42 protein-coding genes are annotated in these 41,275 nt (G+C 44.4%); 28 read left to right on the forward strand and 14 right to left on the reverse strand.

The features are described from left to right. Positions 1–35 precede the first annotated feature (35 nt). The 6 genes from AB4407_RS16840 to hemC all read right to left on the reverse strand — a co-directional run bounded on the left by AB4407_RS16840 (position 36) and on the right by hemC (position 5,582). Positions 36–1,059, reverse strand: a protein-coding gene (locus tag AB4407_RS16840; protein WP_372121377.1) for an IS630 family transposase whose coding sequence is annotated in 2 segments (ribosomal slippage) — positions 36–606 and positions 605–1,059 — 1,026 coding nt in all. Because the reading frame shifts where the segments join, the coding sequence is not laid out codon by codon here. A gap of 24 nt (positions 1,060–1,083) precedes the next feature. Further along, complete coding sequence (locus AB4407_RS16845; RefSeq protein WP_372121404.1) at positions 1,084–1,386, reverse strand: transposase; 303 nt, start codon at positions 1,384–1,386, stop codon at positions 1,084–1,086. Between the two features lie 97 nt (positions 1,387–1,483). Next, positions 1,484–2,665, reverse strand: a complete 1,182-nt coding sequence (locus AB4407_RS16850; protein WP_372121378.1) for a heme biosynthesis protein HemY — start codon at positions 2,663–2,665, stop codon at positions 1,484–1,486. Continuing rightward, entirely contained in the window at positions 2,665–3,894 is a 1,230-nt protein-coding gene (locus tag AB4407_RS16855; RefSeq protein ID WP_372121379.1) for a uroporphyrinogen-III C-methyltransferase, read from the reverse strand. The genes AB4407_RS16850 and AB4407_RS16855 overlap by 1 nt, the downstream gene beginning before the upstream one ends. An 18-nt stretch (positions 3,895–3,912) precedes the next feature. Further along, on the reverse strand, positions 3,913–4,641 hold the full coding sequence (locus AB4407_RS16860) for a uroporphyrinogen-III synthase (protein WP_372121380.1): 729 nt from the start codon (positions 4,639–4,641) through the stop codon (positions 3,913–3,915). Between the two features lie 2 nt (positions 4,642–4,643). Further along, entirely contained in the window at positions 4,644–5,582 is a 939-nt protein-coding gene (gene hemC, locus AB4407_RS16865; protein WP_009848205.1) for a hydroxymethylbilane synthase, read from the reverse strand. Positions 5,583–5,926: 344 nt separating this feature from the next. On the opposite strand from hemC, the gene AB4407_RS16870 reads away from it, so the two are divergent. Continuing rightward, positions 5,927–8,455 carry a class I adenylate cyclase gene (locus AB4407_RS16870; RefSeq protein WP_372121381.1) on the forward strand — a complete coding sequence of 843 codons (2,529 nt, stop codon included), beginning with the start codon at positions 5,927–5,929 and terminating at the stop codon, positions 8,453–8,455. A 66-nt stretch (positions 8,456–8,521) separates the two neighbouring features. On the opposite strand, the gene cyaY is transcribed toward AB4407_RS16870, so the two are convergent. After that, positions 8,522–8,836, reverse strand: coding sequence for an iron donor protein CyaY (cyaY, locus tag AB4407_RS16875; RefSeq protein WP_009848207.1), 315 nt, complete (start codon positions 8,834–8,836; stop codon positions 8,522–8,524). A 75-nt stretch (positions 8,837–8,911) separates the two neighbouring features. Between cyaY and lptM the strand changes: the two genes are divergently transcribed. From lptM to AB4407_RS16915, 8 genes are all read left to right on the forward strand, one after another. Next, positions 8,912–9,028, forward strand: coding sequence for a lipoprotein (gene lptM, locus AB4407_RS20925; protein ID WP_407829960.1), 117 nt, complete (start codon positions 8,912–8,914; stop codon positions 9,026–9,028). A gap of 41 nt (positions 9,029–9,069) precedes the next feature. Then, a complete protein-coding gene (gene lysA / locus AB4407_RS16885; RefSeq protein ID WP_372121382.1) occupies positions 9,070–10,323 on the forward strand; it encodes a diaminopimelate decarboxylase in 1,254 nt (417 codons plus the stop codon). 11 nt (positions 10,324–10,334) lie between these two features. Further along, complete coding sequence (gene dapF, locus AB4407_RS16890) at positions 10,335–11,165, forward strand: diaminopimelate epimerase (protein WP_372121383.1); 831 nt, start codon at positions 10,335–10,337, stop codon at positions 11,163–11,165. 43 nt (positions 11,166–11,208) lie between these two features. Further along, on the forward strand, positions 11,209–11,907 hold the full coding sequence (locus tag AB4407_RS16895) for a DUF484 family protein (protein WP_372121384.1): 699 nt from the start codon (positions 11,209–11,211) through the stop codon (positions 11,905–11,907). Beyond that, positions 11,876–12,808: a tyrosine recombinase XerC gene (gene xerC / locus AB4407_RS16900; RefSeq protein ID WP_372121385.1), complete on the forward strand. Its 933-nt coding sequence runs from the start codon at positions 11,876–11,878 to the stop codon at positions 12,806–12,808. Before AB4407_RS16895 ends, xerC begins: the two co-directional genes overlap by 32 nt. 15 nt (positions 12,809–12,823) lie before the next feature. Beyond that, the gene (gene yigB, locus AB4407_RS16905; RefSeq protein WP_372121386.1) at positions 12,824–13,540 is read left to right on the forward strand and encodes a 5-amino-6-(5-phospho-D-ribitylamino)uracil phosphatase YigB; all 717 of its coding nucleotides are present in this window, start codon (positions 12,824–12,826) and stop codon (positions 13,538–13,540) included. Positions 13,541–13,706: 166 nt separating this feature from the next. Next, positions 13,707–16,205 (forward strand): EAL domain-containing protein, encoded by a 2,499-nt coding sequence (locus tag AB4407_RS16910; RefSeq protein ID WP_372121387.1) that lies wholly within the window; start codon positions 13,707–13,709, stop codon positions 16,203–16,205. A 192-nt stretch (positions 16,206–16,397) separates the two neighbouring features. Beyond that, a complete protein-coding gene (locus AB4407_RS16915; protein WP_372121388.1) occupies positions 16,398–18,878 on the forward strand; it encodes an EAL domain-containing protein in 2,481 nt (826 codons plus the stop codon). Positions 18,879–19,042: 164 nt separating this feature from the next. On the opposite strand, the gene AB4407_RS16920 is transcribed toward AB4407_RS16915, so the two are convergent. Next, a complete protein-coding gene (locus AB4407_RS16920) occupies positions 19,043–19,639 on the reverse strand; it encodes a tRNA-uridine aminocarboxypropyltransferase (RefSeq protein WP_372121389.1) in 597 nt (198 codons plus the stop codon). Positions 19,640–19,641: 2 nt separating this feature from the next. Then, a complete protein-coding gene (locus AB4407_RS16925; RefSeq protein WP_372121390.1) occupies positions 19,642–21,186 on the reverse strand; it encodes a COG3650 family protein in 1,545 nt (514 codons plus the stop codon). A gap of 39 nt (positions 21,187–21,225) precedes the next feature. Between AB4407_RS16925 and AB4407_RS16930 the strand changes: the two genes are divergently transcribed. Beyond that, the gene (locus AB4407_RS16930) at positions 21,226–21,693 is read left to right on the forward strand and encodes an EVE domain-containing protein (protein WP_372121391.1); all 468 of its coding nucleotides are present in this window, start codon (positions 21,226–21,228) and stop codon (positions 21,691–21,693) included. An 84-nt stretch (positions 21,694–21,777) separates the two neighbouring features. On the opposite strand, the gene AB4407_RS16935 is transcribed toward AB4407_RS16930, so the two are convergent. Beyond that, positions 21,778–22,605 carry a Cof-type HAD-IIB family hydrolase gene (locus AB4407_RS16935; protein ID WP_372121392.1) on the reverse strand — a complete coding sequence of 276 codons (828 nt, stop codon included), beginning with the start codon at positions 22,603–22,605 and terminating at the stop codon, positions 21,778–21,780. Positions 22,606–22,803: 198 nt separating this feature from the next. Then, on the reverse strand, positions 22,804–23,784 hold the full coding sequence (locus tag AB4407_RS16940; RefSeq protein WP_372121393.1) for an alpha/beta fold hydrolase: 981 nt from the start codon (positions 23,782–23,784) through the stop codon (positions 22,804–22,806). 81 nt (positions 23,785–23,865) lie between these two features. Between AB4407_RS16940 and rhtB the strand changes: the two genes are divergently transcribed. The 7 genes from rhtB to AB4407_RS16975 all read left to right on the forward strand — a co-directional run bounded on the left by rhtB (position 23,866) and on the right by AB4407_RS16975 (position 30,631). After that, positions 23,866–24,483 (forward strand): homoserine/homoserine lactone efflux protein, encoded by a 618-nt coding sequence (gene rhtB / locus AB4407_RS16945; protein WP_372121394.1) that lies wholly within the window; start codon positions 23,866–23,868, stop codon positions 24,481–24,483. A 45-nt stretch (positions 24,484–24,528) separates the two neighbouring features. Beyond that, positions 24,529–25,749 carry an EAL and HDOD domain-containing protein gene (locus AB4407_RS16950; protein ID WP_009848222.1) on the forward strand — a complete coding sequence of 407 codons (1,221 nt, stop codon included), beginning with the start codon at positions 24,529–24,531 and terminating at the stop codon, positions 25,747–25,749. Positions 25,750–25,847: 98 nt separating this feature from the next. Continuing rightward, positions 25,848–26,189 (forward strand): metalloregulator ArsR/SmtB family transcription factor, encoded by a 342-nt coding sequence (locus AB4407_RS16955; RefSeq protein WP_372121395.1) that lies wholly within the window; start codon positions 25,848–25,850, stop codon positions 26,187–26,189. A 101-nt stretch (positions 26,190–26,290) separates the two neighbouring features. Further along, entirely contained in the window at positions 26,291–27,292 is a 1,002-nt protein-coding gene (locus tag AB4407_RS16960; RefSeq protein WP_372121396.1) for an ArsJ-associated glyceraldehyde-3-phosphate dehydrogenase, read from the forward strand. A 173-nt stretch (positions 27,293–27,465) separates the two neighbouring features. Continuing rightward, positions 27,466–27,975, forward strand: coding sequence for a cyclin-dependent kinase inhibitor 3 family protein (locus tag AB4407_RS16965; RefSeq protein WP_372121397.1), 510 nt, complete (start codon positions 27,466–27,468; stop codon positions 27,973–27,975). Positions 27,976–28,212: 237 nt separating this feature from the next. Then, on the forward strand, positions 28,213–29,433 hold the full coding sequence (gene arsJ, locus AB4407_RS16970; RefSeq protein ID WP_372121398.1) for an organoarsenical effux MFS transporter ArsJ: 1,221 nt from the start codon (positions 28,213–28,215) through the stop codon (positions 29,431–29,433). A 184-nt stretch (positions 29,434–29,617) separates the two neighbouring features. Then, positions 29,618–30,631, forward strand: coding sequence for an acyltransferase (locus AB4407_RS16975; RefSeq protein ID WP_372121399.1), 1,014 nt, complete (start codon positions 29,618–29,620; stop codon positions 30,629–30,631). A gap of 60 nt (positions 30,632–30,691) precedes the next feature. Here the strand turns inward: AB4407_RS16975 and AB4407_RS16980 are convergent, their stop codons facing one another. Then, positions 30,692–31,021 carry a DUF2500 domain-containing protein gene (locus tag AB4407_RS16980; protein ID WP_009848228.1) on the reverse strand — a complete coding sequence of 110 codons (330 nt, stop codon included), beginning with the start codon at positions 31,019–31,021 and terminating at the stop codon, positions 30,692–30,694. Between the two features lie 244 nt (positions 31,022–31,265). On the opposite strand from AB4407_RS16980, the gene AB4407_RS16985 reads away from it, so the two are divergent. The 4 genes from AB4407_RS16985 (at position 31,266) to AB4407_RS17000 (ending at position 34,312) form a co-directional block, all read left to right on the forward strand. Next, positions 31,266–31,640, forward strand: a complete 375-nt coding sequence (locus AB4407_RS16985; protein WP_009848229.1) for a hypothetical protein — start codon at positions 31,266–31,268, stop codon at positions 31,638–31,640. A 927-nt stretch (positions 31,641–32,567) separates the two neighbouring features. Then, the gene (locus AB4407_RS16990; protein WP_372121400.1) at positions 32,568–33,188 is read left to right on the forward strand and encodes a lysoplasmalogenase; all 621 of its coding nucleotides are present in this window, start codon (positions 32,568–32,570) and stop codon (positions 33,186–33,188) included. 90 nt (positions 33,189–33,278) lie between these two features. Continuing rightward, positions 33,279–33,515, forward strand: a complete 237-nt coding sequence (locus tag AB4407_RS16995; protein WP_009848231.1) for a YecH family metal-binding protein — start codon at positions 33,279–33,281, stop codon at positions 33,513–33,515. Between the two features lie 212 nt (positions 33,516–33,727). Beyond that, positions 33,728–34,312, forward strand: a complete 585-nt coding sequence (locus AB4407_RS17000; protein WP_009848232.1) for a YhgN family NAAT transporter — start codon at positions 33,728–33,730, stop codon at positions 34,310–34,312. 117 nt (positions 34,313–34,429) lie between these two features. On the opposite strand, the gene AB4407_RS17005 is transcribed toward AB4407_RS17000, so the two are convergent. Further along, a complete protein-coding gene (locus AB4407_RS17005) occupies positions 34,430–34,696 on the reverse strand; it encodes a DUF1145 domain-containing protein (protein ID WP_009848233.1) in 267 nt (88 codons plus the stop codon). Positions 34,697–34,706: 10 nt separating this feature from the next. Continuing rightward, positions 34,707–35,309: a 16S rRNA (guanine(966)-N(2))-methyltransferase RsmD gene (rsmD, locus tag AB4407_RS17010; RefSeq protein WP_017061036.1), complete on the reverse strand. Its 603-nt coding sequence runs from the start codon at positions 35,307–35,309 to the stop codon at positions 34,707–34,709. 230 nt (positions 35,310–35,539) lie between these two features. On the opposite strand from rsmD, the gene ftsY reads away from it, so the two are divergent. The 7 genes from ftsY to glpG all read left to right on the forward strand — a co-directional run bounded on the left by ftsY (position 35,540) and on the right by glpG (position 41,201). Continuing rightward, entirely contained in the window at positions 35,540–36,796 is a 1,257-nt protein-coding gene (gene ftsY, locus AB4407_RS17015; RefSeq protein ID WP_372121401.1) for a signal recognition particle-docking protein FtsY, read from the forward strand. 77 nt (positions 36,797–36,873) lie between these two features. Next, positions 36,874–37,551 carry a cell division ATP-binding protein FtsE gene (ftsE, locus tag AB4407_RS17020; RefSeq protein WP_009848236.1) on the forward strand — a complete coding sequence of 226 codons (678 nt, stop codon included), beginning with the start codon at positions 36,874–36,876 and terminating at the stop codon, positions 37,549–37,551. Continuing rightward, complete coding sequence (ftsX, locus tag AB4407_RS17025; RefSeq protein WP_145576055.1) at positions 37,538–38,506, forward strand: permease-like cell division protein FtsX; 969 nt, start codon at positions 37,538–37,540, stop codon at positions 38,504–38,506. The genes ftsE and ftsX overlap by 14 nt, the downstream gene beginning before the upstream one ends. A 177-nt stretch (positions 38,507–38,683) precedes the next feature. Continuing rightward, positions 38,684–39,541, forward strand: coding sequence for an RNA polymerase sigma factor RpoH (gene rpoH / locus AB4407_RS17030; protein ID WP_010438716.1), 858 nt, complete (start codon positions 38,684–38,686; stop codon positions 39,539–39,541). 157 nt (positions 39,542–39,698) lie between these two features. Next, the gene (locus tag AB4407_RS17035; RefSeq protein WP_372121402.1) at positions 39,699–39,902 is read left to right on the forward strand and encodes a hypothetical protein; all 204 of its coding nucleotides are present in this window, start codon (positions 39,699–39,701) and stop codon (positions 39,900–39,902) included. 80 nt (positions 39,903–39,982) lie between these two features. Continuing rightward, positions 39,983–40,303, forward strand: coding sequence for a thiosulfate sulfurtransferase GlpE (gene glpE / locus AB4407_RS17040; protein ID WP_009848240.1), 321 nt, complete (start codon positions 39,983–39,985; stop codon positions 40,301–40,303). A 55-nt stretch (positions 40,304–40,358) separates the two neighbouring features. After that, positions 40,359–41,201 carry a rhomboid family intramembrane serine protease GlpG gene (gene glpG / locus AB4407_RS17045; protein ID WP_372121403.1) on the forward strand — a complete coding sequence of 281 codons (843 nt, stop codon included), beginning with the start codon at positions 40,359–40,361 and terminating at the stop codon, positions 41,199–41,201. Positions 41,202–41,275: the final 74 nt, after the last annotated feature.

Here is a 41,275-nt window from a genome sequence, read left to right on the forward strand (position 1 = left end):
TAATAGTACTGACGTTATTATACCAATTCCGTTAATTAGCTTATCAGTCTTAGCCAATCTCTAAAGCAGAGTGAGATGACTCTGCTTTTATCTTCACAAAACCTATTCCACGCTCTACATAATGTCTCTACGATATCGTCATAGTTTTCGAAGCACCTGTTTGCTACTTCATTTTGACGGAGCCAACTCCATACCTGTTCTATAGGGTTAAGTTCGGGAGAATAAGGTGGTATATGAATTATGGTGAGGTTCTCAAATTCATCTGCAAGATAGCTTTGGTGCCAACTCGCTTGATCCATGATCACAACTGCATGCTTGCCAACTGGTGTGGCTTGAGAAATTAATCTGAGTTGCTCTTTCATTGCTTCCATATTGCTCAGAGGAGCCACTATAGCTTCAGCTTCTCCTGTCGTGACACATACAGCTCCGAAAAGGTATGCATACTCAAATTGCTGTTGTTGTACTACTCTAGGGCGCGTACCTTTCTCCGCCCATATTCGCGTTGTTGTATTGCGTTGACCAAATCTAGCTTCATCCTGAAACCATATTTGAACATCTTTTAAGGGGATGTGACCAGGGATCTTAAGGATCGTTTCGATTGGGAGTTTTTTTAAAAGCTTCTTGAGCTTCAATTGATTGCTTAGGATGTTTGGAACGAGTAGTAATCCAACTCAAGCCTATGTCATGTAATAACTGATAGAGCGCCGACTTTTTATAGGATGTATTGAAGTTGCTTTCTATATAGCGCCCAATGTCTCTCGCTTGAAGGCGACCGCCATTCTCATTTACGGCATGTTCGATAACATATTCTTTGAGTTGTGACTTTTGCTCGTCTGTTAGGCGATGAGGTCTACCTGAATGTGGTTTCTCTTGAAGTCCTTCAAGACCATTGTCGAGATATGCTTTGACCCATTTGTTGACGCTTACTCTGCTAACTTTAAGGTACTTAGCTATTTGAGTGCGGCTTTTACCGTCAACAAAATGAGAAACGGATAAATAACGCATTCTAAGTCGAGCATTGGATGTGGAATTAATCAGACTCGGAAAATCATGCTTCATAAGGACTCCTTTTAAGAAATCACATTAGATCACAAAATTAACGGAATTGGTATTAAACTCTCTCGTAATATCATCGGTATGCCACCCTGCACCATCCATTATCACGACGGCATGACGTCCTTTTTCAGTAGCCTTAGATATCTGCTCTAAGTGATTTGTCATTATGTCCTTGTTAACCCAAGGAACCACTATGGCTTCACCAATTCCTCTTCTAGGACACATTGAACCAAACACATAAACGTACTCAAATTGCTGCTGTTTTACCACGCGAGGTCTGGTGCCACGAGTCGCCCAAAGACGAGTAGTTGGTTTGGTGGTGGGTTCGATGAGTTTGGTTTATATGTGTTGTAGAAGTTATCTATGGGCAAATAACAGATACAAAAAAGCCGATGCTAGACATCGGCTTAGTTTGAGTTGCTTTGAATTACGCTGGTTGAACTAGAGCAAGCGCTTTACGAGAAACCTCGTGAGCTGCTTTCGTTAGGTTCTGCTTTTCTAGTGCATCAGATAGGTATCCGTAATCTGAAACACTAGAGCGAAGTGCCAGTGCTTTTTCAAAGTGACTTTGTGCTTCTGCCCACTTCTGTTCTCTTAGGTAGAACTGAGCTAATGCGCTGTGTGCCTCGGCATTGCAACCGTCTTTAGTGATAGCACGTTCTAGCATTACTACTACAGGATGGTGATCGGCAAGATTTAACTCAGGAAGCAACATGTAGAGCTCATTTGAACCACTCTTCGCAATGTTTTCTTTAATCACTGTGAAGGCTTCTGAATCAGCTTTACGAGCGATCAGTTGCTTCACAAAACAGGAAACAAGGTGAGAGCTTTGTTTTTGCTTTCTTGAAAGCTTATTCCAATGACTGATTAAACCTTCGCTACCTTGCTGCTGTGCCACATCATGAAGCAAACCACATTGTGCTTTCTGTTCCAACTCAACTTGCTCTTCAGCTGTAAGAAGCTTGTTCTTAGCCAGCTTAGGCGTTAGCTCTAACAGTGGCTGCCACAGCTTAAGCTGCATGTAAGTGGCTTTTAGCAGGCCAAGTACGGCGGTGTTATTCGGGTACGAACCTTTCAATGTTGAAAGTGTATCGAATGCGGCTTCGTAGTTTGACTCACTGATCTGTTGTTTTGCTTTCGTTAGCTCAACTGCCAATAGAGAGTCCTCTTGTTGGCTAGCAAGCTCGATGTACTTATCACGCTCACTTGTATTGCCTTGTTCGTGAGCAGCTTGAGAAGCGACTAAATAACAAAGTAGCGGCATGTCGTGGTGGTTAGCCCAACGAGTTACCTTCTTCTCTGCGCCTTTCCAGTCACCTTCAAGAAGCTTGATGATGCCTTCATTGGTATAACGACGAGAGCGCTTTAATTTACGAACACTGAACCAGTTCCAAGTTGTCGAGCTTGCGTACATAAGCTTTTTAAATAGGTACTCTAAGCCGAATAGAGCAGCTAGAAGAGCAATGACAAAGATAACCAGTGTTGTCACGCTCATCTCAATGGTCTTATTCGCAATTGAGATCAGAACGTAGCCTTGTTGACCAGAGAACTGAGTACCAACAATTAACCCAGCACCTAGAACGAGAAAAAGAAAAATCAAACGAATCATTATTTCTCCTCCGAGGTCATTACCGTTACCTCACGGCGTAGACGTTCACGAATGACATCTGACAACTCATTTTGAGACTCAAGCTTTACCGGGTATTTCACAGAAATATTTTGCTCACTTAACTGTTTAATCGCCTTTTCGAACTCAATCACTGAGTTGTTATCTTGGTTTAGGTACGACTTCGACCACTCGTTAGCTGTTTGCAGTGCTGCACTGTAGATATCGCCTTGCTCTTTGTAGACTGCGCGAATGGCTGTCTCTAGTTTGCCTTTGATATTTTCACGTAGGTAGAAGTGCTGCTCTGGTGATAGTAGAGGAATGACTTCTCCATCACGACTGCGGAAGGTGATGAAGTTTTCTGAGAAATCTTTCATCGACGTCATCAGGTTGTTCTGCCAATCATTGATATCTTGCGATACGGCTTTTTTCTCAACAACCGCAGCTTCTGGAAGAATCGCATTGGCAAGCGGTAGAGTATCGACTTGTTGTTGTAGGCTTGTGATACGAAGAACTAAGCCATCACGGTCGATTAGAGGGATAGTGCGAAGTTTAGTAATGTCATTGGTCATTGATTGACGAAGAGAGACCAAGCTTGGGTCATTCAGTGCGGCGATACGTTGATCGGCGCTTTCCATTAGTTTGGTGGCACTAACGGCATCATGCTCTAGGAACAGTTTGCGACCAGCAAGTTTCACAAGGTAATCAGCTTCAGCAAGCAACCAGTCATTTGGACGACGACCTTTAACGTCAGCAACCGCTAGCTGTAGGCTTTGAATGCTTTTCTGTTGCTGAGATTGCACTACTTGAGTTTTCTCCACCGCATGTGATGCTTCTTGGATTGTCTCTTGCTTGATGGTTTGTAGGTCTTTATTTACTGCAGATTGAGTATTTTGCAGTTGTGCTTGAAGAGCAGCGATTTGAGCCGAGTACTCAGCGCTCTTTTGCTGCATTTGAAACGCGATGCCGCCGCTGAAAATAATAGAAATAGCGATCGCAATAGCGCCTAGTTTGACACCGCGCTTACCTTGCTTTTCCGCTTTCTCTATTTGCTCTTTATGTTCAGCTTGAGGAGGCTGTTCATTTTGAGCGGTATTTGACGCAGAGGCATCAAGTTTTTGTTCGGGCTGTTTTGTCTCTGTAGAGTCAGCTTTTTCGTTTTCAACAACTACTGGCTGAGTGTCTTGTTTCTTTTCAGGTTCAATATGCTCATTATTTTTTTTGCTTGTCATGCTTATTTCCTGTTCTAGCTAGGGCCGGAGAGCAGCCAGTAATATTTGGTTCGTAGCACTGTGAGTATTGGTCACGTTTGAGAAGCCGAGTTGTTGTGCTCGTTCTACAATGCGCTGGCTTGGGACAAATAGATGTCTTGTTGAAAGCCAAGCCAAATACTCATCAGGGGTAATTGAGCAGAGATACTCCAATTGTTCCTGACTAGTGATGACAACTTTGGACGTTTTTTTGTTTATCCATGTTTGATAGGTATTGTGGTCGCTAATAGGAATATATTCTCTACGGTAGGTCTCACAATAAGAGACTTTTGCACCTCGATTGAGTAAAGAATCTCTAATGAGCTCACGCCCACCGTTACCACGTAGTATCAAAATGGATTTATTATCGACACCATTAAGTTCAGTAAGTTTAAGAAGATGTTCACTATCACTCACTTTGGGATAGTTTACTTTTTGTTTACATATTTTGCTTAAAACGTGCGCAGTTTTTTGACCAACGCCAAGATAAAGCGGCGAAGTCGGCCAAATAGATGAGGTTTGGGAAAGGATGCTTTGAGCCGCAGTCACAGCATGGTGACTGACTGCAATAATGATATCGCTGTTATTGAGCTGAGTGCTTAAATCGGCAGAGTCTGGATTATCAACGATACGAATAAGCGGATGATGGATTGCTTGAATCCCTTCATCCGCTAGTTGTTGGCAAAGCGATTGTCCCTCTGAACCGGGACGAGTCACCAACACTGTCATAGTTATTCTTGGTCTGCGTATAGCTTGGTTAAGATTTCTCTCGCGCCATCATCCAGCAATTGATTTGCCAGAGTAACGCCAAGTGCTTCTGCATCTTTGCGAAGGCCAGAGATCTCACCACGAACCATTTTAGAACCATCTGGTTCGCCTACTAATGCACGTAACCAGATATTATCGCCATCTAATAATGAGTAGCTACCGATAGGAACCTGACAACCACCTTCTAGAGTTAGGTTCATTGCACGTTCGCATAGCACACGATCGGCTGTGTCTTTGTGGTTCAGTGGCTCAAGAAGCTTGATTAGACGTTCATCATCTAGACGACACTCAATACCAACAGCGCCTTGCCCTACAGCAGGTAGAGACTGTTCAGGTTCGATAAAGCTACGGATACGCTCTTCTAGCTCTAATCGCTTAAGGCCAGCTGCCGCCAACACGATCGCATCGTATTGACCATCATCGAGTTTACCTAAACGAGTACCTACATTGCCGCGCAGCTCCTTGATGATTAGATCTGGGCGGTATTCTAGCAACTGACATTGACGACGTAGGCTACATGTACCTACGACAGCACCTTGTGGTAATTCATCGATGTTGTTGTATGTATTTGAAACGAAAGCATCACGAGGATCTTCGCGTTCACAAATAGTTACTAGACCTAGACCTTCAGGGAAGTCGACCGGTACGTCTTTCATTGAGTGAACCGCTAGGTCAGCACGACCTTCTAGCATTGCTACTTCAAGTTCTTTAACGAATAGCCCTTTACCGCCTACTTTAGCAAGTGGCGTGTCTAGGATGATGTCACCTTTGGTCACCATAGTTACCAACTCAACCTCTAAACCAGGGTGAGCAGCTTGCAGTGCATCCCTTACAAAGTATGCCTGCCAAAGGGCAAGAGGGCTTTTTCTGGTCGCGATACGGATTGGTGCTGAATTTGTCATGGTGTTTCCGATATAGGTTCTGTAATAGGCTAATCCTACCATTGTGAGGCCAAAATTCTTACTGTTTGATCATTCGATACTTTGATAGCAGAGGGAATTTCATGAGTTCACCAAAATAGTGTGATTGGTATCTCATTTGAAACATGGGCTATTATTAGAAATAGTCAATAAAGAGGACACTACGGCGCCGCGAGTTTTACTTTCAGTCATCAAGGGATTCGTAAGTATGACGGCGTCCTTTGCTTTACCGATAAGGGTAAAAGTGTTAAATTGATCACGTTTTGTTGCTGCTTTCGTTCAGTAACTAAACAGAAGTACACTTAATCTCAAACCAAGGACTTACCTTGCAGGCTTACACTCAAACTTTGATTCAACGATTAGACAATCTAAATCAGCAACGCATTGATCGTGCGTTGGCGTTGATGAATGTGCAGGGCCAGCGAGTTGTTAACCTTATCCCCGCGCTGCTTCACTTCAACCACCCGATGATGCCTGGTTACTATGACCAACAGGTTCCTTTCGGAATTCGTAGCTTCACGCTTAATGAATTCCAAAAGCAATTTGTCTCTGATACTGAATTAACTCTGGGCGGCAAACTTATCGAAGCCGGTGAACCTGCAATATTGGGCTTGTACACCATGGGTAGTACTTCGTCTATTGGCCAAAGCACTTCAAGTGATCTCGATATCTGGGTGTGTGTTTCTCCTGATATGGATGGCGCATCTCGCGATAGCCTGACCAATAAATGTCTGCTGATTACTGATTGGGCTGAAACCTTAGGGGTTGAAGCGAACTTCTTTTTGATGGATGAACAGCGTTTCCGCTCGAATCATTCTGAAGAGATGACCGGTGATAACTGTGGTTCTTCACAGCACTTACTACTGCTTGATGAGTTCTATCGCTCAGCCGTTCGTTTGGCTGGCCAGCGTTTGTTGTGGCAAATCATCCCGCCAGAAATGGAGGAGTGCTACGACGAGTATGTCCAAGGTTTATGTAATGATGGTTATCTTGATTGCTCGCAGTGGATCGATTTCGGCAAGCTGAACAGTATTCCTGCTGAAGAGTACTTTGGTTCAAACCTATGGCAGCTCTATAAGAGTATCGACTCACCGTATAAATCGGTATTGAAGGCGATCCTGTTAGAGGCGTATTCATGGGAATACCCAAACACCCAACTGCTTAGTATTGACACCAAGCGTCGTTTCTTCGCAGATGAACCGGATCTATATGGCATGGATAGCTACTATCTGATGCTTGAGAAGGTAACGCGCTATCTAGAACGTATTAATGACCATACTCGATTGGATTTGGTGAGACGCTGCTTCTATCTTAAAACCCACGAGAAGTTGTCACGAGATGCGGGTATTGGTTCAGTCGCATGGCGTCGTGAAGCCTTAACCGAGATGACTAAATCTTGGAACTGGGGACATGAAACCATTGCTGAGCTCGACAACCGCCGTAACTGGAAGGTTGAGCAGGTTAAAGTGGTGCACCATGCCCTACTTGATGCCTTGATGCTGAGCTATCGTAACCTGATTCAATTTGCACGTCGTAACGACATCACTTCAGCTATCAGCCCGCAAGATATCAGTATCTTGGCACGTAAACTTTACGCTGCGTTTGAGGTGTTACCAGGCAAAGTGACGCTACTGAATCCACAAATATCCCCGGATCTCCATGAGCCTGATTTGAGCTTTATCGAAGTTCGTCAAGGTCAGTCAAATAAAGCGGGTTGGTACTTGTACAAACAGCCTTTGATTGCACATCGCATTCTCGGTCAGCCTTCACTTGAGCACCATGAGTACTTGAGTAAGTTGGTTGCTTGGTCGTTCTTTAATGGCCTAATTACAGAGTCGACGCGTTTGCACTCTGTGGTTCGAGATGCTCATATTGATATCGATAAATTTTATCAAATGGTGAGCGATCTACGTAATACCTTCTCTTTGCGTAAGCGTCGTCCGAGTATGCAGGCACTGGCGAGCCCGTGTGAGATAAGCCAACTGGCGCTGTTCATCAACTTTGAAAAAGACCCGACGTCTGAATTAAGTGGTCGCGCATTAAAAGTGGATCTTAAGAATGCCGATATTTTCAGTTTTGGTGAAGAAGGTAAGAGTTTAGTTGGCAGTGTCGATTTGGTTTATCGGAACTCTTGGCATGAAGTTCGTACACTTCATTTCCAAGGTGAAACCGCGATGTTGGACGCGCTGAAGACGGTACTGGGTAAAATGCACCAGGATGCGTTGCCGCCAGAGTCGGTTGATGTGTTCTGTTACAGCAAAAACCTACGCGGTGTGATGCGTAATATGGTGTATCAACTGCTTGCCGAGTGTATCGATTTACGATTGAAACCAATTGAGCCAGAGAAACGCCGCCGATTTAAAGCTATTCGCCTGGCAAACAAAATGTTTGGTCTGTTCTTTGAACGTCGTGGTGTATCGGTGCAGATGCTGGAAAACTCGGTCGATTTCTATCGTAGTATCTCGACGAATAAGCTGAAGGGCTCACCTTTACTGATGCTCGATAAAGAGCAAGAGTATCAGCTACCAGAAGTGGTTGATGGTTTTGCGAGTGAAGGTTTAATTCAATTTTTCTTTGAGGATACCGACAAAGGTTTCAATATTTATGTATTGGACGAGTCGAATCAGGTCGAGGTGTATCACCAGTACAGCGGTGAAAAAGATGAGATGATCGCAAGCGTGAATTCTTTCTACACTTCAGTGAAAGATGAGTCGAAGGTGTCGTCTAAGTTGATTAACTTTAACCTACCTCAGTACTACCAAATTGTTCACCCTGAAGAAGGTAACTCTTATGTGGTGCCATATCGTAATGATGCGACTTTAGCTTCTCGGAGCTCAAAGATAGTCAATATCTAATCTTGACTGATTGATATTAAAAAAGGAGTGATTGATTCACTCCTTTTTAGTTTTGCTTACAAATGATTAGACCCAATTAATCTCTTCATCTGCGTGCTTTTCGCACTCTTCTTTGACCATCTCAAACAACGCCATGCCCGTCTTTGAACATGTCCACTTGTCGTCAACTAGCTTGAAGTGAAAGCCGCCTGATTTAGATGCTAACCAGATCTCACGCATTGGTTCTTGGCGATTGATGATAATTTGGCTGCGGTTTTCAAACTCCAACGTCATCACGTTACCAGTCACTTCGTAATCAATATCTGCCTCTGATTCATCGATCGCTTCTTCGATGTTTTGCATCTGTATATCGACCAACTTATGAAATTCAGTCTCGTTCATCCTTTCTATCCTATTGCTTTTCCTGAGTGTGGTGCGATTATAGGGGGCATTGAGTTAATAATCACGATGTGCAAAATGAAAAAACTAATTACCGCTTTGTTTATGGTGTCCGTTATTGGACTTTCTGGTTGTGGTCAAACGGGTCCTTTGTATGATCCTGATGAAGTTCAACAGACTGAACAATCACAATAAGTGAAACACGCAGAAATTGTTATTTATAAGGGATAAGAACTTTGGATTACTTCAACTATCAGGAAGATGGCCACCTTTGGGCTGAGGACGTCGCACTTTCACAACTAGCAGAGCAATATGGTACACCGCTGTATGTATATTCTCGTGCCACATTAGAGCGTCACTGGAACGCGTTTGACTCATCGGTAGGTGAGCATCCACACTTGGTGTGTTATGCCGTTAAAGCTAACTCGAACCTCGGCGTATTGAATACTTTGGCTCGTTTGGGCTCAGGTTTTGACATCGTTTCTGGCGGTGAGCTAGAGCGTGTGGTTGCTGCAGGTGGCGATCCGGCGAAAGTTGTGTTCTCTGGTGTCGGCAAAACAGCCGCTGAAATGAAGCGTGCGCTTGAGTTGAATATTAAGTGTTTCAACGTTGAGTCTGAACCAGAACTAGAGCGACTGAATAAAGTGGCTGGTGAACTTGGTGTTAAAGCGCCGATTTCACTGCGTATCAACCCAGATGTTGATGCAAATACTCACCCTTACATTTCTACAGGTCTGCGTGATAACAAATTTGGTATTGCCTTCGACCGTGCTCCAGCTGTTTATGCGTTTGCACAAACACTCGATAATTTGTCTATCCACGGTATTGATTGCCACATCGGTTCTCAGCTAACGGATATTGAACCTTTCATCGATGCAACCGATCGTCTGCTTGCTCTTATCGACCAACTGCGTGCTAACGGTATCAACATCAAACACCTTGATGTTGGTGGTGGTTTAGGTGTGGTTTATCGTGATGAATTACCACCACAGCCTTCTGACTACGCGAAAGCCCTATTGGCTCGCCTAGACAATCATTCTGATCTAGAGCTGATTTTCGAGCCTGGAAGAGCGATTGCTGCTAACGCTGGTGTATTATTAACGAAAGTCGAGTTCCTGAAGCCAACTGAGCATAAGAACTTTGCCATTATCGATGCAGCGATGAACGACCTAATGCGCCCTGCACTTTACCAAGCCTGGCAAGATATTGTTCCAGTTAGCCCACGTCAGGGTGAAGCTGTGACTTACGATTTAGTTGGCCCCATATGTGAAACGGGTGACTTCCTAGGTAAAGATCGTGACCTTGTTCTTGAAGAGGGCGATTTATTGGCTGTTCGTTCAGCAGGTGCTTATGGCTTCGCAATGTCATCTAACTACAACACTCGTTCGCGTGCGGCAGAAGTGATGGTTGATGGCGATAAAACTCATTTGGTTCGTCAGCGTGAAGAGCTTACGAGTCTGTGGGAACTTGAAAACATTCTTCCGGAGTAATTTTAAGCGTTATGCACTTCCACTTTTCTAAAATGCATGGTTTGGGCAATGATTTCATGGTCGTGGACTGCATTACTCAAAATATTTTCTTTTCTCCAGATTTGATCCGTCGTTTGGCGGATCGTCACACTGGTGTGGGTTTCGACCAGCTACTTGTAGTTGAAGCTCCCTATGATCCTGAAACTGACTTCCATTACCGCATATTTAATGCAGATGGCAGTGAAGTGGAGCAGTGTGGCAATGGTGCACGTTGTTTTGCTCGATTCGTTCGCATGAAAGGCTTAACGAATAAGTACAGCATCAACGTGAGCACCAAGAAAGGGAAAATGGTTCTTAAGATTGAAGACAATGATTTAATCACTGTCAACATGGGTATTCCTGAGTTCGAACCGAGCAAGATTCCATTTAAGGCGAAGCAGCCAGAAAAGACGTATATCCTAAGAACGGATGTACACACCTTGTTCAGTGGTGCTGTTAGCATGGGTAACCCACATGTGGTTACTGTAGTTGATGACGTCGATACAGCAGATGTGGATACCTTAGGTCCGCTGCTTGAATCTCACGAACGTTTTCCTGAGCGTGTTAATGCTGGCTTTATGCAAGTTGTTAACCGTGAAGAGGTTCGCTTGCGTGTCTACGAACGTGGTGCGGGTGAAACTCAGGCGTGTGGCAGTGGCGCATGTGGTGCAGTTGCTGTTGGTATAACACAAGGCTTACTGGCTGAGAATGTGAAGGTTCGTCTACCTGGTGGTGACTTACATATTAGCTGGCAAGGCCCTGGGAAACCTCTGTTGATGACTGGCCCAGCAACGCATGTGTTTGATGGTCAGCTTTCTTGCTAATAACGATATAACAAATAGATTTATAAAAAATAAAGGATAGGTTTTGTCTTACGTTGAAGGCGACACTCTGACTGCAGAGGTGGTTGCGGAATATTTACGTGATAACCCAGATTTCTTTCAAAACAGGAAAGATTTGGTTGATCGCCTTGCTATTAATAATGTTGAGCAGGGCGCTGTTTCTCTGGTGGAGATTCAGCTTAAACGTCAGCGTCATAGAATCGAAGAGCTGGAAGAAGAGATCACTGGCCTGATGTCACTAGCGGCGAATAACGATAAAACTTTCTATGAATTCATGGATCTGCAAACTCAAGTGTTGAAATGCAGTGACTTCATTCAGGTTATCAAGGCTGTTGAACAAAAAGCGTTGGAATTAGGGCTTAAGGCTCATGTACGAGTTCTCTCACAATTAGGTTTTTATCAGCTGAATGAAGAGCGTTACTCTAAATTTGCACTTAACCATTTCAATGGCAAAGATGCTTATCTAGGGCGATTGAGAAAGGCAGACAGACACGATTTGTTTGGTGATTATCCAGTTCCAGAGCTAGGCTCTTATGTAGTGCTACCCCTTGCTAAGCGATCTCCACTGGGTGTACTCGCTTTTTCTAGTGAAGATGGCGGACACTTCCAGCCTCATATGGACACGCTCTTTTTACGCCATTTAGCACTTGTTGTCGCTCATTTGGCGGACACCTTACCTTGGCAGATAAATAATGAGCCTAGAGCCCAAAATACCTCTTCCTAACAGCCTTCAAAAGCCGCTTTCTCGCTTCTATGAATATCTTAGAAGTGAGAAGGGACTCAGCTTACACACCCAACGTAACTACAAACAACAACTTGAAACCATGGCCGCTCATTTAGTCACTCTGGGACTAACGGACTGGGGACAAGTCGATGCGGCGTGGGTAAGACAACTTGCAAGTAAAGGCATGCGCGAAGGAATGAAAGCGAGCAGTATTGCGACTCGCTTATCGTCACTGCGCAGCTTCTTTGATTTCCTTGTCTTGCGTGGCGAAATGACCGCCAATCCTGCTAAAGGGGTTTCAGCACCTCGCAAACAGCGTCCTTTGCCTAAAAACCTCGATGTTGATGAAGTCGGGCAGCTGCTTGACGTAAACGAGGATGACCCGCTATCGATTCGTGACCGAGCGATGATGGAAGTGATGTATGGTGCTGGACTACGTTTGACTGAAATGGTCAGTATTAATATAAAAGATGTCTGTTTTCATCGAGGTGAAATCCGAGTGATAGGTAAGGGGGACAAGGAACGTAAGGCTTTATTTTCAGGATATGCCAAAGAGTGGGTCGATAAGTGGCTAAAAGTACGAGGAAACCTTGCGAATGATGGTGAAGTCGCTTTGTTTGTCTCGAAGTTAGGGACTCGTATCTCTCATCGCAGTGTTCAAAAAAGAATGGAAGAGTGGGGAGCGAAGCAAGGTGTAGCTAGTCGTGTTAGCCCACATAAGTTGCGTCACTCTTTTGCCTCCCACATATTAGAGTCGAGCCAACATATAAAAGCTGTACAAGAGATGTTAGGTCATGAGGATATCTCGACCACTCAAATATATACCCACTTAGACTATCAACATTTAGCACAAGCTTATGACCAAGCTCATCCAAGAGCTCGTAAGAAGAATAAAGACTAGATTAAAGGTTTAACTATGCGAATTTATCGAGGGTTAAAGCCCATCAAAGCCATGACCTTTGATTTGGATGATACCTTGTACGACAACTGGCCTGTGATCATGAAGGTTGAGAAAGAGATGGCGCAGTGGCTTTATCAAAAGCATCCTGTGTCTGCTTCTCTTTCGTTAGAAGAGTGGCAAGGTATCAAACAGCAAGTCGCCTTTGAAAACCCAGCGTTAAAGCATGATGTCACTGTCTGGCGTGAAACACAGATTAAGCGTGGTTTGTTACAACTGGGGTATTCTCAGCAGCAAGCAGAACAAGCGGCTCGTGAAGGCATAGAACACGCTTTGTGGCTGCGTAATCAGGTGGATGTGCCACAAGAAACGCATCGAGTGATGGCTGAGCTGAGCCAACGTATTCCTTTAGTTGCGATTACTAATGGCAATGTCGACCCACATAAAATTGGCTTGGGGCAGTACTTCCAATTAATCCTTAAAGCTGGCCCTGATGGCAGAGCAAAACCCTACCCAGATATGTTTGATAAAGCTCAGCAGTACCTAAATTGCGACGCTGAGAATATTCTCCATGTTGGTGACCATCTTAGAACCGATGTCTATGGAGCTAAGATAAATGGTTTCCAAGCATGCTGGTTTAATGATACTGGTTCCAATTTATATTCTTCCTCCAAGGTAACAGTGTTGCCTGATGTTGAAATAGAGCAACTTAGTGATCTCATACGATTAACGTAATGATTATGGTAAGTTTAATGGGTCGCATTTATGATATTGAATTGTTACATTAGTCACAGTTCAATGCCTGTTTAGGCTAGGATAATTGGCGACTACTTTTTATCGAAATTTTTGTTTCATAGTAGTTGCGGGTTCTCATTTCACTCGATTTCGTACAAGGGTTGGCATGCAAACATTTACATTTCTCGTAAATACTGAGGAATTATTTAAGTCTCAATTTGAACAGCGAGAGTGGTGTGACAGCAAACAATACTTTATTCAAATTTTCTCTGCTCAGTCTTCTGATATCGCTCGTCGAATTGCAGATTTAGCCCTCAATCGCATAGAGCATGCGACGTTAATAGGTCAGAGCGCCCGTTATGTTATCTGTGATAACAGCCTGAAGCATGAATGTACCTTAGTCGTCGTCAGTGAATTTAACGATACCCATTTAACGTCTACAGTTCAGAAGTTTACCGGAAACCCAAACCAAGACAGCCAAGATCTCGCTTCTCAATTAAGCCTTACAGAAGAAACCAAAACGGTTATCAGCTTGTGCGATCAGGTTGAAGGGCGTGATTATCCTATTTATAGCGCCTTTGAAAGCTTGCCTTACGCCTTACCTGTGGCTGGTGGGTTATGTCATGAGAATGAATATGGCCGTTGGGTTATGCATAATGGGCAAACTTATCAACATGCTTGTGTTGCGGTTGCATTGACTAACCCTAGCTTAAAGGTTTGGTCGGACGCGTATTCAGAGTGGAATCCCATTGGGATGAAATTGCGAGTGACACACGCAGTTGGAAATCGTTTATATGCCTTGAATGACAAGCCGGCTATCGAGGTGTTCAAACATTACCTTGCTGATGGTAAAGATCTCCCTTTTAGTCAGTTGATGAGCTTCCCTCTGTATCGAGAGCTCGGCAGAAAGAAGTGCATCTCGACACCTCTACGTATTAATGATGATGGTAGTATTGAGTTTGATAGCCCTTGGCATGTCGGCGAAGAGGCCCAATTTTGTTATAACCATCCTTCTTTGACCGCAGAAAAAGTGCGTCACGGCGCTGAGATGCTTGCCGTACATCAGCCTGAATCTGTGATCATCTATAACTGTGTCTCTCGACTAGAGTTTATCGACAGTAAACTTGAGCTCAAACCATTTGAAGGGATAGTAAACGCGTGTGGTGCATACTGCATGGGCGAACTATATCGCAGCGACGATCGTCAAGAGATACTGCATCACAGCCTGACTTATATTGCGATGAGAGAGTCGGACGAGATTAATGAGTTTCGTTGTGAAGATTTCAAGCGTGACTCAACGGTATCGCCACTACTCAACTTAGTCAGAAATGCGGTCGCTGACCTCGATAGTATGAACACTCAGATGGAAAACAAACTCCATCAACAAGCACGTCGCTTAACTGAAAGCTACCGTATTGACTCACGCACTGGGCTACCCAGCCGTATTGTATTAAAAGAACGCCTCAATACGATTTTGTTCAATGAACATCTGTTGACGCTGAAGCTGACTAATTTTCATCAAGTTAACGAAAAATACGGTTATCAAGTGGGTGATCAATTATTGCTTGATCTGTCGAATCATTTTGTCGACCGATTGCACCTTAGTGTGGCGAAGGAATCCAAGGTAAAGGTTGAACTGTTCAGTATTGGTGTCGGTGAGTGGGCAATTATCTTTAACGCGAGTGTCGATAGCGTGAAGATAGAGCAACGTTTCGTCGAGTTTGCTGATGGTATAGAGCATATTAATTTTGAGCCATATGGATTAACCGACATAGACTACCTTTCGGTTTCTCTGTGTGGTGGTTTCGCTAGTCGCTGTGATTTCTTAGCTGATAGCGGTGATGAGATCTTGTTGAAAGCGATTGAAGCTCGACGCTACGGGGTGCGGAACAATACTCACATCACTAATGCCAAAAACATTCAGTTGAGTGAGGAAGATCGTAAAGAACAACTAGGCTGGCTGAGCTGTGTAAGCCGCGCAATCTTAGATCAGAACATTATCACCTACTCACAGCCGATTGTGGCGTCTGGTACTCACGAAATGATTGGCCAAGAGTGCTTGGTCAGAATCATGGAGTCGGATGGTACCATTGTACTCCCTGGTAAGTTCTTACCCATTATTGCTGACACGCATCTCTATACTCGCCTTAGCCGGCACATGATTCGAAACACCATTGGCTACATGGCAAATAAGCAGAGTTCTTTTTCAATCAACTTATCCCCACAAGACTTACTGAGCGATAAGACGCTTGAGGTTCTCGAGTCAGCGATTAGTGGTATGAACGACCCCACTAGACTTGGTCTAGAGGTTCTCGAGTCTGAACAGATCAAAGATTATGGCCGCATGATAGAAGTGTGTGATCACTTCCGTGCTCTTGGGGCGAGAATCATTGTTGATGACTTTGGTTCTGGTTATTCCAATATTGATGAGATCATTAAACTTGAGCCGCAGATCATTAAGCTCGACGGTAGCTTGATTCGCAATATCGACAAAGACCCAAAGCAAAGGAATATCGCCTCTCAATTAGTACGCTTGTGTCAGGTGTTTAACGCCAAAACAGTTGCCGAATTTGTCCATAACCAACAGGTTTGTGAAATTGCAGAGCAAATGGGTGTCGATTATCTGCAAGGTTATTACTTTGGTGAGCCTAAGCGACTGTTTTAGTTGTTAAAGCCCTCAACGTCCTAATGTGACTTGCTTTTAAAGCACTGCACGGGCACTGATGATGGCTCTTTAGTGGAATGAATGATGTCTAACTAGCGTCACATTATTTATAAGACGATTGTAAGTATTCCGTGCAAGCTTTATCTATAATAAGCACAATAACAAATCATTAACGTAACGATTAATGTGAATATGCAATCGACCTCTTTCCAGATACTAGATATTAAGTACACCCAGCGTGAATTAGAAAAGATAGATTTTCATCAACATGACAATCTACTGATTCAGGTGTTTTCGTCTTTCGAGAAAGATTCGGTGTTGGCTGCCTGCCAAGTAATTCAGTCGACTTTCCCCAACGCCAAATTGATTGGTTGTAGTGCTAATCACTACATCAGCCAAGGTGTAATCCTGCATAAAGGTCTCTATGTTATTGTTACTCGCTTTGAGGCGACGTCTTACAGTTGTGGGGTTGTCGAATATAGCGAGCAGCCTCGACGGGATAGCCAAGCGATGTGGCAGCAGCTTGAATGTAATGCTGATACTCAAAGCATTATCTGTTTCGCCGATCGCTTGCAGATAAATAACCAAGATCTATTTTCAGCGTTTGAGCAGTCGATATATTCATTACCTGTTTGTGGCGGTGCATCGACCATTACAGAGCATGGACGATGGGTGATGCTCGATGGTATTTGCTATGAAAATGCCTATGTCATGTTAGCACTGCACAGTGTTGAACTCTCAATTACTAAGGGGTATTACTGCGAATGGAACCCCATTGGTCGTACCTTCCGAGTGACTGATGCTCAAGATAATCGGCTAGCTGAATTGGACGGTATACCTGTCCGAGAAGTCTATAATCGTTACCTCGCTGACGGTCTCGAAATCCCTTTTGAGCAACTGTATAACTTCCCCTTGATGGTCGGTGAACCCAAAGACCAGAACACTCACTTACCGCTCAAGGTGACAGAGGGCGGAGAGATAGAATTCAGTGGGTCGTTTCAGGTTGGTGATGAGGTGCGGTTTTGTTATGACCATCCTTCATTGACCCTAGAGCAAATCCGATTGGGCGTTCAACAGATTGCTTCCCATAAACCAGAACAGTTTTTTATCTACAACTGTACCTCTCGCATTGATTTCATTGATGGCAACCAAGAGGTTGAGGTTTTCCAAGCATTAGCGGACACCTATGGCGTGTACTGCATGGGAGAGCTCTATCAAGATAATGGCCAGCAACGAATTTTGCATCATAGCCTCACTTATCTTGCGCTTAGGGAAGGTGAAGGCAAGGCGGTATTGCCACTAGAGACACAACCCGCGACCAATATTTCCCCTCTGTTTTCATTGATACGAAATGCTTTGCTTGATGTCGATGACATGAACAACAGCATGGCGAGTAAGATTCAACAGCAAGCGACCGCATTGACCGCGAGCTACCGAATTGATCGCCGTACAGGTTTACCTAACCGAAGCGTACTGCGTGAAAAACTGTCAAAAATGAGTACCGATAGTCATTTGTTGGCTTTGAAAGTCACGACATTTGGCCAAATCAATGAGAAGTATGGCTATCGAGTCGGTGACAAGCTTCTGCATGATTTAAGCGAGTATTTTCAAAAGGCGCTGTGGCAGTTCTTTGATGAGGGGTGTCAGCTCTATAGCATTGGTATTGGTGAGTGGGCGGTGGTGTTTGATAGCTGGGTGGGGCAAGAACATATTCATCAGCGTTTTTCTGAATTTGCAGACCAAACGGAACATGTGAATTTTGAACCAACGGGGTTGCCTGATATTGATTATCTGTCGGTATCCATCTGTGCGGGCATAGCCAGCCGTCGAGATTTCCCTTCGACCTCGATTGATGATTTGTTGCTGAAGGCGATTGATGCTAGGCGCAGCGCCGTGAGTCAGAACAAGCATCTAGTGAGCGCCAAGACGCTCATTCAATTGGAGAAGCATCGCCAAGAGCAGCTTGGCTGGCTGTCGTGTGTCAGTCGCGCGGTGCTTAATCAGAATATTGTGGCGTGTTCCCAACCTATTGTCTCGGCACACAGCCATCAGGTAGAAAGCTATGAGTGCTTGGTTCGAATTGAAGAGGACGGTCAGTTGATTGCGCCGGGTAAGTTCTTGCCAATCATAGAAGGAACTCATCTCTATACGCGTCTGAGTCGCCAGATGATAACGCGTACCTTTGATTTTATGAGTCAGCGAACCGATTCATTCTCAATTAACTTAGCGCCTCAAGATTTTAGCAATGAGAAAACCATTCTTCATCTTGAGCAAGCGATCAAGAAAATCAGTCACCCACAGCGTATTGGCTTAGAGGTGTTAGAAACGGAACAAATTCAGGATTACGGTCGTTTGATTGAAGTGTGTAATCACTTCCGCGATCTTGGTGTGAATATTATTGTCGATGATTTTGGTTCGGGCTATTCGAATATTGATGAAATATTGAAGTTAGAACCACAAGTAATAAAGCTTGATGGCAGTTTGATTCGGAATATTGATAAAGATAAGAAACAGCGTAAGATCGCTCAGCAACTGGTGAGTTTGTGCCAGATACTGAACGCTAAGACGGTGGCTGAATTTGTTCATAATGAACAAGTGTGCCGTATTGCCGAAGACATGGGTATCGATTACCTGCAAGGTTATTACTTTGGTCAGCCTCAACGTTTATTTTGATAGAGTGAGTCAAGTAGGCTCAACGCCTGCTTTGTGACAAAGTGCTTTTGAAGTGAACAAGCGTTTCACGTGAAACACTAATTGGTTCAATAGATTAAAGTGAAATTTACGGAGGGTGAGCTTATGGCTCACCCTTTTTTTGTTTGCTCGTATTCCTGTTTCGTCTATTTGAGAGCATGGCCACACTTGTCGGCGTGGAAGACTTTTAGATACTGTTGGTAGTAGTCATCAATGAGCTTGGCAGGTTCGCTTTCACCTAAAGACTTGAGTAACTCAATGCCGACTTCGCAGGTACACAAGTGGCCGCTGTCTTGATTGCGGCGCAAGGTGTAAGAGGATTCGCTGGTGATGTCGAGATGAACTTGTGGGACTGCTTGTAACCACGAGCTCTTGTTAAGCATCTTCTTCGCTTCTTGCCATGTGCCATCTAAGATAATGAATAGCGGTTTACAATTCTGGGCTTGGGTCATCACTGCTTGCTGACACTCTATGCTTTGATCACTTGGGAATAAAAGAAACGGTTGTCGTGTTTCATCTTCAAGTAGTGCCATTAGCTCCGCTGGTGGCGTTTTCCTCTGCCAGACCAACGACTGACACTGCTCAAGGGATTGCTGAAGCAACTTTCCGGTGTTGGTGTCTCGTGACAGCTCATTCTCATGAGTTAATAGTACAAGATCGGTTTGGCTTTCAACCGTCGGTATTAGATGACAAACGCACTGGTGAATGAAGCCACAACCGGGGCAAGCTTGTTGGTTACTCATGTTTACAGCTTCACTCCACTTTGTACGGGTGATATGCCATCAGCAAACAGAACCACATCGCTGATATCAGCATCATTTGCAACTGGAGCGACACTTGGATTCAGTGGGTAGCTAACACCGGTGTAAGACAGTGTGTGCTTCGCTGGTGTTGCTCCACCGCCGCTGACATTGAAGATCAGATCCTGCCAGCCATGATTTTGCGATTTACCTAAGCGTATATCGCCCTTAACCAGTGTCACTCGGCTATTGAAGCGCCAGTTATCTTGATGGTTTTCGAAAATTAGTAATGTACAGCCACCAGAACCACACCAATCGAGTTGGGCAAACAGTTCTTCCTTGCCGTCACCGTTGAGGTCGTAGGTCAACCAGCGGTACTTGGTATCGTCAGGTGAGCTGTTGTTGATCTTAAAATACTCGCGGATCGCTTGGTCGACTTTTGGATCAAGTTGATCACTGGAGTTTACCTGTTTTGCAGTTAGATCAACGTTAGCGGGGGTGTTTGCTTGCGCTTGCGCACTCTTAGCTTCGAATAGCACCAGACCGCCATTGGCAATCGGATAGACCACGTTGCCCACTTTCTCTTTTTCAGCGATTAGCTTGCCATTATCGAGTGTGAAGATACGCTCGGAGATCAAATACTGTTGCTGGTGGCGAGTCATAACCACTTGTACCTGATTTTGGTTCAGTTGCTGCCAGAAGCCCTGTTCAACAATAGAGGGGTCTCCATTGCTGTACGAGTATGTTGTAATGGCGCTGTGGTCATCGTTGAGCTCAAGGTTGATAGAGAATCCAGTGTTTTGCGTTGAGCTAGCGAAGTAGAGTCCGCTCCAGTCCAATGTTGGATCTTGGTTTGAGACCATTGTACAGCCATTATAGTTACTGTCATTGAGGTTAAGCTTGGCATGCCATCCATAGATAGAATCACTCATGCCGTCGCTGCAACTCTCTTTTGTAAGGTTGAGTTTGCCTTGCGCTGCTTTACCCTCTAATTGGTAATCACGACTGCTTGGTGTGGTGCGGCTTGATTCAATATCGAGGAGCTGTGGTTGTTCGCCCATCTTTGTGTATTTGAGCTGGTCTTTATCGAAGGTTGCTGACCAGAAGGGTTCGTTACCGAATACTCGTGTTGAACGCAGTGGTTGGTCACAACGATTAGGGTTTTCTGCGGTTAGGATATTGACTTGATCAACCACGAAACGTGCCGTGAAATCTGCGTTATACCCGGTTTGGCTCGGTACGGTTAGATGACCAATCAGCTCGCCGTATAAGGCTTGGTAAGGTCTCGTTGAGAGCCCTTGTGTTTCTAATGCTAGTTCTGGCGTTAAATCTAACCAGTATTGTTGTTGACTACCGCAAGGGGTGAAGGTTCGGCTTTCATGGCCAACCACCACCTGACCACGCATGATGAAGGTTTGCGGTTGAATGCTCAGTGGCTCATCCAAGGTTGCTGGTAGTCGTTCTGGCTGTTGGGGGGCATCTGGCGCTGTGACACAGCCTTGTAGAGCGAACGCGACTAGCCATGTCACTGGGTTTTTCATTACCTTCATGTTATATCTTCCTCGGAGCAACCGTTAATTGGATTTATTATGGCATATTGGTTATTTAAAACAGAACCCGACACCTTTTCTATTCAGACTCTGAGAGTACAAAAAAACTCTTGTTGGGAGGGTGTACGCAACTATCAGGCTCGAAACATGATGCGTGATGACGTCAAGTTTGGAGACTTGGTGATGATATACCATTCATCATGTAAAAAAGTTGGCGTGGCGGGGATCGCGAAAGTAACCAGAGAAGCCTACCCAGACCACTTTCAGTTCGACCCAGAGAGTGATTACTACGACCCTAAGTCTTCGCCAGACAATCCGCGCTGGATTATGGTGGATGTCGAGTTTGTGCGAGTGACTGAGCGCTTGATTCCTTTGGCAACGCTTAAAGCCATGCCTGAACTCTCCGAAATGCCATTGGTGAAGCGTGGTAATCGATTATCGATCATGCCGGTTACCGAACAAGAGTGGCAGGCAATATTAAGCAAAGAAGTACTGAGCTCTCGATAGCGTTAGAGAGAGCTTTTTGCGTAAGGTTCAAAAAAGGCAGCCAGTTGGCTGCCTTATTATTTAGATCTCTTCGGCGAGACAAGATTATAGCAGGTGCTTTTCTAGGTAGTGAGCAACGGCGTCGTCTGCGTTGCTGCCAATTATTTCATTGTGTGGCAAAGCTTTGAGGACTTTCTCATGCGATGTACCCATCACTAAGCCTTTTCCGGCCATTGAAAGGAGTTCGACATCGTTCATGCCATCACCAAAGGCAATACAGTTCTCAAGTTCTAGGTCGATAGATTGTGCAACGGCTTGTAGTGCGTCACCTTTAGACACTTCTGCTGCCATCACTTCTAAACACCAAGGGGTTGAGAAGGCGATATTCAGTTTGTCACCAAACTGCTCGTTCAATTTATCTTCGAACGGAACAAGGTGTTCATGTTCTTGATTTGGGTGAGTACAGAAGATTTTAGCAATGCCTTCGGTCGGCGCATTATCGACGTCATATAGTCGGTATGTAAAACCAGTTTGATCGTGGAAATTCTTCATGGTTTCGTCTTCTCGGTTTAGCAACCATTCGTCGTTCATGTAGATATGAATAAAGATCTCAGGGTCTTGTTTGAGAACATCAACTACGCTTTGTACAAGATCCACTGGCAGATTTTTGGCATACATCAGGTTGTCGTCTTGATCATGCACACGCGCGCCATTCGAGGTGATCATGTAAGCGGGGATGCCTGTCTGTTTACGAATGCCTGCAACATCAACATGGTGTCGGCCAGTAGCGAAGACAAAGGTATAACCTTGTCCATGTAACTTCGTGAGTGTCTGCTTAGTAAAGTCGCTGAGCTGATGGTTTGGCGCTAACAACGTACCATCTAAATCGGAGGCAACAATTTTCACGGAATCTTTAAGTGCAGGAATAGTCATTTAACCCTCATTGCAAAATGCTTAGCAAATATCAATACTAGCCAACGCTAGCATCGTTTTAACCACAATATCTCTAGGTGGAAATTGTATGCCAATTTCATGCAAGAAAAGAGGGCAAAGCTCACTTACTTCTCTTCCTCTTTAGCGCTTATCTTCTTGGTCGGTTACTTAGCCTATTAGCCTATTAGCTTATTCGATCTAGGCAAAAAACTGATTGATAGCATCCAGTGTGTGATTACGGTATTCATCTTGCTCAAACAGCACCTCATGCCTAGAACCCTCAATCACCTTAAACTGGCAATCAGAGTTGGTTTTTTTTAGCTTATTGATGAACTTAACTTGAGCTTCGTTACTCACAATCTTCTCTTCCCCTGCCTGAATCAATAGCAGTGGGATCTTGATTTGACGAGTTTGTTGTATTGCCTGCTTGGCTGCCATTAACCCTTGCCATACCCAGCGAGTACTAGGTCCGCCAACCTGCAAAGAAGGGGAGCCGTCATACAGGCAACGGAACCACTGATAGCGCACCTTACTGTGGCTTAATAAGTTATTTTCGAAGGGCTTAGAGTAATATGCCTGTTGCCCGGGGGCATAAGTCGGCTTGACATAAAAAGCGGTGAGAGCTTGTCCAACAAGCATTGCGATAGGCTTGAAGTACCATTCAGTATTGATCCCAAACATCGGAGCGCACAGAGTGACTTTGTCAAACGGGTGGTTGGGATGAGTTTGCAAGTAGCGAGTGGCGATTGTGCTGCCCATCGAATGTGCGAGCAGGTAGCGATTGGAATACTTGCTAAGATCAAAACTGGCAATAATGTCAGACATATCTGATACGTAATCATCAAACTCGTGAATGTGACCAATGTCAGAGTCTGTTACCATACGTTCCGACTGACCTTGACCTTGGTGGTCAAATGAATAAACGTCATAACCTTGCTGATAGAAATCATAAAAGAGCTCTTGGTATTTTAAGCAGCACTCGATGCGACCATTTGAAATAACAATAGCTTTGGTGTGTGTCGGAGAAGTTAAGCTACACCAGTACAACCTTTTTTTACCAGATGATGTAACATAACCATCCTTTCGTTGTTGCCAAAGGGTGGCGATCGGGTGTTTAATCGCTTGCTCGAACTCAGGTTCTTGCGTGTATGAAAACAGGGTGGCACTGTGGTTTTCCATGGGAAATTACCTGAACTGATGCATGTGAGAGCGTCATCGCTACTAATGTTGTTAGATTAAAGAACTAGTAAGGAAATGCAAATGGATACTCATGTTTGGCTTGCTTATGTCGTCACGGCGATTTTGTTTAGTTTGGCACCGGGCTCAGGTACCGTTAACTCAATCAGCAATGGGCTCAGCTATGGCACCAAGAAGTCACTTGCGTCGATCGTAGGCTTACAGCTCGGTCTTGCATTTCATATTATGCTGGTGGGAGCGGGTATTGGTGCACTAGTGGCAAAATCCGCCTTGGCATTTACCATCATCAAATGGGTGGGCGTGGTTTATCTTCTATGGTTAGGCATTCAAAAGTGGCGTGATAAGTCTAGCTTGGTGGCTTCAGAAGAAAAATCAACGCTATCGAGTAGCAAGCTGCTTAGAAATGCAGTGCTTATCAATTTGACTAACCCAAAATCTATCGTGTTCTTAGTTGCTCTGTTTCCGCAATTTATCGATCCGACACAACCGCAAGCACCGCAGTTGTTGGTGCTCGGAGTGACCACTGTATTTATTGATAGCGTGGTTATGTTGGGTTACACCTCATTAGCTTCACAAATGGGACGTTTTATTCGCTCAGATCGCATAATGGGTAAGATAAATAAAATATTTGGTGGTATGTTCATGGGCTGCGGCGCTTTGCTGGCTGCTGCCAAAGCTTAATGAAAGTAACTGAGTTATAGTTAAATCAATTAGAGTTATCAATAAATGACCGCTACGTACGTTGCTCGACAACCTATCTTAAACCGTAACAAGAACACGCTTGGTTATGAGCTGCTGTTTCGTGACGGTGATAGGAATGCCTACCCCGCGCATATTGAGTCTAATCGAGCAACGTATCGCCTGATCGTTGAAAACTTCTTGTCCGTTGGGCTTAACCCTTCGATCCCATCTTCACGCTGCTTTATTAATTTTCCGTATCAAAGCTTGATTCGCCGTCTTCCAATGAGCTTACCGAAAGATAAGGTCGTAGTTGAGATTCTTGAAACCTGCCAACCGACCGATGAGCTATTAGAGGTAATCAAAGAGCTTTATCAAGCAGGGTATATGATTGCCCTAGATGACTTTACTTCGACACCTGAGTGGGAACGTTTCCTTCAATATACGCATATTGTTAAGCTTGATATCATGCAGATGGGGTTGGATGCGGCGTGTGAGTTAGTCAAAAAGCACGAAGGGAAGAAGTATAGTTTTCTTGCTGAGCGGGTTGAAACGGAACAAGAGTTCCAACAAGCGAAAGAAGCAGGGTTTAAGTTTTTCCAAGGCTATTTCTTTAGTAAGCCCGAAATCATAAAGACTAAGTATATTAGCCCAGAGCAAGTGATTGCGATGGAGCTATTCCAAGAGGTCTGTAAGCCGGATGTCGACTTCCAACGTGTTGAAAGCATCGTCGCGAAAGATATTGCCTTATCCTATAAGCTTCTGCGCTTTGTGAACACTATGTCACCTCGCCTTGAGGTCACCATCTCTTCATTTCGCCAGGCCTTGGTTTATTTAGGGCAAGAGAAACTGAAAATGTTTGTCTCGCTAGCAGTAGCGTCTTATGTCTCTGATAAAAAGCCCAAAGAGCTGTATGGCCTGTCTTTGCAGCGTGCGCAGTTTTGCCAACGGATGTCTCGTTACCAAGTATTTAAAGGGCATACTGAACAAGCCTTTATGATTGGTTTGTTCTCATTGCTTGATGCGTTGCTCGATCTGTCGTTAGAGAACTTAATTGAACAATTACCGTTATGCACAAGTATTAAGGTCGCCTTGCTGCGCAGAGAAGGTCCATATGGCGCATTATTAGCGCTTGAAGAAAGTTTCGAACATGCTGATTGGCAAAAGATTGATGATCACTGTGCTGATCTAGGTTTGAACGTGGAACAAGTGAAAACAGAACTCACTGAAGCTCGACGCTGGAGCCATATTGTTACCAACAAGCTTTAATATTCTTCGTTAAACTTTTATGACAATTGAAACGCACGCCTTGACGTGCGTTTTTTTATAACTAACATATGCGCATATCCATATATGAGTATGTAATTATGCTTCCTCACCAATTTTTTAAATTACTGTCTGATGAAACGCGAGTGCGTTGCTTAATGTTGATAGTGCGCCAAGAGTGCCTATATGTTGGTGAGCTCACTCAGGCATTACAAGAAAGTCAGCCAAAGATTTCCCGCCATCTTGCGCAGTTGCGTTCAAACGGAATTTTAACTGACGTTCGCCAAGGGCAGTGGGTGTTCTACCGTCTGTCACAAGATTTACCGGGTTGGATGCTAAAGTTAATTGATGACCTTATCGCATCGAACTGTTTGAAAACGGAATACCAACAGGATATTGAGCGCCTAGAAGCCATGACTTCACGCCCTCAATGTTGCGTTTAAATACATTTAAATTTATTGCCAAAATCGTTGAGATTGCAGTTAGGCATAGTCAACAACACTGCGGCTTCAAACATGAAGGCAATTAACTGAGAGAAAAGAGTATGACAGTCAAAGTAGGTATTAATGGTTTTGGCCGTATCGGCCGTTTAGCACTTCGCGCAGCGTTTGATTGGGCGGAAATTGAGTTCGTACAGATTAACGATGTGGCTGGCGACACCGCGACATTGGCGCATCTTCTTGAGTTCGATTCGGTTCAAGGTCGCTGGAACCACGAAGTCATGGTTGAAGGCGATGAGATGATCATCAACGGTCAACGCATTAGAACTACGCAAGAGCGCGATATCGATGCGATCGATTGGTCTGGTTGCGATGTTGTCCTTGAAGCGACCGGTGTTCACCGTAAGACGTCTTTCCTAAACAAATACCTAGAGCAGGGCGTGAAGCGTGTTGTGGTATCGGCACCAGTAAAAGAAGAAGGCATTGCAAACATCGTAGTTGGTGTGAATGACAGTATCTTTGACCCAGCTGTACATAAAATCGTAACCGCAGCATCTTGTACGACTAACTGTCTTGCGCCTGTTGTGAAGGTGATTAACGAGAAGTTGGGTATCGAAAACGCAGCTTTCACCACTATTCACGATCTCACCAATACACAAACTATATTAGATGCGCCGCACAAAGACTTACGCCGTGCACGTGCATGTGGCATGAGTCTTATCCCGACAACAACAGGCAGCGCTAAAGCGATTGTTGAGATTTTCCCGGAGCTTGAAAATCGTATTAATGGCCACGCGGTTCGTGTACCACTAGCGAATGCCTCTCTGACCGACATCATCTTCGAAGTGAAGCAAGACACCACAGCTGAAGAAGTCAACGCGATGCTGAAAGAAGCGTCTGAGAATGAACTGAAAGGCATTCTTGGCTTTGAAGAGCGTCCCCTGGTTTCTATCGATTACAAAGGTGACCAACGCTCAACGATCGTAGATGCGCTATCAACCATGCTAGTGGGTAAGCGCATGGTTAAGATCTACGCTTGGTACGACAACGAGATGGGCTACGCAACACGTACTGCTGAGCTAGTTCGTACTGTTGGTCTGGCTTAATACTCTTCATACTTGAAGCTGCAAGCGTTGTTAACTGCGTAAGTTCACCGGAGCGCCGGCCGCCCTAATCACATAGAACCCCTATGCTCATAGGGCTGAACTTACTGGTTGCCTAGCTGCAACTCCAATTATTTTGAGTATCGGTCTATATACAAAAGAATTTTAAGAGATTAATGACGATGACGAATTCTCAAGCACACCCAACATGGCAGCTAGATTTAAAAACAAGTGCGTTAGTGCTTACTCCGTGCCCAGGCACTAAAGGCACTGACCTCGATGCATCTCTAGCGCAACTTAAAGCGCAAGGCGTGGAAGCGATTGTGACGGCGCTAGATAGTGAAGAACTGGCGAGCAAGAACGTTTCAAAGTTAGGCGAGAAAGTGCAAGCACTAGGCATGCAATGGTTTCAAATCGAAATCGAAGACGATTGTGCACCGGGTGCCGATTTTGCTGCGAAATGGCAGGCGGCGAGCCCTGCGCTACACCAAGTCGTGGATAACGGCGGCAAGGTAGCAATGCACTGCATGGGCGGTTCTGGTCGCACTGGCCTACTGGCTGCACACCTACTGCTAGAGAAGAGTTGGGATCTGAGCAAGATTGTTCAAGAGGTTCAGGCGCTTCGTCCAGGTGCTTTTACTAAACCTATTCAGGTTGAGTATATCAACGGCGTAGCTTCTGCGTAGCTCTTCATACTTGAAGCAGCAGCGTTGTTAACTGCGCAAGTTCACCGGAGCGCCGGCCGCCCTAATCATATAGAACACCTATGCTCATAGGGCTGAACTTCATTCCTTTGTAGGGAAAAGGTTGCTTAGCTGCAACTCCAATTATTTTGAGTATAAGTTAAGTGGAAAGTAAGAATTAGAGCTTTTGGACACCTATGATCTAAAAGCTCTTTTTGTTTAGATTGCAGAGATAGCGTTATGTTTTCAAATCTAAGTAAGAGCGTTCGCCAATACATGCTGGTGACCTTCAATTACTGGAACTTCACCATTACTGATGGTGCACTTCGTATGCTGGTGGTCTTGTATTTCTATGACCTTGGCTACAGTTCGTTAGAGATCGCCTCACTGTTCCTTTTTTATGAATTCTTTGGTGTGGTGACTAACCTAATCGGTGGTTGGTTAGGGGCGCGTCTTGGCCTCAATAAGACCATGAATATCGGCTTAGGGATGCAAGTTGTCGCCTTGGGCATGCTCGCGGTGCCAAGCGCAATGTTGACCATTCCTTGGGTAATGGCGGCGCAGGCCTTGTCTGGTATCGCTAAAGATCTCAATAAGATGAGTGCTAAAAGCTCGATTAAAACCTTAGTCCCAGATGAGCTGCAAGGTGCGCTTTATAAGTGGATTGCGATTCTAACCGGATCTAAGAATGCACTAAAAGGTGCCGGGTTCTTTATCGGTGGCTTACTGCTTTCGACGATTGGTTTCCGATACGCAGTGCTCGTAATGGCAGCAGTGTTGGCATTGGTGTTCGTTGGCAGTTTGGTGAGCTTAGAAGCAGACATGGGCAAAGCGAAAACCAAACCTAAGTTTAAACAGATTTTCTCTAAATCTGAATCCATCAATATCTTGTCGGCAGCGCGTATGTTCCTGTTTGGCGCTCGTGATGTGTGGTTTGTGATTGCTTTGCCAATTTATCTAGGCAGTGTGTTTGGTTGGGACCATTCATGGGTGGGCGGCTTCTTAGCGGCTTGGACCATCGCATACGGTTTTGTGCAGAGCATTGCACCTAAGATTACTGGTAAAGCGCAAGGCAAGGTGCCTGATGGACATGCAGCGCTAATATGGGCAGGTGCATTGGCTATTGTGACTGCCGGTATCGCCTATGCGGTGCAAATTGGCTGGCAACCAGAGCTAGTTATCATCGGTGGTTTGATGGTATTTGGTGCCATCTTTGCGGTGAACTCATCGCTTCACTCATATTTGATTGTGAGCTATGCGAAAGGCGATGGGGTGTCTCTTGATGTCGGTTTTTACTACATGGCAAACGCGATGGGTCGCTTGATTGGCACGATATTGTCGGGCTTGGTATTCCAAATGGCCGGTTTGTCTGCGTGTCTGTGGGTATCCTTCGCATTCTTAGCGATAACGACGGTGATCTCTCTGCGTTTACCTAAAGTGCCGCAAATCTCAGCGGCATAGGCTTCAGCCGCATGAGCTTCATTTGTAAGAGTGAAAGTCGCATAAGCTTAAATCGGATAACCTTGAGTCGAATAAGTTAAATTCGCGATAAGTATCTTCTTTAACACTAAGCTGACTTGGTATTTATTCCGGTCAGCTTTTTTATTGCTATAGTAGAATGATTGAATATTAATCAGGCATTTACATGAAGCAGCGAGTTCTCTTCTTTGATTTAGCACGATGTGTCGCGGCCATAGCTGTTATCGCGATTCATGTTTTGGCGCCTTATCGTAATGAATTAAGCACCATTCCTTTCGGTGAGTGGCTGACTGCCATTACGGTGAATGGTTTCAGCCGCTGGGCAGTGCCTGTGTTCATCTTGATTTCTGGTGCATTGATGCTGAGTGATCAGCGCCCGTTTGACGCTAAATACTACCTCAAGCGCCGTCTGGGTAAGGTACTGATCCCATTCATTGTTTGGTCGCTTTTCTATACCTACCTATCAGGTTGGTCGCTAATGGGGTTTGATGCGGACGTCAGTTGGGAGGTTTTACTCAATAGTTATCATCACTACACGTACTATCACCTTGGTTTCTTCTATTACTTCATCCCACTCTACTTTGTGATTCCTTTTTTACAGATCATGGTCAGAAAGTACGGTGATAGATCTGTCTATGCCTTTACGGCTGTATGGTTGTTCACAACGCTATTGTTCTTATTGAAAATCGATGGCCCTTGGAGTCACGAGTTGTGGTTGTACACCGGGTACTTACCGTTGGGTTACCTGCTGTATAAGATGGTTCCACTTAACAAGATGACTGTCGGCGTGAGTGTGTTACTTGGTGGATTAGCGTTACTGACCACGGTTTATATGGTGGTTGATGCAAGTTTGCTCGCAGAAGAGTACACGGTAGGGCGTTGGTTATCTTACAAGACGTTGAACACCGTATTAGCGGCGAGCATGGTGTTCATGGTGTGCCGTTACTATGGTGAAGGCTTGTCTGAGAAGAGCAATCAAGTGGTTGGTTTTATCAGTAAACACAGCTTAGGTATTTATCTGCTGCACCCGATTTTCTTATGGCCAATGAAAGAGTTCGGTTGGTACCAAGGACACCCTGCTTGGGTTATTCCATTATGGATCGTGATCAGCGGAGCTGGCGCGTTATGGATGAGCTGGTTGGTCTCTAAGTCAGAAAAAACACGTTGGTTATTGCCTTAGCGGTGGGTGCTAAGGCTTTCTGATGGATTGCTTAGAAGATACAGTTGAAGTACCTAATGTTTAGCGCTTCAATGCAAAGTGTAAAAACTTATCGCCTTGGTAGGTTAAGGTACCTTTGTCGCCAGGGTTCAGGGCGTGGAAGTAGTGGATTCCGACTTGGAACTCTCGTTTTGGACCAACCACACCACGTTGAACGTAAATCCAATACTCTTGATCTTCTTGGCCAGGTTCTGCATCAGGAAGGTCGATGGATTGTTTGTCCAACACAGTGACGTTCACTTTCTTTTCTGGCGCATTTTCACCTTGTGAGTGCTTTCGATAGAAACCAAGAAATACCCAAGCCGCTAGACCGGCGAGTGCAAAGATGGCAAAAAAGAGTGAATTAGGCATGTAACCTCCATGTAGTCGTGATGGTTATTCTAATCTTTCAAGCAATAGGGATATGTGTTTCAAGCCGTTATTCGTGAACTGTTGTAAGCCAAGCTGATTATTTTTCGGCAGACATCACATTTAGAGGCCAGTTTTGGATAAAGCATTGTTATTTATTGTCTCTTTCTCTCGTAAATAACAGTGATTTTGTATAAGAATAGGGAAATGCTCGACTAGAATTATAGTGTGGAGTGGGAGGGCTAATATGACCGATATTGAAAAAGTGGTGACAAGAACTCGTAATATAGAGAAATTATTGAGGCTTCAATATCATGCCGAAGGCGAAGGATTGCATGAGCTTGTGTCAAGCTGTGAAGAAAGGCTACCGCACGATACGGTGAGTAAGCTGCGTTATATCGCAACGTGTCGTAATAAGGTAGTCAATGAGCATGAGGCTAAGTTGGAAGACCAGCATAAGTTCATCATGATGTGTAACGACTGTGAGAAGGAGTTGACTCCACGTAGTGGTCGTTTTATTTGGCGAGTTGCAATCTTACTGATGATGGCAATGACTTTAGCTGCTGCTGGTTTCTATTATGCGAACTGGGATGTGTTAACACTGCATCTGTTTTCGAAATGAAAAAATTGAACAAAAAAGGGACGCTAATGGCGTCCCTTTTTTTATCTGTAACTTGCTTAGTACATCATCGGTAGTGTCATTAGACCTACAACTACCGCGATCATTACAAGTCCTTGTCTTTGCGAAGATGAAATCATAACACTACTCCTAAATTTGGTTGTCTCTCGCTATGTTTTAAAGAATAGCACTACTTATGGCTCTAGATCAAGAATTACTTTCGAAGCCTTTAAAACTGATAGAAAACTATTGGGTTTTCTATCAGTTTTGCTATGTTTTACTGTGTATTTTGGGGAGCTCTTATTTTGTTCGTTATGATTTTTTTTTGTTCTCATTTGTTTTAAGTGATTGTTTTTTAACGGTCGTTTTGTGTAATTTATATTGTTAAAGGTTGTTAAACTGTATTAATGGGGCTTGGTGGTGTCTAGGTTTGTTTAATTAAGCTTTATAGGTTTTAGGTTTAGTTTTTGTGATGGTTTTTTGACAGGAAGCTTAGCGAAACCTGACAAAGTGGTTTTTATAAAGGTAATTTACGCACTTTGTAAGTCTAGGTTTGTATCGTGTTGGAAAGTTCTATGTAAGTCTGTTTTTTGATTTTAAGTGTTTGTTTTGAAGGTGTTTATATATTTAATTTTGAACTTTTAGTTATGTGGTATTTGCAATATATAGCGACATATTGTGGAGTTGGCAGGGTAGAAGTGATTGGAATTTAAGTTTGGGTTCTCTAGCGTCAATTTATATGAGTTTTCCGAACAATGAGTCTATTTTAAAAGGAATAATCACTATCGCTGCGGGTATTGTGACGACTTCAATCTAAAGATGCTCTTTTTAGTGGAAGCGTAATCAAGATCCAATTTTGAAGGGCTGAGGCTTTACATCAACACCCGTGTGCCTAGACTGGCGACGATTAAAAGCAATAGGGCAAATGATATGTGGAGTTGGTTGGCGGTTTCCTTGTCTGGTATTGGAGCAATAACAGGAACGAAACATGGGCATATCGGTCAGGCTTTATTGTATAAGGTCTTTACCTTTGTATTATTGGCGACTATTGCTCTAACTCAATCTGTTGTCGTTGATTTTACCTATTGGGTAGTCGTTGGATTAGCGATATCCGCGATCGCAGATGTGCTTCATACTGTTACTCAAAAACGTCTTCTGCATTTTGTGTGTTTCCTGTTGGCTCAACTTTGTTACAGCAAAGCATTTTGGTTACAGCTATCAGGAGAAATGGTCTGGTGGTTGTTCGCGCTGCTGTTAGCTGCATGTATCGTTACTTTCTTCCTATTACTCCCTCGCTTAGACAAACTCGTTTTTCCAGTGGTTATCATGGGTATTGTGCTCATTCAGCTTGCTTGGGCCTCTGGTGAAGTCTGGTTACTTGAGCCTCAGCTATCACATGCTGTTGGTTTTGTTGGTTGCTGCGTGCTGCTGCTTTCCGCATTGGCGTACGCCCTAAATTTCTATCGCAGCCCAATCAAGGGCGCTTACTTTTGGGTAACGGGCAGTTATTTTCTTGCACACGCTCTCATCGTTGCTTCCCTCACCATTTAGGGTAGAGCTAGCTTAATTCTGAGCTACATCAAGGCAGCTTAGATGAAAATAGGTACTCTACGTCTACTTCATTAAACATGAGATAGAGTTATGACCACTGAAATCCACGCACACAACGTTTTAAACCTACTGAGTGAAAAGCCACTGACTCGTGAAGAGTTGACGCAAGAGCTCGCTCAAACCTATGGCGCTGAAGCTCGCTTTCATACGTGTAAGCTGAACGGTCTGGATTTAGATGGATTGCTGAAATTTTTCCTGAAAATGGAAAAGGTCGTGATCATTGATGACAAGCTTTGCACTAATCGCGAACGTGTTTGTAATCACTGATCTTGAATGACCATCAGTTCTTGTCGCCAGTGAACAGTGAACTGTGATTAGCGAGTGGATGCGATATTCTCGGCTCCACTCCGAGTATTTCTCCCTCGTTTGGCTCTCATAAATACCCTTCCAATAACGTAAATTCCTAAGTTTGTTACTGTGTTCGAAAATCAATCTTGAGGCTGCTATACTCCGCGCACTTACGCTTTCGAGACAAACTTATGGAAATTTTATCTGCAGCGACCATGCTGTTTCTTATTATGGATCCGCTTGGCAACTTACCAATCGTGCTTTCTATCCTTAAGCATATTGATCCGAAGCGTCGCCGTATTGTTCTTGTTCGTGAACTAATGTTTGCGCTGATTATCCTGCTGCTGTTCTTGTTTGCTGGTCAAAGCATCATGAACTTCCTGCATGTGCAGCCTGAAACCTTGAGTATCTCGGGCGGTATTATTCTGTTCATCATCGCGATTAAGATGATTTTCCCAAGTGCGGGTAGTATTACTGGCCTCGCGGCGGGTGAAGAACCGTTTATCGTGCCGATGGCGATCCCTATGATTGCTGGCCCTTCAGTGATTGCGGCATTGATTCTTTTGTCGACCCAGCATCCTGACAACATGTTAGAGCTTTCAGGCGCAGTGATGTTGGCTTGGGGCGCGACCTTCTTCATTCTTATGTTTAATGGCTTCTTCCTACGAGTACTAGGTGAGAGAGGCCTTAAAGCCATCGAACGCTTGATGGGCTTGTTGCTGGTTATGCTGTCGACGCAAATGTTCCTAGATGGTGTGAAAGGCTACATGGGTTAACATCAGTATCATCGCTGAATAAAAAAACGCCGCTCAAATGAGCGGCGTTTTTGTCTCTACTGTTTCTGTCATGATGTTTTCTGTAGCTAAGCGTTTTATATCTGAGCTTAAACTTGATTACATCATGTGCTTGCGTCGGATATCGAGTAGGGCAAAGACACCGAAAATCAATATTGACCACTTCTCCCAACGTGACATTTCGATCTTGTCGCCGAAAGCACCGATAAAAATCAGCATCTGCAGGCCGTGCATGAAGAACAAGAACGCTGTCATGATATAAAGCGCAATCGCCGCATTACCCGGGAACGGGTAGAAAATATTGGCGATTAAGATAAACCAAACAAAGGCGATGGCTGCTTTTGCTAGTGGAAGCAAGAACTTCATTCAATAACTCCTATTCTTCAGTGATTCGATTGAACAGTCGGTAGCTCGACTGGCCAGTGGTCTTATCGCGATGTAATTCCCAGTTTTCTGGCATAGCTTCGAGTTTTAGCTCTTTCTCTGTCTCGACGTAAATGATGGCGTTGTCTGCAAGCCAACCGTTGCTCTCAAGCAGCTGTACTGTTTCTGCGAGTAAGCCTTTACGAAATGGAGGATCGAGAAAGACCATATCGTAAGGAGTGCCAGGCTTCTTAAGGAAAGAGATAGCATCAGTGTTGACCACATTGATGTTGTCTGCTTTGAGCTCTTTCGCGTTATCAGAAAGCTGTTTGGCCGCTTTTTGATTCATTTCGAGCAGTGTCACCATTTTTGCTTGGCGAGAAGCGGCTTCAAAACCTAGGCCACCAGAACCGGCGAATACATCCAAGCAGGTCGAATGTGGGATATCTTGTGCCACCCAGTTAAAGAGTGTTTCTTTGACTCGGTCAATGGTTGGGCGTAATCCTTCTAAATCATGAACAGGCAGCTTTCTACCTCTCCATGAGCCACTAATAATTCGAACAAAGCCTCCGGATGGCTTTTTTTGTGATGTGTTTTGCTGGCGACGTCTTACCATAGATTTTTTGACCGCTAATAAAGTGATACTATACCGAGCCCAATTTAAGTGGGTTCGAGTATTAAATAAATTTACAATGACAAAGTGTATCAAGCTAAAAGCAAACTTATCACTGCTTTGTCATTTTTCTTTACTATTCGTTTGTACAAGCTTGTATTGTATAACAATAGCAAAGAGTCGACGTGTATTAAGTCAATACAGCTAATTAGTAGATCTAGGAAACTCCTCTGATGACGGAAAAAAAGAAGCGCGGATTATTATCGTGGCTTGGTTTTGGTGAAGAAGAACAAAGCCCAAAAACTCAGAATGAAGCGAACGTAGAAAACGTTGAAGATCAAACTGAAGTTGAATCACAAGTTGAGGCTGAACAGGTCGCACCTGAAGTTGAAGACGCCAAATCAACGGAACTTAAGTCTGTTGAATCTGAAATTGCGGAGTCAGAGCAAGCGCTTGAAGAGGCTCAACAAGATCAGCAGCCTGTCGCAGCAGAAGCAGAAGCAGAAGCAGAGCAGGAAGAAGTGATTGCTCCTCAAGCTAAGATTGAAGAAGTTCAAGAGAAGCCGACAGAAAGCTTCTTTGCACGACTTAAGCGTAGCCTAAGCCGTACTAAAGCAAACATTGGTGCTGGCTTCTTTGGTTTGTTCAAAGGCAAGCAAATCGATGAAGACCTGTTTGAAGAACTAGAAGAGCAACTTCTGATCGCCGACGTGGGTATGAATACCACGGTTAAGATCATTGAAAACCTAACAGAAAAAGCATCCCGTAATGACCTAAAAGACGGTGAAGCGCTTTATGGTCTGCTTAAAGAAGAGATGTCAGAAATCTTGAGCCAAGTGGAACAGCCACTGGTTGTTGATACCACTAAAACACCTTACGTTATTTTAATGGTGGGTGTGAATGGCGTGGGTAAGACAACCACTATTGGTAAGCTGGCGAAACAATTCCAAAGTGAAGGCAAGAAAGTGATGCTGGCGGCGGGTGATACCTTCCGTGCGGCAGCGGTTGAACAACTTCAGGTTTGGGGGCAGCGTAATGATGTTCCGGTTATCGCTCAGCACACAGGTGCCGATAGCGCTTCTGTTATCTACGATGCGATTGAAGCGGCGAAAGCGCGTGGTGTTGATGTTGTGATTGCAGATACTGCAGGCCGTTTGCAGAACAAGAGCAACTTGATGGAAGAGCTACGCAAGATTGTTCGTGTAATGAAGAAGATCGATGATTCTGCACCGCACGAAATCATGCTAACGCTCGATGCAGGTACCGGTCAGAATGCGATTAGCCAAGCGAAGTTGTTTAGTGACGTGGCACCAGTAACGGGTATCACGCTAACTAAGCTAGATGGTACAGCGAAAGGTGGCGTAATTTTCTCAATTGCTGACCAGTTCCAGATTCCAATCCGCTACATTGGCGTGGGTGAAGGCATTGACGACCTGCGTCCATTTGAGTCGAAAGACTTTATTGAAGCACTATTTAGCCGCGAAGAGTAACGCGTGTAGCAAAGTGGTTTATCCTTAACCTGCTACCGTTTTAAATTTGATATGAGTGATCGTAAGAGGAATTTTCGGTGATCAAATTTCAGCAAGTGAGCAAAGCCTACCGAGGCGGACGACAAGCGCTCCAAAAAGTGGACTTTCATCTCAAACGAGGAGAGATGGCATTTTTAGGCGGGCACTCTGGTGCTGGTAAAAGTACCTTGCTGAAGTTGATCTGCGCGATAGAGCGTCCAACTGACGGACGTGTTTGGTTTAACGATCACGATATTACTCGTATCCCAGCCAAAGACATTCCCTTTTTACGCCGTAACATCGGGATTGTCTTTCAAGATCACCGCCTACTTATGGATCGCTCGATCTTCGATAACGTCGCTCTGCCTATGCGTATTGAGTCTATTTCTGAAAACGAAATTAAACGTCGAGTCAGCGCCGCGTTGGACAAAACCGGTTTATTAGATAAAGCCCGTTGTTTGCCAAGCCAGCTCTCTGGGGGTGAACAACAACGGGTCGGTATTGCTCGCGCTGTGGTTAACCGTCCAACTCTGCTTTTAGCGGATGAACCAACTGGTAACCTAGATCCTGAACTATCGAGTCGTGTATTACGCTTATTTGAAGAGTTCAACCGTGCGGGTGTCACGATCATGCTAGCGACGCACGATATAGGGTTAGTGAATACTCGCCCTCAGTATCGTCATCTGGAATTAAACCAAGGCTTTTTGAGTGAGGTTGAAGATTATGGCCGCGAATAAGCGCATTAAGAAACCTCAATCCAATCGAGCAGCAAACCGGGTTTCAAGCGACGGTTTCTTTGTTGTTCACTGGAAACAAGCCAAGTCATCATTCTCGCAAATGTGGCAGCGTCCATTAGGAAACTTGCTGACGCTTGCGGTGATTTCAATGGCTTTAGCTATGCCCGCTTGTTTGTACCTACTGGGCAAGAACGTTGGTGAAGTGGCGCAAGATGTCACCAGCCCGTCACAAATTAGTGCCTATGTAGAGGACGGTATCCCTGAGCCGAGAGTCATGGTGCTTAAGGATGAAATCGAAAGTTGGGACCAAGTCGATCTGGTTGAGTACATTTCTCCGCAGCAAGGTCTTGAGGATCTTAGCCAGTATTCTGGTTTTGAGGACGCCCTAACTATCCTAGATGATTATTCATTGCCAGGTGTGTTGGTGATAACACCAAGCGTACACAGCGATACTGAAATTAAAGAACTCGCTGGCACTGTTAAAAAGCAAGAGCTCGTCACCGATGTTCGCCTAGACGAAGATTGGTTAGCTAGATTGGACGCTATCAAAGCGTTAGCTGCCGTCATCGTAATTACCCTAACGGTATTAATGCTAGGCGCAGTATTTTTGATTATCGGCAATACATTACGATTTAATGTATTGGCGCATAAAGAAGAGATTCAAACCATGAAGCTGATTGGTGCGACCGACAGCTACATTCTTCGACCATATTTGTATGCTGGAATGTGGTTTGGTGTTTTAGGTTCGATTAGCGCGTGGGTAATGACGGCATTGATTACCGTATTACTGAACAGTGCAGTGGATGACTTGGCTCAGCTGTACGATAGCCATTTCCGCTTAATTGGCCTGAGCTGGGATGAATCTTTACTGCTTTTGATCGTCGGAACCCTGCTTGGTAGTGTGGCTGCGAAGCTTTCTGCGCAGCGTCACCTAAAAGAAATTGAACCAGTTTAGGTGAATAGAGTCATATTTATACGAAGAATAGGCACTTCTTAACCAGTTTTTGCCTTGTATAGACGAATTGATTATGCATAATTACTTCCCCCTCCTTGAAACCTGTTCACTTTAGGTTCAAGATTATTGGGTTTTAATAGATGTATTACTCCAGATCAGAGATTGATGAGGAACCGAATGGCAAACCAAGCGTATCAAATGGCTTTAGTCACACAAGATAGTTTAGATAGCTATATCCGCTCAGCGAACAGCTACCCAATGCTGACGCCTGAAGAGGAACGTGGACTTGCAGAGCGATTACATTACAAAGGTGAGATCGATGCTGCGAAAGGCTTGATCCTTTCCCACCTACGATTCGTGGTACACGTTGCAAGAGGATATTCTGGCTACGGGTTACCAATGGCTGATCTTGTCCAAGAAGGTAACATCGGCTTAATGAAGGCGGTGAAGCGCTTCAACCCAGAAGTTGGTGTTCGTCTAGTATCTTTTGCTGTTCACTGGATCAAAGCTGAGATTCATGAATACGTATTGCGTAACTGGCGTATCGTTAAGATCGCAACGACTAAAGCGCAGCGTAAATTGTTCTTTAACCTTCGTAAGTCTAAAAAACGTTTAGGTTGGTTCAATAACGGTGAAGTTGAGACGGTTGCGCGTGAACTGGGTGTTGAGCCTTCAGAAGTTCGTGAAATGGAATCTCGCTTAGCGGCACAAGACGCGACGTTTGAAGCGCCTATGGACGACGACGACGGTGGTTCTGCTTACACGGCTCCAGTTTATTACCTAGAAGATAAAGCGTCAGACGTTGCTGAGACGGTTGAAGCGGCTAACTGGGAATCACATACTAATAATCGCTTAGGTCTCGCATTGAAGAGCTTAGACGAGCGTAGTCAACATATTGTTCGCTCACGTTGGTTAGACGACAACAAAGCAACACTGCAAGACTTAGCGGATACCTATAGCATTTCTGCAGAGCGTGTTCGCCAGTTAGAAAAGAATGCGATGAAGAAATTGAAGCAAGCCGTTGGCGACTTCTAATAGTATTTAATTTTTAATAGTATTTGGTTTCTCATAGTAGCAAGCAAATAACTTAATTCTGAAAAGGCCGAGATCGAGAGATCTCGGCCTTTTTGTTTTGGATCGATTTCTCAACTTTTGCGATCGAAATTTTCAAAATGACTTTGTGGATAACTCTGTGAAGAATTTATTCGTCAGCTGTCTAAAAGCAGGGTGTAGTAAGGCTTTGACAGGTTTTTTTGAGTGGGGATATGTTTCAGTTAACCCACAGTTAGATCAGGATCGTTACTACATGTTGTGGATCTATTTTTTAAAAGGCACTTTATTCACGCAATTCACAGATTTATCCACAAATGGTGTAAAAGTGATCGCTGGTGGATAACCTTATTAAGTGGGTGTGATTGTTAGCCTTGGGATAGGTTACAATGGCAGCAAAGTAAATCAGTATAAAAAGAGAAAGTCATGGACCAGTTTAAACATATCGACGTTAAAGGTGCTCAAGCCCTTATTGAACAAAGTGAAGCTCGACTTGTCGATATACGAGATCCGCAATCTTTTGCGGTAGCCCATTCAGAAACCGCCTACCACCTGACTAACGATACCATGGTGTCGTTTATGGATGAGGTTGAGTTCGAACAGCCTATCTTAGTGATGTGTTACCACGGTATTAGTAGCCAAGGCGCGGCACAATATTTAGTGAACCAAGGCTTTGAAGAGGTATATAGTGTTGATGGCGGTTTCGAAGCTTGGCATCGTGCTGAACTTCCGGTGATTGCGGGTTAATAGCTTTATCACTTAAACGCTTCAAGCATCTCCATAGTATGAATAGGAAGTAACAATGATTAGATTGATGGTGTTAGACAACCCACGTCTTGCTCAAGCATTTATTGATTATATGGCCTCTCGTCAGATCCCTATTCAGATGTCTCCAGAGGGAGAAGGGCGTTTTGCTTTGTGGCTTCTTGATGGTCAATTTCAGGTTGAAACCGAAGCTGAGCTGAATCGTTTTCTTGCTGAACCCAATCATAAACGCTATCAAGCGGCGTCTTGGGATATGGCTGAGACTAGAAAGAGTCATTTCCATTACCACACGCCAAGCTTTTTGGGCATGATTAAAGCAAAAGCAGGTCCTATGACACTGAGCCTAATGTTGGTGTGTGTGGTGATTTTTGCGCTGCAACAGATTGGTTTTGGCCAAGCTATTTTTAATGCCCTGCATTTCCCAGCGGTTGATGGACAGCAATGGCAGCTGTGGCGTTGGTTGAGCCATGCCGTTTTGCATTTCTCGGTTATGCACATCGCATTCAACATCTTGTGGTGGTGGCAACTGGGTGGGGATATTGAGAAGAAACTAGGCAGCCTCAAGCTACTTCAGATCTTTGCTGTCTCTTCTGCGCTTTCAGGTGCTGGTCAGTATTGGGTTGAAGGGGCGAACTTCGGTGGTTTGTCTGGTGTTGTGTATGCTTTGGTTGGTTACTTATGGGTTGTCGGTGCGAAGGCGCCACAACTTGGTTTAGGTATCCCAAGACAGATTGTCGGCTTTATGTTGGTGTGGTTAGTGCTTGGGTACATGCAGCCATTTATGGCGATCGCCAATACAGCGCATTTAGCTGGCCTAGCCGCTGGTGTCATTATTGGCTTTATCGATGCGATGAAAGCACCGAGTTCGGCAAGAAGCTAACTCATTTTTTCTAGTGAGTAGCCAAACGATAGAGACAAAAAAGCGGCCAGATGAGCCAACACCTATCATTTAAG

It is taken from the genome of Vibrio sp. 10N.261.46.E11 (genome assembly GCF_041472735.1).
Classification (GTDB): Bacteria; Pseudomonadota; Gammaproteobacteria; order Enterobacterales; family Vibrionaceae; genus Vibrio.

Bases quoted from the DNA above. Each gene is read 5' to 3' on its own strand.
- AB4407_RS16850 (WP_372121378.1), bottom strand. From the start codon at position 2,665: ATGATTCGTTTGATTTTTCTTTTTCTCGTTCTAGGTGCTGGGTTAATT.
- AB4407_RS16855 (WP_372121379.1), bottom strand. From the start codon at position 3,894: ATGACAAGCAAAAAAAATAATGAGCATATTGAACCTGAAAAGAAACAA.
- AB4407_RS16860 (WP_372121380.1), bottom strand. From the start codon at position 4,641: ATGACAGTGTTGGTGACTCGTCCCGGTTCAGAGGGACAATCGCTTTGC.
- hemC (WP_009848205.1), bottom strand. From the start codon at position 5,582: ATGACAAATTCAGCACCAATCCGTATCGCGACCAGAAAAAGCCCTCTT.
- cyaY (WP_009848207.1), bottom strand. From the start codon at position 8,836: ATGAACGAGACTGAATTTCATAAGTTGGTCGATATACAGATGCAAAAC.
- lptM (WP_407829960.1), top strand. From the start codon at position 8,912: ATGAAAAAACTAATTACCGCTTTGTTTATGGTGTCCGTTATTGGACTT.
- dapF (WP_372121383.1), top strand. From the start codon at position 10,335: ATGCACTTCCACTTTTCTAAAATGCATGGTTTGGGCAATGATTTCATG.
- xerC (WP_372121385.1), top strand. From the start codon at position 11,876: ATGAGCCTAGAGCCCAAAATACCTCTTCCTAACAGCCTTCAAAAGCCG.
- yigB (WP_372121386.1), top strand. From the start codon at position 12,824: ATGCGAATTTATCGAGGGTTAAAGCCCATCAAAGCCATGACCTTTGAT.
- AB4407_RS16910 (WP_372121387.1), top strand. From the start codon at position 13,707: ATGCAAACATTTACATTTCTCGTAAATACTGAGGAATTATTTAAGTCT.
- AB4407_RS16915 (WP_372121388.1), top strand. From the start codon at position 16,398: ATGCAATCGACCTCTTTCCAGATACTAGATATTAAGTACACCCAGCGT.
- AB4407_RS16920 (WP_372121389.1), bottom strand. From the start codon at position 19,639: ATGAGTAACCAACAAGCTTGCCCCGGTTGTGGCTTCATTCACCAGTGC.
- AB4407_RS16925 (WP_372121390.1), bottom strand. From the start codon at position 21,186: ATGAAGGTAATGAAAAACCCAGTGACATGGCTAGTCGCGTTCGCTCTA.
- AB4407_RS16930 (WP_372121391.1), top strand. From the start codon at position 21,226: ATGGCATATTGGTTATTTAAAACAGAACCCGACACCTTTTCTATTCAG.
- AB4407_RS16935 (WP_372121392.1), bottom strand. From the start codon at position 22,605: ATGACTATTCCTGCACTTAAAGATTCCGTGAAAATTGTTGCCTCCGAT.
- AB4407_RS16940 (WP_372121393.1), bottom strand. From the start codon at position 23,784: ATGGAAAACCACAGTGCCACCCTGTTTTCATACACGCAAGAACCTGAG.
- rhtB (WP_372121394.1), top strand. From the start codon at position 23,866: ATGGATACTCATGTTTGGCTTGCTTATGTCGTCACGGCGATTTTGTTT.
- AB4407_RS16950 (WP_009848222.1), top strand. From the start codon at position 24,529: ATGACCGCTACGTACGTTGCTCGACAACCTATCTTAAACCGTAACAAG.
- AB4407_RS16955 (WP_372121395.1), top strand. From the start codon at position 25,848: ATGCTTCCTCACCAATTTTTTAAATTACTGTCTGATGAAACGCGAGTG.
- AB4407_RS16960 (WP_372121396.1), top strand. From the start codon at position 26,291: ATGACAGTCAAAGTAGGTATTAATGGTTTTGGCCGTATCGGCCGTTTA.
- AB4407_RS16965 (WP_372121397.1), top strand. From the start codon at position 27,466: ATGACGATGACGAATTCTCAAGCACACCCAACATGGCAGCTAGATTTA.
- arsJ (WP_372121398.1), top strand. From the start codon at position 28,213: ATGTTTTCAAATCTAAGTAAGAGCGTTCGCCAATACATGCTGGTGACC.
- AB4407_RS16975 (WP_372121399.1), top strand. From the start codon at position 29,618: ATGAAGCAGCGAGTTCTCTTCTTTGATTTAGCACGATGTGTCGCGGCC.
- AB4407_RS16980 (WP_009848228.1), bottom strand. From the start codon at position 31,021: ATGCCTAATTCACTCTTTTTTGCCATCTTTGCACTCGCCGGTCTAGCG.
- AB4407_RS16985 (WP_009848229.1), top strand. From the start codon at position 31,266: ATGACCGATATTGAAAAAGTGGTGACAAGAACTCGTAATATAGAGAAA.
- AB4407_RS16990 (WP_372121400.1), top strand. From the start codon at position 32,568: ATGTGGAGTTGGTTGGCGGTTTCCTTGTCTGGTATTGGAGCAATAACA.
- AB4407_RS16995 (WP_009848231.1), top strand. From the start codon at position 33,279: ATGACCACTGAAATCCACGCACACAACGTTTTAAACCTACTGAGTGAA.
- AB4407_RS17000 (WP_009848232.1), top strand. From the start codon at position 33,728: ATGGAAATTTTATCTGCAGCGACCATGCTGTTTCTTATTATGGATCCG.
- AB4407_RS17005 (WP_009848233.1), bottom strand. From the start codon at position 34,696: ATGAAGTTCTTGCTTCCACTAGCAAAAGCAGCCATCGCCTTTGTTTGG.
- rsmD (WP_017061036.1), bottom strand. From the start codon at position 35,309: ATGGTAAGACGTCGCCAGCAAAACACATCACAAAAAAAGCCATCCGGA.
- ftsY (WP_372121401.1), top strand. From the start codon at position 35,540: ATGACGGAAAAAAAGAAGCGCGGATTATTATCGTGGCTTGGTTTTGGT.
- ftsX (WP_145576055.1), top strand. From the start codon at position 37,538: ATGGCCGCGAATAAGCGCATTAAGAAACCTCAATCCAATCGAGCAGCA.
- rpoH (WP_010438716.1), top strand. From the start codon at position 38,684: ATGGCAAACCAAGCGTATCAAATGGCTTTAGTCACACAAGATAGTTTA.
- glpE (WP_009848240.1), top strand. From the start codon at position 39,983: ATGGACCAGTTTAAACATATCGACGTTAAAGGTGCTCAAGCCCTTATT.
- glpG (WP_372121403.1), top strand. From the start codon at position 40,359: ATGATTAGATTGATGGTGTTAGACAACCCACGTCTTGCTCAAGCATTT.